The organism is Vibrio sp. RC586 (assembly GCF_000176715.1).
In the GTDB taxonomy this organism is placed as follows: domain Bacteria; phylum Pseudomonadota; class Gammaproteobacteria; order Enterobacterales; family Vibrionaceae; genus Vibrio.
This window is the reverse complement of sequence record NZ_ADBD01000008.1, coordinates 173015-230685: the sequence shown is the minus strand read 5'-3', so window position 1 is coordinate 230685 and position 57671 is coordinate 173015. Positions and strand designations below refer to the sequence as shown.

At 47.3% G+C, this 57671-nt stretch carries 50 protein-coding genes (2 of these 50 running past the window's edge); 25 read left to right on the top strand and 25 right to left on the bottom strand.

The annotated features are described in order from the left end of the window. A protein-coding gene (locus VOA_RS09305; protein WP_000839392.1) for an SDR family oxidoreductase crosses the window boundary here: on the top strand, positions 1–185 show its final stretch. 535 nt of this gene lie to the left of the window's left edge; 185 of the gene's 720 nt are visible here — the last part of the coding sequence; its start codon lies beyond the left edge, outside the window; its stop codon occupies positions 183–185. Between the two features lie 272 nt (positions 186–457). Continuing rightward, entirely contained in the window at positions 458–2770 is a 2313-nt protein-coding gene (locus VOA_RS09310; protein WP_000684935.1) for a methyl-accepting chemotaxis protein, read from the top strand. A gap of 62 nt (positions 2771–2832) precedes the next feature. Here VOA_RS09310 and VOA_RS09315 read toward each other — a convergent pair whose 3' ends face one another. Beyond that, positions 2833–3723 carry a LysR family transcriptional regulator gene (locus VOA_RS09315; protein ID WP_000375508.1) on the bottom strand — a complete coding sequence of 297 codons (891 nt, stop codon included), beginning with the start codon at positions 3721–3723 and terminating at the stop codon, positions 2833–2835. 132 nt (positions 3724–3855) lie between these two features. Between VOA_RS09315 and VOA_RS09320 the strand changes: the two genes are divergently transcribed. From VOA_RS09320 to VOA_RS09335, 4 genes are all read left to right on the top strand, one after another. Continuing rightward, positions 3856–4494 (top strand): NAD(P)-dependent oxidoreductase, encoded by a 639-nt coding sequence (locus tag VOA_RS09320; protein ID WP_000861282.1) that lies wholly within the window; start codon positions 3856–3858, stop codon positions 4492–4494. A 173-nt stretch (positions 4495–4667) separates the two neighbouring features. Next, positions 4668–5063 carry a rhodanese-like domain-containing protein gene (locus tag VOA_RS09325; RefSeq protein WP_000093060.1) on the top strand — a complete coding sequence of 132 codons (396 nt, stop codon included), beginning with the start codon at positions 4668–4670 and terminating at the stop codon, positions 5061–5063. A gap of 196 nt (positions 5064–5259) precedes the next feature. After that, positions 5260–5982, top strand: a complete 723-nt coding sequence (locus VOA_RS09330) for a sulfite exporter TauE/SafE family protein (RefSeq protein ID WP_000456114.1) — start codon at positions 5260–5262, stop codon at positions 5980–5982. Positions 5983–6057: 75 nt separating this feature from the next. After that, positions 6058–6489 (top strand): YccF domain-containing protein, encoded by a 432-nt coding sequence (locus VOA_RS09335; RefSeq protein ID WP_000946558.1) that lies wholly within the window; start codon positions 6058–6060, stop codon positions 6487–6489. On the opposite strand, the gene VOA_RS09340 is transcribed toward VOA_RS09335, so the two are convergent. Continuing rightward, a complete protein-coding gene (locus VOA_RS09340) occupies positions 6486–7352 on the bottom strand; it encodes a hypothetical protein (protein ID WP_000764020.1) in 867 nt (288 codons plus the stop codon). The genes VOA_RS09335 and VOA_RS09340 overlap by 4 nt on opposite strands. Before the next feature lie 214 nt (positions 7353–7566). Here VOA_RS09340 and VOA_RS09345 point away from each other — a divergent pair, with 214 nt between their 5' ends. Further along, positions 7567–8421 carry a Vmh family MBL fold metallo-hydrolase gene (locus tag VOA_RS09345; protein WP_001011944.1) on the top strand — a complete coding sequence of 285 codons (855 nt, stop codon included), beginning with the start codon at positions 7567–7569 and terminating at the stop codon, positions 8419–8421. Between the two features lie 154 nt (positions 8422–8575). Here the strand turns inward: VOA_RS09345 and VOA_RS09350 are convergent, their stop codons facing one another. From VOA_RS09350 to VOA_RS09365, 4 genes are all read right to left on the bottom strand, one after another. Beyond that, the gene (locus tag VOA_RS09350; RefSeq protein ID WP_000684887.1) at positions 8576–9508 is read right to left on the bottom strand and encodes a Gfo/Idh/MocA family protein; all 933 of its coding nucleotides are present in this window, start codon (positions 9506–9508) and stop codon (positions 8576–8578) included. 128 nt (positions 9509–9636) lie between these two features. Then, entirely contained in the window at positions 9637–10167 is a 531-nt protein-coding gene (locus VOA_RS09355) for an MltR family transcriptional regulator (protein WP_000818301.1), read from the bottom strand. Positions 10168–10266: 99 nt separating this feature from the next. Continuing rightward, complete coding sequence (locus tag VOA_RS09360; RefSeq protein WP_000739113.1) at positions 10267–11421, bottom strand: mannitol-1-phosphate 5-dehydrogenase; 1155 nt, start codon at positions 11419–11421, stop codon at positions 10267–10269. Positions 11422–11522: 101 nt separating this feature from the next. After that, positions 11523–13472 carry a PTS mannitol transporter subunit IICBA gene (locus VOA_RS09365; RefSeq protein ID WP_000625718.1) on the bottom strand — a complete coding sequence of 650 codons (1950 nt, stop codon included), beginning with the start codon at positions 13470–13472 and terminating at the stop codon, positions 11523–11525. 604 nt (positions 13473–14076) lie between these two features. On the opposite strand from VOA_RS09365, the gene VOA_RS0117795 reads away from it, so the two are divergent. Together VOA_RS0117795 and VOA_RS09370 are read left to right on the top strand one after the other, a co-directional pair. Further along, positions 14077–15018: a M23 family metallopeptidase gene (locus tag VOA_RS0117795; RefSeq protein ID WP_000664681.1), complete on the top strand. Its 942-nt coding sequence runs from the start codon at positions 14077–14079 to the stop codon at positions 15016–15018. Positions 15019–15020: 2 nt separating this feature from the next. Beyond that, entirely contained in the window at positions 15021–15329 is a 309-nt protein-coding gene (locus VOA_RS09370; RefSeq protein ID WP_000445978.1) for a bactofilin family protein, read from the top strand. 76 nt (positions 15330–15405) lie between these two features. Here VOA_RS09370 and VOA_RS09375 read toward each other — a convergent pair whose 3' ends face one another. The 5 genes from VOA_RS09375 to VOA_RS09395 all read right to left on the bottom strand — a co-directional run bounded on the left by VOA_RS09375 (position 15406) and on the right by VOA_RS09395 (position 20490). Next, positions 15406–17109: a phospho-sugar mutase gene (locus tag VOA_RS09375; RefSeq protein WP_001088329.1), complete on the bottom strand. Its 1704-nt coding sequence runs from the start codon at positions 17107–17109 to the stop codon at positions 15406–15408. Positions 17110–17221: 112 nt separating this feature from the next. Further along, positions 17222–18118, bottom strand: a complete 897-nt coding sequence (locus VOA_RS09380) for an amino acid ABC transporter permease (RefSeq protein WP_001067249.1) — start codon at positions 18116–18118, stop codon at positions 17222–17224. After that, complete coding sequence (locus VOA_RS09385) at positions 18119–18955, bottom strand: transporter substrate-binding domain-containing protein (RefSeq protein ID WP_001190436.1); 837 nt, start codon at positions 18953–18955, stop codon at positions 18119–18121. 24 nt (positions 18956–18979) lie between these two features. After that, on the bottom strand, positions 18980–19777 hold the full coding sequence (locus VOA_RS09390; RefSeq protein WP_000595728.1) for an amino acid ABC transporter permease: 798 nt from the start codon (positions 19775–19777) through the stop codon (positions 18980–18982). Continuing rightward, a complete protein-coding gene (locus tag VOA_RS09395; protein WP_198006581.1) occupies positions 19777–20490 on the bottom strand; it encodes an amino acid ABC transporter ATP-binding protein in 714 nt (237 codons plus the stop codon). Before VOA_RS09395 ends, VOA_RS09390 begins: the two co-directional genes overlap by 1 nt. A 363-nt stretch (positions 20491–20853) precedes the next feature. Here VOA_RS09395 and aroG point away from each other — a divergent pair, with 363 nt between their 5' ends. Continuing rightward, a complete protein-coding gene (gene aroG, locus VOA_RS09400; RefSeq protein WP_000487855.1) occupies positions 20854–21906 on the top strand; it encodes a 3-deoxy-7-phosphoheptulonate synthase AroG in 1053 nt (350 codons plus the stop codon). A 98-nt stretch (positions 21907–22004) separates the two neighbouring features. Here the strand turns inward: aroG and VOA_RS09405 are convergent, their stop codons facing one another. After that, positions 22005–23333, bottom strand: a complete 1329-nt coding sequence (locus tag VOA_RS09405) for an MATE family efflux transporter (RefSeq protein WP_001143066.1) — start codon at positions 23331–23333, stop codon at positions 22005–22007. 176 nt (positions 23334–23509) lie between these two features. Then, complete coding sequence (locus VOA_RS09410; RefSeq protein WP_032468231.1) at positions 23510–25066, bottom strand: methyl-accepting chemotaxis protein; 1557 nt, start codon at positions 25064–25066, stop codon at positions 23510–23512. Between the two features lie 486 nt (positions 25067–25552). On the opposite strand from VOA_RS09410, the gene VOA_RS09415 reads away from it, so the two are divergent. Genes VOA_RS09415 through VOA_RS09440 form a run of 6 tightly spaced genes read left to right on the top strand, consistent with a single transcriptional unit; the run spans position 25553 to position 32095 of the window. Next, entirely contained in the window at positions 25553–26473 is a 921-nt protein-coding gene (locus VOA_RS09415; RefSeq protein ID WP_001261269.1) for a protoglobin domain-containing protein, read from the top strand. A 10-nt stretch (positions 26474–26483) separates the two neighbouring features. Next, positions 26484–26831 (top strand): hypothetical protein, encoded by a 348-nt coding sequence (locus VOA_RS09420; protein WP_001192241.1) that lies wholly within the window; start codon positions 26484–26486, stop codon positions 26829–26831. After that, the gene (locus VOA_RS09425; RefSeq protein WP_000987822.1) at positions 26828–27274 is read left to right on the top strand and encodes an ATP-binding protein; all 447 of its coding nucleotides are present in this window, start codon (positions 26828–26830) and stop codon (positions 27272–27274) included. Before VOA_RS09420 ends, VOA_RS09425 begins: the two co-directional genes overlap by 4 nt. Continuing rightward, positions 27264–27860, top strand: coding sequence for a SpoIIE family protein phosphatase (locus VOA_RS09430; RefSeq protein ID WP_000344906.1), 597 nt, complete (start codon positions 27264–27266; stop codon positions 27858–27860). The genes VOA_RS09425 and VOA_RS09430 overlap by 11 nt, the downstream gene beginning before the upstream one ends. Next, positions 27844–30981, top strand: a complete 3138-nt coding sequence (locus tag VOA_RS09435) for a PAS domain-containing hybrid sensor histidine kinase/response regulator (protein ID WP_000004878.1) — start codon at positions 27844–27846, stop codon at positions 30979–30981. Before VOA_RS09430 ends, VOA_RS09435 begins: the two co-directional genes overlap by 17 nt. A 7-nt stretch (positions 30982–30988) precedes the next feature. Continuing rightward, complete coding sequence (locus VOA_RS09440; RefSeq protein WP_009355920.1) at positions 30989–32095, top strand: response regulator; 1107 nt, start codon at positions 30989–30991, stop codon at positions 32093–32095. A 278-nt stretch (positions 32096–32373) separates the two neighbouring features. On the opposite strand, the gene VOA_RS09445 is transcribed toward VOA_RS09440, so the two are convergent. The 3 genes from VOA_RS09445 to VOA_RS09455 all read right to left on the bottom strand — a co-directional run bounded on the left by VOA_RS09445 (position 32374) and on the right by VOA_RS09455 (position 38274). Then, positions 32374–35223 (bottom strand): FAD-binding and (Fe-S)-binding domain-containing protein, encoded by a 2850-nt coding sequence (locus VOA_RS09445; RefSeq protein ID WP_000188694.1) that lies wholly within the window; start codon positions 35221–35223, stop codon positions 32374–32376. A gap of 99 nt (positions 35224–35322) precedes the next feature. Beyond that, the gene (lldD, locus tag VOA_RS09450; RefSeq protein WP_000587016.1) at positions 35323–36459 is read right to left on the bottom strand and encodes an FMN-dependent L-lactate dehydrogenase LldD; all 1137 of its coding nucleotides are present in this window, start codon (positions 36457–36459) and stop codon (positions 35323–35325) included. Positions 36460–36579: 120 nt separating this feature from the next. After that, complete coding sequence (locus VOA_RS09455) at positions 36580–38274, bottom strand: L-lactate permease (RefSeq protein WP_001006164.1); 1695 nt, start codon at positions 38272–38274, stop codon at positions 36580–36582. On the opposite strand from VOA_RS09455, the gene VOA_RS20020 reads away from it, so the two are divergent. Both VOA_RS20020 and VOA_RS09460 read left to right on the top strand, forming a co-directional pair. Next, positions 38234–38407, top strand: coding sequence for a deoxyribodipyrimidine photolyase (locus tag VOA_RS20020; protein WP_198006576.1), 174 nt, complete (start codon positions 38234–38236; stop codon positions 38405–38407). The two genes, VOA_RS09455 and VOA_RS20020, sit on opposite strands and share 41 nt — an antisense overlap. Positions 38408–38478: 71 nt before the next feature. After that, positions 38479–39378, top strand: coding sequence for a LysR family transcriptional regulator (locus VOA_RS09460; protein WP_001200835.1), 900 nt, complete (start codon positions 38479–38481; stop codon positions 39376–39378). Between the two features lie 193 nt (positions 39379–39571). Here the strand turns inward: VOA_RS09460 and VOA_RS09465 are convergent, their stop codons facing one another. Together VOA_RS09465 and VOA_RS09470 are read right to left on the bottom strand one after the other, a co-directional pair. After that, positions 39572–41191, bottom strand: coding sequence for an ABC transporter ATP-binding protein (locus VOA_RS09465; RefSeq protein WP_000075436.1), 1620 nt, complete (start codon positions 41189–41191; stop codon positions 39572–39574). Positions 41192–41204: 13 nt separating this feature from the next. Beyond that, on the bottom strand, positions 41205–41699 hold the full coding sequence (locus VOA_RS09470) for a hypothetical protein (RefSeq protein WP_000365684.1): 495 nt from the start codon (positions 41697–41699) through the stop codon (positions 41205–41207). Positions 41700–41899: 200 nt separating this feature from the next. On the opposite strand from VOA_RS09470, the gene VOA_RS09475 reads away from it, so the two are divergent. The 3 genes from VOA_RS09475 to VOA_RS09485 all read left to right on the top strand — a co-directional run bounded on the left by VOA_RS09475 (position 41900) and on the right by VOA_RS09485 (position 47691). Beyond that, on the top strand, positions 41900–44260 hold the full coding sequence (locus VOA_RS09475; protein WP_001007381.1) for a Lon protease family protein: 2361 nt from the start codon (positions 41900–41902) through the stop codon (positions 44258–44260). Between the two features lie 263 nt (positions 44261–44523). Beyond that, on the top strand, positions 44524–46152 hold the full coding sequence (locus VOA_RS09480; RefSeq protein WP_001116752.1) for a methyl-accepting chemotaxis protein: 1629 nt from the start codon (positions 44524–44526) through the stop codon (positions 46150–46152). A 285-nt stretch (positions 46153–46437) separates the two neighbouring features. Next, positions 46438–47691 carry an MDR family MFS transporter gene (locus tag VOA_RS09485; RefSeq protein ID WP_000376133.1) on the top strand — a complete coding sequence of 418 codons (1254 nt, stop codon included), beginning with the start codon at positions 46438–46440 and terminating at the stop codon, positions 47689–47691. A gap of 2 nt (positions 47692–47693) precedes the next feature. Here VOA_RS09485 and VOA_RS09490 read toward each other — a convergent pair whose 3' ends face one another. Next, positions 47694–48134, bottom strand: coding sequence for a DUF2850 domain-containing protein (locus VOA_RS09490; RefSeq protein WP_000032249.1), 441 nt, complete (start codon positions 48132–48134; stop codon positions 47694–47696). Positions 48135–48481: 347 nt separating this feature from the next. Between VOA_RS09490 and ppnP the strand changes: the two genes are divergently transcribed. Beyond that, a complete protein-coding gene (ppnP, locus tag VOA_RS09495) occupies positions 48482–48769 on the top strand; it encodes a pyrimidine/purine nucleoside phosphorylase (protein WP_000588946.1) in 288 nt (95 codons plus the stop codon). A gap of 150 nt (positions 48770–48919) precedes the next feature. On the opposite strand, the gene VOA_RS0117790 is transcribed toward ppnP, so the two are convergent. Next, a complete protein-coding gene (locus VOA_RS0117790) occupies positions 48920–49768 on the bottom strand; it encodes a pirin family protein (protein WP_000613851.1) in 849 nt (282 codons plus the stop codon). Positions 49769–49955: 187 nt separating this feature from the next. Between VOA_RS0117790 and VOA_RS0117785 the strand changes: the two genes are divergently transcribed. After that, positions 49956–50237 carry a hypothetical protein gene (locus VOA_RS0117785; protein WP_000996301.1) on the top strand — a complete coding sequence of 94 codons (282 nt, stop codon included), beginning with the start codon at positions 49956–49958 and terminating at the stop codon, positions 50235–50237. Between the two features lie 9 nt (positions 50238–50246). Here the strand turns inward: VOA_RS0117785 and VOA_RS09500 are convergent, their stop codons facing one another. Together VOA_RS09500 and VOA_RS09505 are read right to left on the bottom strand one after the other, a co-directional pair. Continuing rightward, on the bottom strand, positions 50247–51422 hold the full coding sequence (locus VOA_RS09500) for a GGDEF domain-containing protein (RefSeq protein ID WP_000379295.1): 1176 nt from the start codon (positions 51420–51422) through the stop codon (positions 50247–50249). Positions 51423–51611: 189 nt separating this feature from the next. Then, the gene (locus VOA_RS09505; RefSeq protein WP_001228208.1) at positions 51612–52496 is read right to left on the bottom strand and encodes a LysR substrate-binding domain-containing protein; all 885 of its coding nucleotides are present in this window, start codon (positions 52494–52496) and stop codon (positions 51612–51614) included. 100 nt (positions 52497–52596) lie between these two features. Between VOA_RS09505 and VOA_RS09510 the strand changes: the two genes are divergently transcribed. Next, complete coding sequence (locus tag VOA_RS09510) at positions 52597–53520, top strand: DMT family transporter (RefSeq protein ID WP_001132596.1); 924 nt, start codon at positions 52597–52599, stop codon at positions 53518–53520. Here VOA_RS09510 and VOA_RS09515 read toward each other — a convergent pair. Continuing rightward, a complete protein-coding gene (locus VOA_RS09515) occupies positions 53517–54722 on the bottom strand; it encodes a DUF3541 domain-containing protein (protein WP_032468253.1) in 1206 nt (401 codons plus the stop codon). The genes VOA_RS09510 and VOA_RS09515 overlap by 4 nt on opposite strands. A 151-nt stretch (positions 54723–54873) precedes the next feature. Next, positions 54874–55485, bottom strand: coding sequence for an alpha-ketoglutarate-dependent dioxygenase AlkB family protein (locus VOA_RS09520; RefSeq protein ID WP_000598348.1), 612 nt, complete (start codon positions 55483–55485; stop codon positions 54874–54876). 218 nt (positions 55486–55703) lie between these two features. Between VOA_RS09520 and VOA_RS09525 the strand changes: the two genes are divergently transcribed. Further along, a complete protein-coding gene (locus VOA_RS09525; protein ID WP_000521905.1) occupies positions 55704–57077 on the top strand; it encodes a diguanylate cyclase in 1374 nt (457 codons plus the stop codon). Between the two features lie 258 nt (positions 57078–57335). Here VOA_RS09525 and VOA_RS09530 read toward each other — a convergent pair whose 3' ends face one another. Continuing rightward, positions 57336–57671: the end of a DUF3612 domain-containing protein gene (locus tag VOA_RS09530; RefSeq protein WP_000389860.1), read on the bottom strand. It continues 1098 nt past the right edge of the window; 336 of the gene's 1434 nt are visible here — the last part of the coding sequence; the start codon falls outside the window, past its right edge; its stop codon occupies positions 57336–57338.

The following is a 57671-nucleotide window of genomic DNA, read 5'->3' as shown; positions in this document are numbered from 1 at the left end:
AAACGGAACTGCTTTCACACACTACATCAAGCGAAATTAAAGACGGCTATGACGCTTGGAAAGTGGATATGGGCGGTGTGTTGGCCGCGGATGATGTGGCGCGTGCGGTGCTGTTTGCATATCAGCAGCCACAAAGCGTGTGCATTCGTGAGATTGCGTTGGCACCGACCAAACAACAACCATAGTTCATTACGAAAGATGTATTGATCCCACACTTGGATGATTGAAGAAAGCGACTCGACAGGGTCGCTTTTCTTTTGCCAATAAATTCAGTTTGTTGAGTTTGGACCGCGCAATCTACTACAACTTTTGTTGCATTTTTTTTTGTGAAAGGAAAGTGTGGTAGCTATGCTTGTTATGAGTATCTATTCCTATAACAAAATAGTTTTAATTTGATGACATATCGTTGGCGACATTTTGAATTTATGCAGGGCTGAATATTTTTCAGGGGAACAACATGAAAATTGCCAACAAAATCGTACTTTCAATGACTTTTCTTTCGATTGTTGCGGTGGTGATTGCAGGAGTGTGGATCGGCTGGAGTGCATCACGTCTTTCTGAACAAGCCATTTATAGCCGAGCATCGAATCAGTTGCTGTCGGTTCGAGAAACTAAGAAAAGTGAAATCGAACGCTACCTGAAGCGTGTGGGAGGGCAACTCACCACGTTGGCGAACATGGTTTCCACGGTTGATGCCATGGAAGAGATGTCTAAGGCATTTCAAAGCTATCCCGTCGATCAAGTTCCTGCTACTTCATTTAGCGCTTTAAAGGATTATTACACTTCTCAATTTGGCCAGAATTACCAGAAACTGAATGATGGTCAGGATGCTAATGCATTAACACGCTTAAGCCTCTTGTCCAAGCAGGGGGAAGCGCTGCAATCTCGCTACATTGCCAGCAACCCTAATCCGCTAGGTTCCAAGCATGAATGGTTGGGCGACTCTCTCGGTACGCCTTATGATCAGTTGCATCAAAAGTACCATCCTGGGATTAAACAGTATCTAGAGCAGTTTGGACTGTACGATGTGTTTATGGTCGATAACGATGGCAACGTGGTATACACCGTTTTCAAAGAACTCGATTTTGCTACCAACCTACTTAGTGGACCATACAAAGACACTGGTTTGGCAAGAGCTTACCTGAAAGCCAAAGCGTTGCCGGATAATCAGTATTACCTTGATGATTTTGCCCCTTATTACCCTTCCTACGAGGCCGCGGCTTCATTTATCGCAACCCCTGTTTTTGATGGTGAAACTCGTGTTGGAGTGCTGATTTTCCAAATGCCAGTGGATGAAATTAATCAAATCATGACCTTTGATGGGCGTTGGAAAGAAAATGGGCTGGGCGAAACTGGGGAGAGTTATTTGATTGGTAGTGATCATTTTATGCGTAGCCAACCTCGTCAGTTATTGCAAAATGAAGCGACATTCATTGGTGCATTGGATGCGATGAATGTTGACCGAGTAATGGTTAACCAAATCCGCAGTAAAAGTTCGGCGATTGGTTTATTGAGCATGAACACGCAAGCGGTGGATAACGCGTTACGGGGTGAAAGTGGGTTGCTAATGGAGAACAACAGTGTTGGTGTCCACTTATTATCGGCTTATGCACCTATTGAGGCGCTCGGTTCACGTTGGGCATTGGTCACTGAAATGCAATCTAGCGAGGCTTTGGCTGATATTGCTTTGCTTAATAATGAAGTCATTTTAAAAGTTGTGATAGCGATTGTGGTGGCCGCCATTGCCGCAACTTTTGCCGCTTTAGCGGTAGGAAGAGGCATTTCAACCCCGATTCGTAATGCGATAAACCAAATTCAACGCATTAGCCAAGATAACGACCTCACCGCCCGTTTGTCAGAGCAAGGCAGTGATGAGATCAAACAGCTCGCGAAAGCGCTCAATACCATGCTTTCGCATCTGCAGGACACCATTTGCCAGTTCGCTCAGGCGACCGATAAGTTAAACTCTCATACCCAAGTGATTTCGCAAAATATGGGGGGAACGCGTAATTCGGTTTCTGATCAGCATGAGCGTACAGAATCGGTCGTGACTGCGGTCAACCAGATGAGTGCCTCCATCGCAGAAGTATCACAATTTGCGCAGCGTGCCGCTCAGTTTGTGCAAGAAGCCAACCATAAAGGGCACAGTGGTGTATCAGTGGGCGATGAATTAGCGCGAGATATGACATCGATAAACCAACAGATGGCTTCCGCTGTTGAAGCCATCTCAAGGTTGAATCACGAAAGCCAATCTATTGCATCGGTACTCGATGTTATCCAAGCGATTGCCGAGCAGACCAACTTGCTGGCATTGAATGCGGCGATTGAAGCGGCTCGCGCCGGAGAGCAAGGTCGTGGTTTTGCGGTGGTGGCTGATGAAGTGCGTAATCTTGCAGCGAAAACTCAGACATCCACAGAGGAAATCCGCAATAAAATTGACCGCTTGCAACATGAGACTCAATCGGTGGTCAGCTCAATCGAAGGGGCGAATAATACGGTGATGCGAGGGGTTTCGACCTGTAATAGCAACACCGACATGCTCAAACAGATTGTGGAGATGCTCAATGAACTGAATGAGATGAACATTCAAATCGCTACCGCAACTGAGCAGCAGCGCAGCGTAACTGAAGAGATCAACGCTAATATCACTTCGATTTCGGATGTCTCTTCATCAGTTACCGTACAGGTGGGGGAAGTGGACTCGATTGTGAATGAGCTCTCCCATGAAGCGACAGGTTTAAGCAAACGAATGGGACAATTCCGCTACTGAATTATTCTGCCGCCGATGAATGAGAGTAAACATTGCCCAACCAAACCGTTGGGCAATGTTGTTTAAGGCCAGAGCAAATCTTGTTGCCAGCGATCGGCCAAAAAATCAATAAACTGTCTAACTAAAGGAGTTTGGTAACTACGTGATAAATACACCGCCCAAATTGAGCTGCTGGGCAGATGATATTCCGGCAGCAGTGCTTGTAATTGACCGGATTTCAGCAAGGGGTTAGCGAGATCGCAGGGCAGGCGGATGATGCCTTTATGGTTAAGCGCTACACGACATAAGGTTCCCATATCATTGGCACGCACATTGCCATTGACCATCACACTGAACGGTTCGTTATCTCGCACGAAATCCCATTTATTGGCGCTGACGTGCACTAGGCAGTTATGTTCGGTCAAATCATGTGGGGTATGGATTGGTGGGTGCTTCGCGAGATAATCCGCTGTGGCACACACCACAACACCGACTTCCAATAAACGACGGGCGATCAAATTTTCGTCTGGTTGCTGGGTAAAGCGTAAGGCAATATCGACTCGTTCATCCACCAACTGCGCAAAGCGATCAGACGCCAGAAGATCAAAATTCACCTGCGGATGCAAGTCAGTAAACGCTTGGACTGCATCGAGCAGCATGTTTTGGGTCAGCCCAATCGGGGCAGAAACACGAATACTGCCATGTAAAGAGCCCGATTGCTCCAACGCGCGCATTTCCAATTCCATGGTTTGATGCAGAATTTGTTCGCAGCGTTGCAGCGCTTCTTCCCCAGCGGCAGTTAAGCTGACACGGCGAGTCGTGCGATGCAGCAAGCGCTGCTTTAGCCAATCTTCAATGTCTTGAACATGGCGAGAAACCTGTAAACGGCTGAGATTTAGATTATCCGCCGCTTGAGTAAAACTGGCGGTATTTGCCACTTCAATAAAGCTGCGCATAGCGGTGAGGCGATCCATAAACCCTCTCATTAGCAAACTAACCAGATACAATGTACATCATTTTTACACATTTATCGCTCGCGATGCGACAAACTATACTTATCCTCGTTGAACACACTCATCTAAATAGATTCAAGAGGAAGGTAAAAAATGAAAGTAGCAATTCTAGGTGCATCGGGTTGGATTGGTAGTCATTTAGCGGCTGAAGCGAAAATGCGCGGACATGAAGTGGTTGCTGTCGTTCGTGACCCTGCCAAAGTCACCCTCAAAGGGGTAGCGGTACAGCAACTGGATATCCTAAACCCAGAGAGCTCACTCAAATCTGTGCTGGAAGGCGTGGATGCTGTGATTGCCTCTATCGGCGGCCGTGCCGCAGGCAACCATGAAATGGTCGCGAAAACCGCGCAGCGTCTACTCAATGAGCTGCCACAAGCTGGCGTTGCTCGTTTACTGTGGGTGGGTGGTGCGGGTTCACTGGAAGTCGCACCGGGTGTGAAGTTAGTGACAGTGCCTGATTTCCCAGCAGAATACAAAGGTGAAGCGCTAGCACAAGGGGAAGCGCTGGAAGTGTTCCGCGCTGGCAACAGCGATGTGAACTGGACTTTCGTCAGTCCTGCTGCAGAAATCTTCCCTGGTGATAAGCAAGGCCAATACCGTGTCGGCGGCGATCAACTGCTGACTGACAACCAAGGTAACAGCCGTATTTCGGTTGCTGACTACGCGGTGGCGCTGATTGATGAACTGGAATACGCGGATCATCCTCGCCAACGCATTGGCGTGGCTTATTAATCCATACTGGCGGTTTATTCCCTTTCTACCGGCAACGTCAAGTAGTTTGGGCATTATCAATGGATGGCTCAGAGACTCAGAAAGATGTGCGGCATCTTTCTGAGTTTTGCTATTTCGGCGCTTTAAAGCTTGTGGCACACTGCATGCTCATTAAACCGACAAGGAGAAGTCGAATGTCTAGTGCCGTATCTCACGTGCCTGCTGCGTCCAGTGCCGATGCTCTGGTGCACTTTGAAGCGTTGTTACAGTTTGAAACCGATTGCTGGGATGTTCACCACGCGATCACCAATGAAAGACAAGATTTTGTGTTACTCGATGTGCGTGGTGAAGCCCTGTATGCCGAAGGACATATGCCATTCGCCATCAGCTTGCCGCACTCACGCCTGAACGAAAAAACCTTGGCCGATTACCCCATGGACACGTTGTTTGTGGTCTATTGCGCTGGACCTCACTGCAATGGCACTGAAAAAGCGGCGATTCGTTTAGCCAAGTTGGGTCGGCCGGTGAAGAAAATGATTGGCGGTGTAACGGGTTGGCTAGATGAAGGATTCACTTTGGTCACAGAGTAGCTTGCCTCAACACGCTCCATCATTTTGATGTCACTTAAGAGAAGCGGTCGCCTTTGCAAGCGGCCGCTGGTCGTTTTTATCGGTGAGCGAGTCTAAATTTCTGATATGCCCGTTCGAGCGAAACGTTTCTATTGCGAAATATTGCTGAACTGATACCGTCAATGTCATTCGATACATTGCAGTACAAGGGAGCGAAATGGAGTATTTAGGCGCGAGTGCATGGATTGCCATGCTATTGGTTTTCATGGGTTCCTTTGTGCAGACCGCGATCGGCTTTGGGCTCGCAGTCGTTGCATCGCCGCTGCTGTTCCTTATTTCGCCGGATTATGTGCCATCACCGATCTGCTTAGTCGCGTTGTTTATTTCGGTGCTTAATGCGATGAAGCATCGCGAGAGTATTTCGATTGGCGGATTAAAAATGGCCTTAATCGGGCGCATTCCGGGGTCGATTGTGGGTGGTTTGCTGCTGATGTGGATTTCCACACAGGCGTTGGCGCTGTGGCTTGGTTTGTTGGTGTTGTTTGCGGTAGCGGTAAGTTTGCTGCCGCTGCGTATTGAACCGAACCCAACTCGAATGGGGATTGCGGGATTTTTCTCCGGCGTATTTGGTACCAGTAGTGGCATCGGCGGTCCTCCTATGGCGCTATTGCTGCAGCATCAAGAAGCTAATCAATTGCGCGGTAATTTGTCAGCCTTCTTCGTGTTTAGCTCGATCATCTCTTTGATGGTGCAATGGCCGACGGGTTTTTTAACTTGGCACCATGTGCAACTGACTCTGCCGCTGATCCCCGCTGCTTGGTTAGGCTACGCGTTGGCACGTAAAACCACTCACTCATTGCCGAAAGAAAAAATTCGCTTCGCGGCGCTGGCGCTCTGTTTGGTGAGTGGTGCGACCGCGGTTTGGCATGGCTTTTTTTGATCATTCATTTCCTGTTCATAGTCGCCGAATTAGCGTTAGGCGCATGAAACATCTTTAACAACGTGAGGTAACCTAATGTTAAGAACACTAGGCAACATTATTTGGTTCTTATGCGGCGGCATAGTGATGGGATTGGCTTGGTGGCTATTTGGCGTGCTGGCGTTTATCAGCATCATTGGCATTCCGTGGGGACGTGCTTGCTTCGTAATGGGGAATTTCTCATTTTGGCCGTTTGGTTATGAAGCCATTTCCCGTGATGAATTGACTGATCAAACCGACATTGGCACCAGCGGTTTTGGCGTATTAGGCAATATTATTTGGTTTGTCTTAGCTGGTTTTTGGTTGGCGGTGGGGCATATTTTGTCTGCGGTGGCCTGTTTTATCACCATCATCGGTATTCCGTTTGCGTTACAGCATTTAAAACTGGCGGTGATTTCATTGGCACCGATTGGCAAAACCGTGGTGCCAATTGAAGAAGCCGCGCGTGCGCGTTATCACGCTCGTTAATAGGCCTTAATGCCGAACTCACGCAATTTCGCGGGCAAAATGTCATCAAGTTGCGTGATCTCATAAGGCTGGATCTCAATTAACCCTAACCCGTGTGCTTGATAGAGTGCGCGGGTTTTTTGTTGCTCACTCGGCGCAATTTCACCTTCGTCTGTACCCCAAAATTGCAAATACACTTTGCCGCTTGGCAGATAAAAATCACTGGTCACTTCCTCTTCGATGGGAAGCGGGCGCTGATAAGCGTGTACCACGCCAGCCAGATACAACCAGTTATCAATTAGCAGTTCACCCGTTGAACGGACATAATGCCCATCCAAAGTGCGGTGTTTGGCGGCAAACTTCTGACGAAAGCTAGAATAAGATTTATCGGTCGCGTGAGCCTGTGCTTCTTGGCCGAGAAACTCAACCACGGATTGGCGTAAGTGGCGGTTACGTAGTATCGCTTCATGCCAGACCACAAACCCATTGCCTGAGCTTTTTTCTTCACGCTGCTGGGCTCCGGCACGCATGCCACTTTCAGTGGCATGCCAACCAGCTTCGCTACGCGCTATCCAGCCTAATTCACTGAATAACTGATTCATTTTCTTCGGGTTTAATTTGAAATATTCCCCGACTTGCGTGGCGGTGAGTGTTTGGCCGGAGGTGGCGTGTAAGTCGATCAGCAAATTCTCAGGCCAGACAATAAAGCGACCATACTTAGGGTGCTGGGCATACTCACCACCAAACTTGATGCCGAGATCGGTCAATATCCACTGCTCATCATGGCGATGGATATAACCCGCTGTTTTCAAATCTTGAAACAGCTGTTTGGCATCTTGCTGGCGCTTTTTTGCCAAGGCGGAGGTGGAAAGTTTGTCGGCCATGCTGAAATTCCTCGGTGTCTGCGCTCCATTCAAGCATAAGGCGAGGAAGGGACTCAATGCCGATCGGCAATGGGAACAGAAATCTGTGAGGCTCTAGGCAATCCCGTTTGATTGGCTAACTGATTTGAATCAGTGATGTTCAGAATGCGATCTATTTGTTCAAATTAAAACACAATAAGCTGTCACCGTATTGATGCACTACGGAGACATAAACATGAATTTTACTCGTACCTTTTTGACCACTGCACTGATGTTACCTGCTTTTTCAAGCTTTGCTGCGCTGCAACTACAAACTTACAACCCAGGTGAGCAGGGCATATTCCCCGTCAGCTCTACGCTGATCAGTGGCGAAAAGCACGCCATCTTAGTGGATGCTCAATTTGGTGTGAATGATGGCGCTAAGTTGGTGGAGATGGTGAAACAGTCAGGCAAAGAGCTCACCGCTATTTACATCAGCGCGGGCGATCCGGATTACTATTTTGGCCTACAACCTCTGGTGGAAGCCTTTCCCAACGTTCCGGTTTTAGCCAGTGAGAGTGTGGTTAAACACATTGAAATGACCAAAGATGCGAAAATTGGCTATTGGGGGCCGATCCTCGCTGAAAAAGCGCCAACCAAAGTGATTGTTCCTAAAGTGGATAACCGCACCGAATTTGTGCTGGATGGCGAAAAGATCGAGATCAAGCAGCTCAATCACCCACAAGCATACCTCTGGCTGCCCGCGCAAAAGACCATTTTAGGCGGTGTCGCGGTGATGAGTGATATGCACGTTTGGACGGCAGACAGCCAAACCAAGCAAGCTCGTATGGAATGGGTTGAAACCCTTGATCGTATGGCCGACCTGAAGCCTAAGCAGGTGATCCCGGGGCATTATGGTCACGAGATTCCACAAGGGCTACAAGCGGTGACGTTCACCAAAGAGTACTTAGTTAAATTCGAACAGGCTTTGGATAGCTCGACTCACTCTTCACAAGTGATTGAGAAAATGCGCGCGATTTACCCAACCTTGCCAGATGACGGTAGCTTGCAGCTCAGTGCGGAAGTGAACATGGGCGAAAAAAGCTGGTAAGTACGGCGTTATATACTCGTTCCATCGAAGTATGTTGATGAAATATATTCACCCCAACCCTAGAGGGTATCTCCGAGGTTGGGGTGAACTCATTGGTTCGAAGCCGAAATACACTGAAATTGCGCGAGTCAGTTTCCTGCTGCTTCGATTCGACTTATCGTTGAACCTGTTGAATTAGATGTTCGCAAATCGCTTCTGCCAGCTGGTGGCTCGCTAAGTTACGCTCAATGATATGGGCAGGAAGCGTGCCTGTCGCCGCAACCTGTAGCCAGTCTTGCACCATATGCTCAAAGCCTTTACTGGCCAGCATTGGCGTCCAATCTTTTAAGGCCACTCGGCTTTCTTGGTTATCTCGCCACGCTTTTCCTTGGGTAAAGGAATCAAACTGATAGGCCACATTGTCATAGCTGGCCGTGACATGCTCGGTGGTGATCCCAAACTGACGGTTCATCGAAGCGTGCAGTAAGGTATCGCCCGCTTGCCATTGAAGATCAAGGCGAGCAAGCAGCCCGCCGCTCATGTGATGGGTCAGATGGATGTCGTCTAAGTTGCGTTGACGCGAAAGGTTGACGCTATCTAGAGGATGAATGAAATCATCAAACACGAAAGTGCGGATATCACCGGGTAGGGCGTGGCGATGCTTTTCCCAACGTAACGAACGCAACTCACCACATTCTTGATGGCGCAGCTCTGGCAGATGTTGGTTGTAGAGCGGAATATGGCGTCGATTAAATCCGACATAAAGTGGTTGGCGATGTTTCCCCGCTAACTCATACAAGTCTTCACACTCTTGTGCGCTCGCGGCCAGCGGTTTATCAACAAAGGTTGGAATACCTTGGGTTAGGAAAAAGGTCGCCAATGTACTGTGAACATCGGTCGCCGCATGGATCATCACCGCATCCACCCCATGCTGTAAAACATCGCGGTAATCAGTACAAGTTGCACTGACTCGATAACGCGTAGCCAGTGTTCCCAATATTTTCGGGTTACGGGTACACAGCACCAGCTCGACATCGGATAATTGAGCTAATACAGGAAGATAAGCTTTCTGGGCGATATCACCCAGACCAATCATGGCGATTTTCATTCTTCGATCATCGGTTATCAGAAAAGGACTTCAGGCTAGCACGATAAACAGACAATGCGAAAAATGGATGTGAGATTTGTGTTGTGATCGTGCGGTTTATGCGGCGGCTGGTGCGGCAATCTCGCGGTTCAAAATGGGCTGTCTTTATTGAGCGTATTGCAAATCTGAATGATGGCTAAAGAGAGCCCAGATTTAATGACTTGCTGCTGGCGCTGCAACTGCAAATGGTAAAAGCTGAGGTCAATATCATCGTCGGGTTCCACCACATTTAAGTGCAGCATGCCCATTTTCTTAACCAAATTCAGCGCTTTGATTGGTGCAAGAATTTGAGGATCGGTGAATTGGTACTCAGTGGCATCGTGATTGAGCTGGTTACGCAGTTTGATGAGCTGCTCAATATCGTGGAAAACTTCATCCGGGATAACGCCGAGGCCGAACAAAAGCTTCAGGCGAACGGAGAGATCACCCAGTGGGCCAGTATCGTGCAACAGGGGCTCTACAACGGATTTCACCGCAAAGTTGTCTTTACGGAAAATGCGTTGCATCAGTGCATCAATGGCCTCGGTTAGCACATCAACCGTTGTAATGAAGAATCCTCGTACCGTGTTGGTCTGATTCAAGCGCTCCAAAATGTCGGATTCGTTAATTTTTTCTGCCATAAACTGATCTGTTGTTGGGTTAAGTCGAGAGCGAGTGACGGCTCTCGACATTTTAAGGCTTCCGATAATATTGTTTTTTCAAACAGTTATCCTGAGGCTTCAATCCATTTGTTGATAGAGTGCTTCAATCTTCTGCGCTTCAACACTGTCTGCTGCCAACCCTGTGTAGCGAGCCAGTGTAGAGCGAACACCTTCTTTTTCAATGCATTGCTGCAGTTCCACGGCTTGCGGATCACTGTGATTACGGTATTTCAGTGCGGCCGCGATGCCTTTCAATAACATGCCGTTTGGCAGACCATACTCGATTGTACCGAGTAACGGTTTGATTAATCTATCATTTGCGCCAAGTTTTCTTAGCGGCTGACGACCAACACGATCCACTTCATCCACCAGATAAGGATTGGCAAAGCGGGTAAGGATTTTTTCGATATAGGCGCTGTGCAGTGCGCGATCAAAACCATAACGGCGGATCAGCACTTCGCCGCTCTCCTGCATCGCTTGTTTCACCTGTGCCTGAATGCTCGGATCTTCAATGGCCTCACGAATGGTGCGGTGTCCTTTCAAACATCCTAAATAAGCAGTAACGCAGTGACCCGTATTCAGGGTAAACAGTTTACGCTCGACAAACGCCATCAGATTGTCAGTTTTTTCCATCCCCTCAATATGCGGGATTTCGCCTTTAAACTGCTGCTCATCAACAATCCATTCACTAAAGCTTTCTACTGTCACCTCCAGCGGATCATCGTTGGCGGCTTGCAGTGGTGGCACAATGCGATCGACTGCGGAATCAACAAACCCCACTAAAGCATCGGCTTGTTGTTGCTCGTCGGTGGTGAGGAATTGATACACCTGCTGTTTAAGGTGGGTGGTACCGCGCACCATATTTTCACAGGCGATGATGTTGAGTGGTTGAGTGTTACCCGCGGCAAACCGAGCGCTCAAGCCCTTGGCAATGGTTTTGGCGATGATATCGAGCACTGTTGGGCCAACGGCCGTGGTGACTAAATCGGTTTTGATAATCCGCTCTATCAAGGCTTCACTGGCACTGTTAACCGCGGTGACGTGGCTAACGGTCTCCATTTTACATTCGTTACCCACTATTTTGACTTTGTATTCTTGCTGATGGCTCAACTGATCCACTAAAGGTTCGTTAACATCCGCGAAGGTGACGGCGATATCGGCATCCGCCAGAAGTTTTCCAATAAATCCGCGGCCAATATTGCCTGCGCCAAAATGAACTGCATTCTTTTTCATCTTTACCTACCTCAATCTTGAATTGTTACCTTTACTGCCTGAGGTGAGGTCAGCCACATAGGGGGCGTTGCTGACCTCGTTTTGCCTCAGGAGCAAAAACGTTATGCTGCTTGGCTGGTGGCCAAAATGCTCAGTACATCACTCACGTCCTTGGTTGAGGTGAGTTTGTCGATAGCACTTGGATCATCAAGAGCATTGGTAATGGTGGTAATGACTTGTATATGTTCGTCATTTCTAGCCGCGATACCGATGACGAGCTTTGCAACATCGCTGCTGTCTTCGCTAAAGGCGACACCTTGCGGGTATTGGCAAATCACGATGCCGGTTTTGATCACGCGATCTTTGGCATCCACAGTGCCGTGAGGCACCGCGATGGATTCACCGAGGTAGGTAGAAACCAGCTTTTCGCGTTCAAACATGGCATCGACATATTCTGGGTGTACGTAACCCAATTCGACTAATTTGTTACCCGCAAAGCGAATGGCTTCTTCTTTATTACTGGCATTCAGGCCAAGGTGAATGTTCTCTTTTTGCAGTTGGAACACACTCGGTGGTTGGACTTTAAAACTGTCATCATTGGCGGCCATGATGGAAGGTTTGAGTAACTGACCATCATTCGCGGCATGGCGTTGGGCGGCGAGAAGCTGCGTGACCAGTTGGCTATACAGTGCGCTGTCCAGAAAGTTATTGAGTGAAATGTGCTCGGCTTGTGGTGCATGTTTGCGTGCACGGTCAGTCAGATCTCGGTGCGTGATCACTATGTCTACCTCCGCAGGCAATGCATTGATCGCCATGTTGGTGACAATGATTGGTAAACCAACTTCTTGAACCTTCTTACGCAGCATGCTTGCACCCATGGCACTGGAGCCCATGCCTGCATCACAAGCGACGATGATGCTTTGTACATTCGCCATGTCGATTTTCTTATTCTGCGCGGCAGTTGGTGTTGATTGACCTTTAGAGCCCGCTTTCATCTCTTGCATCTTGGACGTGGCTTTCACCAACGCGTCTTTATCGCCATCTTGCTCTGTCGAGGTTTGTGCTTTCATCAGTAGTGCTGCGACGGCGAAAGAAACCGCTGCTGCTGCAAAGATAGAGCACAGCACGCCTAAGATTGAGCCTTTGTTAGTCATCAGCAGAACCGCGAAAATCGAGCCGGGAGAGGCTGGAGATACCAGACCTGCATTAAATACGGTGAGCGTAAACACACCCGTCATACCGCCCGCAATCGCTGCCAAAATCAGGCGTGGATTCATCAGAATGTAAGGGAAATAGATTTCGTGAATACCACCGAAGAAATGGATGATGGTTGCACCGCCCGCGGTTTGACGAGCCGTTCCTTTACCAAACACCATGTACGCCAGCAAAATACCAAGGCCTGGACCTGGGTTGGCTTCAATCAAGAAGAAAATAGATTGGCCTGTTTCATTGGCTTGTTGGATCCCCAGTGGTGAGAAAATACCGTGGTTGATCGCGTTGTTGAGGAAGAGGATTTTGGCTGGTTCAACAAAGATGGACGTCAGAGGGAGCAGGTGAGCGGTTACGAGGAAGTTAACCCCAGCCGCTAATGCGCCTGACAACACTTTCACAAATGGTCCGATCAGGAAGAAGGCGATGATGGCACATAGCATCCCGATGATGCCGGCTGAGAAGTTGTTCACCAACATTTCAAAGCCACTACGTACTTTGCCATCCACTTTGTTATCGAAAGTTTTGATCGCCCAACCGCCCATTGGGCCGACGATCATCGCGCCCATGAACATGGGAATATCAGTACCGACAATCACGCCCATTGTGGTGATGGCACCCACCACCGCACCGCGCTCACCACCGACCAGTTTACCGCCGGTATAACCGATCAAAAGCGGCAGTAAATACGTAATCATAGGGCCAACCAAAGAGGCTAACGTCTCATTGGGTACCCAACCTGTTGGAATGAAAAGCGCAGTAATAAAACCCCACGCAATAAAAGCGCCGATATTCGGCATGACCATGTTTGATAAGAAACGGCCAAAATTTTGTATCTTGACCTTGGCGTCTGATGATATCATCGCGTCCCCCGTTGGATGTTCCGTTTGAATTTAATCGTAGTAACGGTTTGGCAAAAAACCGTTGATTGCTTAGTACACAATCACTCTACCACACAAATTTCGAACAGAATCCCCAACGGGTTTTTTGTGATCGTTGTTATGAAAATGTGCTTATCATTCGGATTTTTTAGTGATCTATTTCAACTATTTGTCATGTAAATTTAATACATTTTTTTAAATTTGATTTTGTCAATTATTTTAAATCGATCAATGCCTCAAATTTATATTTTTAATTTTTTATGAATTAAGTGATTTTATTCACATTTTGTGAATATTGGTCGTTTAAAAATAAAACCATTGATGACCCAGATCACGCTTTTGTTTCCTTGGCACTCCGTAATCTGCATTTCTCCTTTTATTATTGTTTGATTTGTAATTAAGCTACAAAATCCGTCATGTTTTCTGCCTATAAGCGTAATTAACGTGTGGGTAAGATACCTAATTCACAAAATGCGCAATAAGGTTGTGAATGGGCTTCAATGACCTTATGCAAAAGGTTTAGATGGGGGGAGTTACTTGTTATCATCCGCTCCACTTTGCCGTCCAGATGAAGAAATAAAGCAGTATGAAAGAAAGAGTGATTGTCTCGGTTTCCTCGATTCATGGAACCCAGCATTTTCATTTGGATAGAGTGTTTCGCCTCGCTCTCAAGAGTTTGGGTTACATCACCTTGGTGGGGGTGTTTGCCACGGGAGGCGTAATTTATTATCTGAAAAACCAAGTCGATTTTGCCAAACTCAAACAGCAAGAGTTGGAAAGTCAGTCAATGTCCTTACTGGAAGAGGTTGCTTCACTTAGTGAGCTAAAAGAAAGCCTTGAAAGTGACTTAGCAGTACGCGAAGAGAAGATTCAGATCGTTTCCGATCGCCTCGGTGATTTGGAAAAAGTGCTTGGCGTGGATGAAACGGGCGCTGAATTAGAATCTCGTTTAGATGCCGCCGCGATTACATCCTCAGTGCGAACTATGATGTTGACACAAATTCCAAGTGGTTCCCCTGTTCCAAGCGCACGGATCTCTTCCGGTTACGGTAAGCGGGTTCATCCGGTGACCAAGCAAGCTAAATTGCACCGCGGTCAGGATTTTGCGGTCAACATCGGGACCCCAATTTATGCCCCGGCTGACGGCGTTGTAGAAGTGACTCGCGCCAGCAAAGTGGGCTCAGGGAATTTTATTCGCTTGTTGCATGCGTATGGGTTCAGCAGTTCGTATTCACATTTGCAGAAGTTTGCCGTGAAAAGTGGTGAGTTTGTACAAAAAGGCGACTTGTTGGGCTATTCCGGTAACAGCGGGCTTTCATCCGGCCCGCACTTACATTACGAAATCCGTTTTATTGGTCGATCATTAGACCCACGACCTTTTGTCGATTGGGGAGTCAATGATTTTGAAACCATATTCACTAAAGTAAGAGGTATTCGATGGGAATCTTTAGTAAACAAAGTCGAGCAAAGAGTCAGCTCTCAGCTACAACTCTCATCGCAAAAGGTAGCCACATCTCCGGAGAGCTGAAAGTGGAAAGCAGCATTCAGGTTGACGGCCTAGTAGAAGGCGAGCTGCATGTTGATAAAACACTGGTGATCAGTGAAAGCGGTGTGGTTCGTGGCGAAATCTTTGCTGACCATCTGATCATTAATGGTCTGTTTGAGGGCACTGGTCACGCCGGAAAAATTGAGATCCTCAACAAGGGTCGTGTTAATGGCACTTTGTTCAGTGATGATCTCAGTATTGAACAAGGCGGCCGTTTTACGGGCAATACCCACCCTTCACCAGAGCATCAAGTGGTTGATTTTAAAGATGCCAAAGCTGCGGCTGAAGGTTAAGTTAACGCTAAGTCGACAACAAAAGAGAGGCAGTCGCCTCTCTTTGTTTTTGTACAACAGATGGGTGCAAAGCGCGTTATAAACTCGTTTGATGCTCCGCAATCAGCAGTGACATCTGCTCATCGGCACGTTCTTGTGCGCTCGCAAAATCTTCGCCAGCCGTAAACGGCGTCACCACCTCGTAGTAGCATTTCAGCTTAGGCTCCGTACCCGATGGGCGTACAATCACACGAGCGCCACCGTCCAGATGGTAGATCAGCACATCACTGGCAGGTAGGGTAATCGCTTCGGTTTTGCCATCGGCAAAGGTGCGGCGAGCCAGTTTAAAATCTTCCACGATGAGCACTTTACGCCCTGCAATATCCGCTGGTGGCGTGGCACGCAATTTATCGCCCACCGGTGGAGAGTTAGGTGCTAACGCAATGCTGCGCTGCGCGTTAACGTGCAGGCCATGTTGGCGATACAGTGCTTCAAGCTGATCCCATACCGTTTTGCCTTGTGCATTAAGCTCTGCCGCCAGTTGGGCAAAAGCGACCAGGGCAGAAAGGCCATCCTTATCCCAAACTGTGCTACCAATCGTGTATCCCAACGCTTCTTCATAAGCGAACAAGAATTGGTGTTGCTCGGTTTGCTCTTGCATCGCCACGTTGGTCAACCATTTAAAACCTGTGAGGGTTTGGTAATAACGTGCGCCATGAGCTGCGGCGATTTTGCTGAGCAAGCTGGAAGAAACGATGGTGTTGCCGACCAGTTGGCGACAAGCATCGGTTTGCGAGAGCAGATAGTGACCAAACAGTGAACCGACTTGATCGCCGGTCAGCATTTGATATTCGCCATCGGCTTTACGCGCGGCAACCGCAAAGCGATCCGCATCGGGATCATTAGCACAAGCAAGCTGAGCGCCGACTTTTTTGGCCAGTGCCATCACCATATCCATCGCGCCCGCTTCTTCCGGGTTCGGGAAGTTGACGGTTGGGAATGTGCCATCCGGCTCGCGCTGTTCCTTCACGCTGCTAACGTGAGTAAAACCGGCATCGGCGAGTAAGATTTCTGCCATATTAGCACCCACACCATGCATCGCGGTGTAAGCCAAGCTTAGCGCTTGCGGCTTAGTATGATGCTGCAACAGTGGGCTTTCACCAATGGTTTTACGGTAAGTTTGGTAATACTCATCACGTAGCCAATGCAGCAGGCCTTGTTGCTCTGCCTCTTCAAGGGATAGATAAGGGAGCGCTTGTTGTGCCGCTTGGTCAATACAAGCAGCAATGCCTGCATCATGCGGAGGAATAATTTGCGCGCCGTTTTCCCAATACACTTTAAATCCGTTGTATTCCGGCGGGTTGTGGCTTGCAGTCACCACCACCGCTGCCGCCGCGTTGAAATGGCGCACGCCGAAAGCCACGATCGGGGTCGCGGCCACTTGGTAGGTCAAATACGTTTTGATGCCGAGTGAAGTCAGCACGCTGGCGGTATCGTGAGCAAACTGCTTTGAATCTGGACGGCCATCGTAACCAATCACTACGCCGCGGTTTTTGGCATCGGGTAATTGAGCAATCAGGTAATGCCCCAAACCCGCCGCCGTTTCTTGGATCACTAAACGATTCATTCGGTTAGGGCCACAGCCGACTTTGCCACGTAAACCCGCAGTACCAAATTCAAGGCGTGATTGAAAGCGCTCGGCAATCTGCGCGTCTTGCTGAGTGTCGATCAACTGTTGCAGCTCTTGACGAGTTTTAGGGTCCGGATCTCTGGCCAACCAGTGTGTGACTTGTGAATTCATGGGGTCACCTTTGTCTATTAAGGTTTTGAAGTTTCAGTCTAATTGATATTTATTCTCAAAAATATCGAAGCAATCGCTAAACTGGCTTTGCTTCGATACCTTCATTAATCATTCAACGGCTTAAATGGCGTAAGCTGCGCTTCTCTACTTGTTTAAACAGCATAGACAGCGTGAGGCAAAGCACCAGGTAGGCAGCGCCGACAATGAGCCAGATCTCAAAAATTAGCCCAGATGAGTTGGCCATTTCGCTGCCGACAAAGGTCAGTTCTTGAATCGAAATCAGCGAGATGATTGACGTGTCTTTGATGAGGGATATTGTCTGTCCTGCCAGTGCTGGGGTAATGGCGGTCAGCACTTGTGGGGCAATCACATAGCGGTATTTGACCCACGTTGGTAAGCCAAGCGAATCCGCGGCTTCCCACTGTCCCAGCGGGATGTTGGCAAGTCCCGCCCGCACGATTTCCGCAATATAAGCAGAAGAGAGTAGCCCGATACACAACACGCCGGACAACAAGTTTTCCCACAAGCGGGCAGGGCCGAACAGCCCAGTCACCAATGGATGAACTTCCTCAATATGGTTGCGCAGTAGCTCATCCAACCCCAGCAGCGGAATAAGTTGATTGGAGATGAAAAAATAGAAGATGAACACAAACACCAGCGGTGGAATATTGCGTACCAGTTGCACAAATGCGTTAGCGGGTAAACGCACAAACCAAGCCTTGCGGCTGCGCGCGATGCCGATCAGAGACCCTAACACTAAAGCTAGTACCATGCCCCACAAGCTTAAACGCAAGGTCGCACCTAAGCCTTGTAAGAAGTAAGGTAAACTGCCATCCGCACGCGGCGTGAAAATCAAACCCCATGCTTCACGCCAGTGCCAGTGGTAGTGAATACCCACCTCGGATCGATAATAAAGCCAGCCGATGAGGCTGGCGATTGCGAGCAGTAATCCACCATCGAACAAAGTAAAGCGGTTGCCCGATGAGGTTTTGGCGCCATAGTTATTCATCTACTGACCTGAGGCGATCTGATCTTGCCAATCTAAAGTGGAGAACCAGTATTCATACCGTGCTTGTAACCAGCCATCGGCCGTGCGGTCTGCAATCCATTGATCAAAATAGGCCATCTTATCTTCTTCCCCTAAACGCACTGCAAACGCTTCATTGCCTTTACTTAAACGTTCACTGAAAGGAAGAAACAATGAATCGCTGTGCTTGATACTTTCATGCTCGGGTTTGGGGCTTGAAGCAATCACCGCATGCGCGTTGCCGTTGATCACTTCTTGGAAAGCTTGGGCATCGTCATCAAATTGCAGCACACTGGCTTTAGGGAAAGTTTCACGCGCCACTTGTACGGTGAAAGCACCACGGCGAGCCGCGATTTTTACGTTGCGCTTGTTAAAGTCTTCCAACTTGGAAAAGCCTTCAGCGAGCTTTTTGCTTGCGGCCAGTTGCACACCAGAGTGCGAATAGGGCGCCGTAAACAGCACACTTTTGGAACGCTCAGGCGTGACCGACATTCCGCCGATGATCACATCAAATTTTTTGGCCAGTAGCGCCGGAATAATGCCATCCCATGCGGTCGGCACAAATTCCACTTGCCAACCTGAATCGGCGGCTAAGCGTTTAGCGACATCAATCTCAAAGCCAATCAGCTCACCCTGCTTATCGCGCATTGCCCAAGGCACAAAGGTAGACATACCAACGCGCAGTGTGCCACGCTCTTTAATCGCATCAAGATTCGGCGTGTCGCTCGCCACTGCTGGCAAAGTGAGAGCCAGCCCCAACAAGCCAGTAAGTAAGGTTTTAACGCTGAATCGACCTAAACGTTGTCCAAATGATTGCATAGGAGTTCCTTCTTTATTTCATCGTTACTGTGAGCGCCACTGCGCGCCCAATTTATGTTCTAGCCAAGCTGATAATGCTGACAGAGTCAGGGTTAACAACAGATAGATCGCCGCGACGCTGAACCAAATCTCAAACGGCATCGCGGTTTCCGAGACGATATTGCGCCCCTGAGTGGTGAGATCAAAAATCGCCATCACACTGACAATAGACGAGTTTTTAATCAGCGACACCATCTCATTGGTGAGTGGAGGTAATGTACGTTGCAGAAGTTGCGGCAGGATCACATCGTAAAAGGTAAAAAAGCGCGATAAGCCTAGCGAGCGTGCCGCTTCATACTGACCTTGCGGAATGCTGTTTAACCCGCCGCGAAATACCTCTGCGGTATACGCACCTTGAAACAGAGCAAGGGCAAGCACTGCGGTAGCAAATCGGTCGAGCCCTATCACTGGGCCAAACACAAAGTAGAGGAGGTATATTTGTACCAAAAGCGGCGTGTTGCGGACTACCGCGATGTATCCGGTGCCTAAAGCGCGCCCGACCAGTGAACGTGACTGACGCAGCAAAGCGGTGGTTAAACCCAAAGCCAAAGTGAAAATCAAACTGATCCCTGTCAACTGCAAGGTGACCAATAGGCCGTGCAGTAAATCACCCGCCCACCACTGCCCATCTTCAAAAATCAGCACATACTCAGGCACTCGGTGCCACTGCCATGTATAGCCCATGGCTTGTGCGCCAGAATCAAGCAGCCAGACCAATCCGGCAAATACCAAGATCATTTGCAGGGTGGCAAACAGCAGTGGGCGAAGAAAGCGTTTTATCATCAATGGCTCAGGATCTGATTGAGAAATTGTTGGGTACGCGGATGCGTTGGGTTTTGGAACAACTGATCGGGTGAACCCACTTCGAGAATTTCCCCTTCATCCATAAACATCACGCGGTGTGCGACTTTGCGCGCAAAACCCATTTCATGGGTTACGCACATCATGGTAATGCCATCTTGCGCAAGGTCGACCATCACTTCGAGTACCTCGTTAATGGTTTCAGGATCGAGCGCGGAAGTGGGTTCATCAAACAGTAAAATCTCCGGCTGCATGCAGAGAGAGCGAGCAATCGCGACTCGTTGCTGCTGGCCGCCAGAGAGTTGAATCGGGTATTTATGTGCTTGATCGGTGATCTTCACGCGCTGCAGAAAATGATAAGCCCGATCTTTGGCTTCCTGAGCCGAAAGTTTTAAAGTGCGGATGGGGGCTAGGGTAAGGTTTTCCAGTACCGTTAAGTGCGGAAACAGGTTGAAATGCTGAAATACCATGCCGATCTTGCCGCTGCGTCGAGTGCGTTCATCCAGATTGGGTAGCACAGTAATTTCACCAGCATCAATGTTTTCTAAGCCATTCACGGTGCGGATCAGGGTTGACTTACCGGAGCCTGAAGGGCCGCAAATCACCAAAATTTCCCCTTTGTTGACGGTTAGAGAAATCGACTTCAGTGCTTGAAATTGACCATACCATTTGCTGACTTGGCGAAACTCTATCACTTTCATGTTGTTATCTTTGTTGTTCTTCTTGGCATACCTTAGCAACATAAAACTGACATTGCATTAATTGATTCTGTCTTGAAAGCCGCTTTTGTTCTTTGTCTCAACCCTGTTTTATTCTCGCAACTTCAGGGAGTTTGAAGAGGATTCATCAGTTCTTAGCGCTCTATTTTGTGGTGTAATTTATTTTTTACACAACGATTTTCTTGTAAAGAAAAGTGGAATCTTGCCTTTATTTAAAAATAGTGCTTGCGACATTTTCTGAGTGCCGATAAGTTACCCGAAGACACGACAGGTGCAGTAACTACTGTAGCGAGAGCCGTTACTCGCTAGGTGAACCAGAAAGTAAAGGAAGAAGTGACAATGTTTCAAACCGATGATGTAAAAATTAAGAAGATTAAAGAGCTACTGCCACCAGTCGCGGTGTTAGAGAAATTTCCGGCTACCGAAACCGCGTCTTCGACCACGTTTCAGGCGCGTGAAGCGATTCATAATATGCTGCAAGATAAAGACGATCGCCTGTTGGTGGTGATTGGTCCATGCTCTATTCATGACCCGAAAGCGGCGATTGAATACGGTCAGCGTTTAAAAGCACTGCGTGATGAGCTCAGTGGTCAGTTAGAAATCGTGATGCGAGTGTATTTTGAAAAGCCACGTACCACAGTCGGTTGGAAAGGGTTAATTAACGATCCGTACCTCAATGACACCTATGAAATTAACGATGGTTTACGCATGGGGCGCAAACTGCTGCTGGATCTGACCGATCTGGGGATGCCAACTGCCAGTGAGTTCCTCGATATGATCACCCCACAGTATGTGGCGGATCTCATCAGTTGGGGCGCGATCGGAGCGCGCACAACGGAATCTCAAGTGCATCGTGAGTTAGCTTCAGGGCTTTCCTGCCCTGTGGGTTTCAAAAACGGGACCGATGGCAACATTAAAATCGCTTCCGATGCGATTCGCTCTGCAGGCGCTTCTCACCACTTTTTGTCGGTCACTAAGTTTGGTCATTCGGCGATTGTCGAGACGGCGGGTAACCCAGATTGCCACATTATTCTGCGTGGCGGTAAAGAGCCAAACTACAGCGCGGCGCACGTGAGCAATATCAAGCAAGAGCTGGAAGTGGCTGGCTTACCACAAAAAGTAATGATCGATTTCAGTCACGCGAACAGCTCTAAGCAGTTCAAACGCCAAATGGTGGTGGCGGAGGATGTTGCGGCGCAGATCGCACAAGGTGAACATGCGATCTTCGGGGTGATGATTGAATCGCACCTTGTTGAAGGTCGTCAGGATCTGACTCCAGGTTGTAACCTGACTTACGGTCAATCTATCACTGATGCTTGCATTGGCTGGGAAGATACTGAAACCGTATTGCGCCAACTGGCTGCGGCGATCGAAACGCGTCGCCAAGCTTAATTGTGTTGCTTAAATGCAAAGGCCTTTCACTGATGTGAAGGGCCTTTTTTATGGTGGCTTCTTAGCGTTAAAGATGGGCAGCGAGTGGTTTGAACCTTCTATGCGACCGCGTGACAAGCGTTTTCAAGCTGCTGCAACGCTCGTTGATAGCTCAACCACGCAACCCAACCCGCTAAAATATTGCCCACTAACGCACCAATAAACAGACCAGTAAGCCCGTAAACTTGTGCCCCGATCCATAAGCAAGGCAGATAAAAAGCAAACAGTCGTAAAGCCGAAATGGTTAATGCTACATAGGCTCTGCCAAGCGCATTGGCGACAGACACCATCAACATACAGATGCCGAGTGCGCCCAAGCTGATAGGAACAATGGTTAAGTGTTGGAGCAAAATTGCCGCAACTTCAGTCTCACTGGTCATTAGCGATGACAAGTGGCTGGCTAGGAGATAAGTGGCTAGTGCAATCAGTAGTTGGAACCCAAGCACAAATTGGCAAGCGATGCGAACCAACTGGCGAATATCCGCCACATTTTTAGCGCCGAGCATTCGCCCTACCATGGGGGGAATCGACATCGTCAGTGCCAGAACTGCCACTAAAGCAAAAAACTCAAACCGAGAACCCAACGCCCAAGCTGCTACGGCCGCCGTACCGAAACCGGCTAATAACTTGGTCGCAAACATAGAAGAGAGCGGTGGTAACAACTGGCTTAGCATTGCTGGCCCCATAATGTGACCGAGTGAGGTTAAGCTCTTTGCAATATCCAGATCATGCCAGTCGAAACTCATCCATTGGCGTTGAGTTACTTTAGGAGCCACGATCCCGATCCCGATGCCAAACGCCAAGATAGTGGCAATGGCTGCACCGTTTATGCCCCAATCCAACGTAAAAATAAACAGTGGGTCCAGAATCAGATTCAGTACGCTGGTCACCATCATCATGGTTCCGGGCAGCAGTGTGTTGCCGTTGGCGCGGCATAAGCTGTAGAAGAAGTAGAGCATCGCGCCTGTCCAAGCACTCACCAACCACCAGATCCAGTAATGATCGATGATTTGCAGCACATCATCAGAGGCACCAAGCAAAGACAGTAGCGGATGGCGCAACAAATAAAGCAGCACAGCAATGACGGCAACCCCAATTCCCCCAACACTAATGACTAAACCGCCCAATTGCTTGGCATAGTGCTCTTGATTCGCCCCCAAAGCGCGCGAGATCACCGCAGTGGTGGCAATGCCTAAACCGACTTGCACGCCGATGATCACCATTTGAATGGGCATGGTAAAGCCTTGGGCGGCGAGGGGAAGAATGCCGAGTTGGCCGATAAAGGCGCTATCGACCAGTTGGAAACTCATTAGTGACAGTACGCCAAACAGCATTGGCCAAGTCATTTGGAAAAGTTGTTTCGCTAATGACGCAGAAGGAGTAGGCATAAGAGTTATTATCCAGATAAGTGTGATTGTTATATTTGGGTTAAATCTTTATTCACAACCCTAAATCTCGTTTTACTGGCAAAAAATCATCTTAGAAAATGGTGGGAAAATGGATAAAAAAAAGCCTTGAAGGGGCGCCTCAAGGCTAAATAAGGTACAAGGAGCTTATAAAATTCTTATAGTCGGCGGAACTGACTCACTAGGCTAGTTTGCGATGATAAGTTTTCCACTAGGTGTAAACATTCGTTACGTGTACCTTCGGCTAACACGAGGCTTGATGAAGAAACATCACTGATGGATTGCACGCTACGGTTCATATCTTCCGTCACTTTCGCCATCTCCTCCACCGCAGTGGCGATTTGTTCGTTACGCATTGCAATATCAGAGACTTGTGAGAGCAGAGTGGTCAACTTGTCACCTGATGTGTTGGCGCTGCTGACACAAGATTCAGAGAGTTGGTTGCCTTGTTCAATTGCATTCACGGCATTTCGTGTACTGCTCTGGATCGAGGTAATCACTTCTTTAATCTCTTCGGTCGATTCCGTACTGCGTTGAGCCAGTTTACGGACCTCATCAGCAACAACTGCGAAGCCTCGGCCTTGTTCTCCCGCACGCGCTGCTTCAATCGCTGCGTTAAGAGCCAGTAAGTTGGTTTGTTCTGCAATGCTTTGAATCACTTCCATTACTTGACCAATCGTTGCACTTTGTGCCGACAGTTGTTCAATGACTTTGCTTGCTTGAGCTAACTGGGTAGCCATGTGAGTCATGGCATCAACAGTTTGTTCTACCGCTTGCATCCCTTCTCGGGCAGCATTTTGCGCTTCACTTGTTGCATCGGAAGCGGCTTGAGCACTTTGAGCAATTTCCGTTGCCGTGATGTTCATTTGAGTAATCGCAGCGGCGACTTGCTCGGTTTCTCTGGTTTGTGAATCTAAGTTTTCTGCGGTGGTTTCGCTGTTTTTGGAGGAGAGTTTCGCAGCCTCACCTATTTGGATGCTGGAGTCTTGGATGCGTCCCACTACGGCATTCAGTTCAGACTGGCGCATTTTCATCGCAAGTCTGATTTCAGAGAAATCATCGACTCTATCGTTGTATACCAACTCCATCAGTGGGTTATCGAACACTTTTCGAGCCTCTTGTGAAAGCTCTTCGAGACGTCGAGTAAATTGGTACGCCATTGCTACAGTGAGCAGGAGCATTAAAGGAACTCCGGCACCAGCTAAGAAAAAGTCAGCGATGAAGCTGAGTCCTGCAGCAACCACAAATCCAGCACCTAAGCGTTGCCACAATCGACTGCGGGGTATTTTTAAGCGCCAATGAGTTTTACCTTCGCGAATCTGTTTGTAGAGTTTTTCTGCATTTTCAACATGTTGCCGACTCGGAGATAAACGGACAGATTGGTATTCCACCACTTTACCATTTTCTTTGATTGGTGAAGCAAAGGCATCAACCCAGTAGTAATCACCGTTTTTGCAACGGTTTTTTACCATACCCATCCATGACTTGCCGGCTTTGATATGCTCCCACATATCTTTAAAGGCTTCAGGTGGCATGTCTGGGTGGCGAACCATGTTATGGGGTTGATTGATTAATTCATCGAGTGTGTATCCGGCAACATCGCAGAAATCTTTACTCGCGTATTTAATATGGCTACTTAAAGTGGTGGTGGAAAGAAGATTAAAGTGAGGTGGATAAGTCACTTCCTTCTGTGTAACAGGTTGATTGTTTCTCATATGTGCGCCCCGAAATTGGCCAAACAAAGTGAGCCTAAATCTGTCGTTGTTCCGTAGGACTCATGTCATACCGTTTAACATGGTCACTTCTAGGTATAGTTATCTATATCAAAGTATGCAAATCAACATGGGGCAATAGTTCTTAAGTAGTATGTTTGTTAAGTAATTTCGCAATAGATTGAAAATCAATCTATTTCATTACCTTTACTGTGGAAATTGCTCGTGCTTTTGACTGATTTCATCGTGCGTCAGCTAAGAATGCCTAATGCAATCAATAGCTCATCCAGGTTCGACTCTTGGCAGGCTAAATCACCCCATAGTCTAAAAACAGCGGTTGGAATTTCCTCGAGATGAGGTAGAGGAAAACTTGTCTGAATACCTCAAATCTTGTCTATAGTTTTAGAATCATAACAAGCCAATTAGATTGAACGTTTAATTTTAAGGTGGTGTTGAGTAGTCTGCGCCTTTCCTTATCAAGGAGAAACCATGAGGACAGTACAGTCATCCGTACTCAGTGATCCTGAAGCATTGCTTGCTTTGCATGATCTTACTGAAGCCGATCTCGCTTTGATTCGTAAGTTTGGTCAGATCATTCAGCCAAAACTTAAAGAGTATGTCACCCATTTCTACGGTTGGTTGCAGACTACTTCCGCCTATGACCAATTTTTCCATGACCCCCTAAAGTTGACCCGAGTGCAAGATCAGCAACTGAATTATTGGCGTAGCTTTTTTAATGCACGAGTGGATGCGCAATATGTGAAAGAACGAGCTGAAGTTGGGGAGGTTCATGCCCGAGTCGGGTTGCCTTTGCCCACCTATTTTGCAGGCATGAATATGTCGATGGTGATTTTTACCAAACGTATGTACGACGGCAGCCTTTACAGTGATGAATACAGTTCTCTGGTCACGGCGTTTACCAAATTACTGCACATGGATACCACCATAGTGGTGGATACTTATTCGCGCTTAATCAATAAAAAAATTTCTGAACAGAGCGAAGCGTTGTTGGCGATGTCGACACCGGTCACCATGATCTGGCAAGACATTTTGATGCTGCCAATTGTCGGGATTATCGATTCCAAACGAGCACAGGACATTATGATCACCGTGCTTCATAAAATCGCTGAATACCGTGCCAAAGTATTCATTATGGACATTTCGGGTGTGGCGGTGGTGGATACCGCAGTGGCAAACCATTTCATTAAAATTACTAAGGCGACCAAACTGATGGGCTGTGAATGCCTTGTCTCTGGTGTTTCTCCCTCTATAGCTCAAACTATGGTGCAACTAGGCATCAATGTTGGGGAAGTAAAAACCAATGCTACCTTGCGAGATGCTCTAGAAAATGCGTTTCGCACCGTGGGGGTCAATCTGAAAGGCATTGAACAGATGCGTTTAGAAAACTAGGCGTCGAACAATGCAAAGCGTGATTTCAATCAGTCGTATGCAACAGGCCTTGATTGCCTCCATCCAAGTAGACTTGTCGCTCAGCGTGCTAAAAGTGTTTGAAGATGAGCTGCTTACGGCATTGGGGCGTGAGAATATTCGCGGTGTATTAATTGAAATGTCGGGCTTGAAAAGTTGTAGCCGAGTGGAGCTTAGCCGCTTACTGCAATTGTCCTATGCCATTGAAGTGATGGGGAGGCATTGTATTTTTGTTGGTATTCGGCCTGGTTTGGTGTTGGGAATGCTCGACACTGGTTTGGATACCTCGCACATGGTGTCAGTGTCGAGTATCGAACAAGCGTTGGAAATATTGAAATGATGTCCTCAGAACGGCCTTATTCCTCAACATTACAAGGGGGTAAAAGTGAGCTGTTTCATTTGTGTGGAGAAACGGATTCTGTTACTGCAGTGATGGGTGCTTATGTGTTTGCACGTCAGATAGGATTTTCAATGGTTGAGGTGAGTGAGATTGCCACCGTGGTCTCTGAACTGGCAACCAACGTTTTTAAATACGCAGAATTTGGTACGGTGGAAATGCAACTGATTAAGTCTCAAGGGCGGCTAGGCATTCGCATCACAGTTCAAGATAAAGGGCCAGGTATTGCGGATATCGAGTTGGCACTGCAGGAGCATTTTTCCACTGGCGGCTCGCTCGGTTTAGGGTTGCCCGGTGTCAGAAGGATGGTAGATGAATTTTCTTTAGAAAATCTTGCAAATGGAACCAAGGTTTCCGTGACCAAATGGAGTCAGAATGGATTTTGACATCGCGGTACGCCAAGTCCCTTATTTTGGCGAGCCAGAAGCTGGAGACGGCTATTTGGTGTATCAGAATGAAGATGATTTGTTGGTGGTGATCATTGATGCGTTAGGGCATGGCACTCATGCTGCAGAGCTTGCACGGGCGATGGAAAAATACCTCAAAGAGAAAGCGAATTTTGATCTCACTTGGCTGATGAAGTCACTCCATGAGCGTTTTCTTGGCAGCCTCGGTGCTGCGGTAACAATGCTGCATCTGGATAGTCGGAATTATCAATTCAGTGGGATTGGGATTGGTAATAACTTACTGCGCAAAGTGAACCGTCGTACCCAGTCGTTTTATGCTCAGCCCGGGATTGTCGGGGAAATGATCCCAAGTTTGCGTGAGTTTCAAGGTGCTTTTCAGCCGCAGGACTGGTTTGTTCTGACAACCGATGGGATTCGGGAGAATCTGGATCTTGATGAGGCTGGAGCGCCGTGGTTACAACATTCTGCGCGGCAGATTGCATCGTATTACATGGAGCACTTTTCTAAGTACCATGATGATGCCACCGTGATCGTCGTGAGGTGTCACCATGAGCGAAACGTTTGAAATTGTTTTGCATAATAGTGAGAGTGGGCTGATCGCATTACGGCAGAAATGCTTGGCGACAGTACGCTGTTTTAAGTTATCGCCGACAGAGCAAGATCTCCTGACGTGGCATGCAGCTGATTTGTTTAATCAGTTGTTGTCTATTGCGTCAACCGTGACATTGCAAATCACCATCAATGACAATGGATTATTACTCTCTGGGCATTACCCAGTTTCCGTGGGTGTTGCCACTCAACAAGCCCTGCGCATACAGTTTTATCCACACGGTTTTGTTGGTCATATCGTAGCAAAAGGTATACCCAGTGCGGCAGAGCAAAGCAGGTTGCGCGAATTGTGGCAAGAGAAAGGACGTGATGAGCTTTTAGAAGAACTACATGAAACAAACCGGGCTCTTGCCCAACATCAAGCTGGACTTGAGCAAGAAATCGCGAAGCGCACCAAAGAGTTGGCGGTGAGTGAAGAATTGTCGCGAACCATCATTGAGGGCGCTCCTTCTAGTGTAGTGATCATTGATAGCCAAGGAGTGATCTTGCTCTGGAACAAAATCGCCATGACCACCTATGGCTACACTTCCGAAGAAGCACTCGGGCAACCGCTATTCACTCTTCTCAAAATGGCTTTGCCACCAAAATTAGCCACGGTTTTAACCCTGCCACTGCAAGTGGAACAACAACAGTCACTCAATGACGCATTCTTTGAAGCGGATACCTATACCCGTGATGGGACATGGGTGCCGATTGATCTTGGCATCTCAATTTTTGAGTTAAACGGCCAATGCCAAGCCGCGATGTTTCTGCGTGATGTCACTGTACGCAAAGCGGTAGAACAAGAGCTGAATGAAGCCAGAGCGAAAGCGGAAGAGGCGGTGGAAATTAAGTCAATGTTCTTGGCTAATATGAGTCATGAAATCCGTACCCCAATGAATGCGATTATCGGCATGTCGCACTTGGCGCTGAAAACTGAACTGAGCGCGAAACAGCGTGATTATGTATCGAAAATCCACAGTTCGGCGACTCTGCTGCTCGGTATCATCAATGACATCTTGGATTTCAGCAAAATTGAAGCCGGTAAACTGAGCATTGAGCGTATTGAATTTTCACTTGATGAGGTCTTACATAATGTCTCCATGGTCACAGGGCAAAAAGCCTTCGACAAAGGTTTGGAGCTGCTGTTTAGCCTGCCAAGGGAGATCCCCCGTAAATTAATAGGTGATCCACTGCGTATCGGTCAGGTAGTGATCAATCTTGTGAACAATGCGGTGAAATTTACCGAACAAGGGGAAATATCCGTCAACGTCCAGGTGGGTGAGCGCCAAACAGGGCGCATTCAACTACAGTTTCATGTCATGGATACAGGGATTGGGATGACAGAAAAGCAGACTCGTCATCTTTTTCAAGCCTTTACCCAAGCCGATGGCAGTACAACCCGTAAATATGGAGGAACAGGATTAGGACTTTCGATTAGCCGCCGTTTAGTCGAGTTAATGGAAGGGGAAATCAGCGTGATTAGTCAACCCGAGGAGGGCAGCTGTTTTACCTTTACTGCTTGGTTTGATGTCGATGAGGAGCAAAGCACACCTCCTAGAGTGGTACCCGATGTGTTGGCAGATATTCGAGCACTGATCGTTGATGATAACGATCATGCTCGGGAGATTTTGCAAGACATGCTGTTGATTCTCGATATCCCGCCAGAAACCGCTGCCAATGGGCTAGAAGCGTTACACAAGTTGGAACAAGGGATTGAAAATGGAAAACCCTTCAATCTGGTGTTTATGGACTGGAACATGCCGGAAATGAATGGGATTGAAGCAACGCGTGCCATTCGTCAAACCTTTACTGCTGAGCTGCAACCTAAGGTGGTGATCGTCACAGCTTACGATAAAGATGATTTACAACAGGTGATCTCTGAAATTGATATCTGTGGCTTTTTAACCAAGCCGATCAGTCAGTCTGAGCTGTATGATCTTCTCGTCAATGTGTTTGTGGGGAATACATCGTCTCCCATTACCACGCCACTCCTCCATCATAATGAACATTGCGATCTTCGAGGTTTGCGAGTGCTGCTTACTGAAGATAATGAGATCAACCAGCAAATTGCCCTCGAACTTATGGAAGCCAAAGAGCTTTTAGTCACCACCGCTAATAATGGCAAAGAAGCACTCGAACATTTGGCCCACTCTTTAGAAACTCAGCAGCGTTTTGACATCATTTTCATGGATTTACAAATGCCTGTGATGGATGGTTATGAAGCGACACGCCATATTCGCTCAATTCCAGAGCATAATGACACCCCACTGATTGCGATGACTGCCCATGCCATGGTGGAAGAACGCGAGCGCTGTTTGGGCATAGGGATGAACGATCATGTATCCAAGCCCATCGACCCAGATTTGCTCTATCGAACCATTGGCAAGTGGTGTGAAAGAAAAACAGTGCCGCAAACAGAAAGTCTCACTCGGCGAGAGTCTAGTCATTCCCAAGCATCAAGTGCGAAGACTAGCTTTGAATTGAGTGATATCGAGTTTTTGGATGTGAAAAATGGTCTGCTGAGAGTCGCTGGAAATGAGAAGTTGTATCGGCGTTTACTGTCACAGATGTTGGATAAAGAGCACAACATCGTTAAGCGTATTGAATTGGCCTTGGAGCAGCAGGATCGAGAACTCGCGGTTATGTATGCACATACTTTAAAAGGAACCGCCGCCAATTTAGGGGCGATGAGAGCTTCTGATATTGCTGCTCGACTCGAAATGGCGTTAGACAAAAAGAGCGATGTAACTCAGCTTCAAGGCTTATTGAACGAGTTAACAAGCCACCTTGAGCACTTCTTTGCCCTAGTGGCTAAAGCACTGAATCGACCGAATCCCAGTAGAGCTAGCGCACAAGCGTTAAATAAGGAGACGATTGCCATCTTGCACCAGCTTCATCTTTATCTTTTGGACATGGATGCAGCAGCGCTCGATTTTCTTGAACAGCACGACCTACATCTCAATACCTTGTTCAAATCTGAGGATTTTGCGATTTGTTGCCAATTGATCAGTGAGTGTGATTTTGCTGCAGCGGAAGTGGCATTAAGGCGTGCTGTCAGCCTCTACCCATTGGATTTAGACAAGATTTATGGATAAATCGATCATGAGTGAACTAGAAACTATCTTGATTGTGGATGATAACCCTGAAAATCGGGCGTTGTTGGCTGGATTACTTAAACCCCATTATCGCTTGCTAGTGGCGGTGAGTGGGGCGCAGGCTTTGGCGATTTGCCATAAACAGAAACCGGATCTTGTTTTGCTTGATATCATGATGCCAGAAATGGATGGCTATGAGGTGTGTCAACGGATGAGAGCGGATCCTGAGTTACAGGATATCCCCGTGATTTTTTTAACCGCAAAATCGCAAATCGAAGATGAACAACATGGTTTTGATGTGGGTGCGGTCGACTATATTCTAAAACCAATCAGCCCGCCGATCTTACTTGCACGAACCCGCACACACTTGCGGTTGCAACACACGATGAAATTGTTGGCTGAGCAGAATGAAACCCTAGAACAAAAGGTTAAAGAGCGAACCCAGGATTTGGAGGCGCTGCAAGATGCGACCATTATTGCGATGGCATCCCTAGCAGAAACGCGTGACAACGAAACAGGCAACCATATTCGCCGTACCCAGCGTTATATCAAAGTGTTGGCGGAGCAATTGCGGTTAGACGGTCAGTATGCTGATCAATTAACGCCAGAATCGATTTTAGCGCTGTATAAATCCTCTCCACTGCATGACATTGGCAAAGTGGGCATACCAGATCACGTGTTACTTAAACCCGGAAAACTGACAGAAGAAGAATTTGAAATCATGAAATCGCATACCGTACTAGGACGGGATGTGATTGATGCCGTCGAAGAGTGTATTCATTTTGAATGTGATTTCTTGACCTTTGCTAAAGAGATAGCTTACTCACACCAAGAAAAATGGGATGGAAGCGGCTATCCAGAAGGATTAAAGGGAGAGGAAATTCCACTCAGCGCTCGGTTGATGGCTTTGGTTGACGTGTATGATGCGCTCATTTCAAGGCGCGTATACAAGCCGCCCTTTAGCCACGAAAAGGCTGTGACTATCATTGAAGAGGGGCGTGGCCATCACTTTGACCCCGCAATTGTCGCGGCATTTTTGAAAATTGAGCGGCAATTTCGACAGATAGCCCAAGAGTTGTCAGACGAAGATATTCTCGAAACCACAGGGACGTGAATACGCCATGCTTTGCTTCCAGATAAGGGTTTGAGTAAAACGTTTATCCCCTTGCGACTTGACGATGATGTGGGTGGAGTCCGTTCTTCCCACTCACTTTGCTGGCCCCAATCAAACACTATGCCTATGTTTATGAGGTGCATGAGAGCCAGTGCTGGCTCTCACTAAAGGCTAGGCTATGGTTGTATAAGTGTGCTCCCGATAAATAGGTCACTTACCCGTTGCCCACAACTCGATTCTGGTTGGGCATGCGCGTAATCATTTAGTTACACCATCCCTTATTTTTCCACCAACCGTGGTCTGGCGACTTCATCCACCAGATACAAGATAGACTGATAAGGAATGCCGCTGTGGTGTGATAAGCCGATTTCACACGTGCGGCTATTACTAAACCCACGGCTGCAGTGCGCCGGCACTTGCTCTTTGAGCGAATGGACGGCAGCGGCATTGAGCTCTGGCGTAGTAAAGCCTTTGTCACCCGCCCAACCACAGCACTGAATGTGCTCAGGCACAATCACCTCACTGGCGCAGGCTTTGGCCAGTTTCAGCATATCGCCTTCTAAGCCAAGGCGGCGCGAGCTACAAGTGATATGCAGCATGATGGTTTCTTGCTTCGGCGCGAGTGTGAGGTGATCCAGTAAGTAACGACTTACCAACCCCGTTGGCTCCAGAATTTCCATCGGTTTGGTGAATTGCTCAATGCTGCGTTTGGCGCACGGGCTGGTGTCCATCAATATCGGATAACGCCCTTCTTGGCTAGCTTGCCATAAAGCGTGTTCGAGCTGCTGGGCTTTGATCTGCGCAATCTCAGTCATCCCTTTGCTGTCATAAGGCATACCACAGCACTGGCTGCTGAGCTCTGTAGGCAGGATCACTTCAAAGCCGGCTTTATTGAGCAGGGAGAGGGTGACTTCCGTCAGTGGGCGTTGATCGGTCGCGCTTGCTTGTTGACCCATATTGCGGCTGGCACAGGAGGGCAGGTAAACCACTTTTTTGTCACTGCGCGGCAGATTTTCGACAGCGAGTTCCAGCGAGTGAGTGTTTGCTTGCGGCATTTCCGGCATCCACAAAGGGGTTTTGCCTTTGCTTAGCCGGCGTAGCCCATTCATCATCGTGCCCACCGATTTTTCACCGAGCACTTTGGTCGCCAGTTGGTTAGCTTTTAATCCTGTGCGAGCGAGTGTGGTGGTCGCGGTAAAGTGCTCTGCTGTCCAACGCGCAATCGGGGTAAATTTTTGGTATTTGGCGGTGCGCAGTTTTTTGACCAAATCGCCCGTATTGATCCCTACCGGGCAACGTTCTGCGCACAATCCAGTTGCGGCGCAGGTGTCTAACCCTTGGTATTCAAACACTTGCTCTAGCTCGCTAGAAGCCACGTTTTCACCTGCTGCGCGGCGGCGTTGCAATTCGCGGTACAACACAATGCGTTGGCGCGGTGATAAAGTGAGGGTGCGTGATGGGCAGACCGGCTCACAGAAACCACATTCGATACAACGATCCACCAAGTTATCGGCCGCAGGCATAGGTTTAAGGTTACTGATGTGCGAATGTTTATCTTCGTTGATGATGACGCCGGGGTTGAGTAAGCGTTTTGGGTCAAAGAGCGCTTTGATTTTCTGCATCAAGGCGTAGCCTTCTTTACCCCATTCCAGCTCAACGTAAGGAGCCATGTTGCGTCCTGTGCCATGTTCGGCTTTCAGTGAGCCTTGGTATTTTACGGCTACGAGTTCGGCTACATCGTCCATAAACGCGCCGTAACGTTCGATTTCACTTTGTTTATCAAAGCCTTGAGTAAACACAAAGTGCAGATTGCCTTCAAGGGCGTGGCCAAAGATGATCGCTTCGCTGTAGTGGTATTTGTCAAACAGAGCTTGCAGATCGCGCACGCCCGCTGCGAGGTTTTCTACCGGAAAGGCCACATCTTCAATGATGACCGTAGTGCCCACTTCGCGTACAGCCCCCACCGCAGGGAACATGCCTTTACGAATACCCCATAAGGTCGCCACGGTTTTGCTCTCGGAAGTAAACGGAACCGATTCAATAATTTGGTAGCTTTGCAACGCGCTCATCACTTGCTCACACTGAGCGTGTAAGGTTGGCGCGTCACTGGCGTGGGATTCAACCAGCAGCGCCGCGGCTTCTAAATCGAGCTTGGTGATAAATTCCGGCATGCCTTTTTTGTCGGCAACCGAGCGCAGCGCGCGTCCATCCATCATTTCTACCGCTGCCACTGGCGTTTTGGAAAGTGTGGTGACGGCTTGGCTGGCTTGTTCAATATCGGCAAACACCAGTAGCGCAGAGGCTTTATGTGCGTGTTCAATCACGGTGTGATAGGTGATGTCGGCGATAAAGCCGAGTGTGCCTTCTGATCCAATCATCAAGTGGGTCAGCACTTCGATTGGATCAGAAAAATCAATCAAGGCGTTCAGCGCATAACCTGTGGTGTTTTTTAGGCGGTATTTGTGGCGGATGCGTTCGGTGAGCTCAGAATTAGCAAGGGTTTCTTGGCACAGCGCGTGAATGCCTTCCACCAAGTCGGCTCGCTCTTGTTTAAAGCGAGCCACGCTGCCTGGGTCACGCGTATCGAGCACATAACCATCGGCAAACACAATTTGCATGCCATCAACGGTGCGATACGAGTTGTGCGCCGTACCGCAGCACATGCCGCTGGCGTTATTGGCCGCAATGCCACCGATTTTACAGGTGTTAATGGAGGCGGGATCGGGGCCGATTTTGCGCTGAAACGGGGCAAGGTACTTGTTGGCATCTGCGCCAATCACGCCCGGTTGCAGACGAATTTTCAAGCCTTGGTTTTGCACTTCATGCCCGCGCCAATCGTCGGTTAAGGTGATGAGTACTGAGTCGGAAACCGCTTGACCCGATAAGCTGGTGCCTGCCGCGCGAAAGGTAAAATGAATACCCAGTTGGCCACAGCTCTGAATAGCAAAAATCACTTCATCGAGTGATTTGAGGCGTAACACGATTTTGGGGATCAACCGATAAAAGCTGGCATCGGTACCGTAGGCGAGCCGTTTTGTTTCTTGAGTAATGATGCGCTGCGGATCAATTCGGCTCGCTAAAATTTGTTCGAGCTGCTGATAGAGACGATCGGCGATCGGTGGGGTCATATTGTGCTTCCTTGTGTGTTCCCTCTATTCCCTTTCTACTTGAAGTTGCAGGGGTGTTGGCTGCAACTCCAAGTCGTTTAAGGTTAGGGGATATTTTTATTATCTTTTGACTAATGAATCGCGTGACAGTTCGGCAATGCTCTTTGCGCCAGTCAAGGTCATGGCAACCCGCATCTCTTTTTCATACAGGTCGAGCAGGTTTTCTACCCCTGTGCGTCCTTGGGCTGCAAGAGCGTAGATAAATGAGCGGCCGAGCATGGTGCAATCTGCGCCGAGTGCCAGCATGCGTACCACGTCTAGACCAGTGCGGATACCCGAATCGACCAGAATTTTCAGGTCGCCTTTCACCGCATCGGCAATCGCGGGTAGTGCTTGCACGGTAGAAAGCACCCCATCTAACTGGCGGCCACCGTGGTTAGACACCACAATGCCATCGGCGCCAAAACGCACTGCGTCTTTTGCATCTTCGGTATCCAAAATACCTTTGATGATCATTGGGCCGTCCCAGAAATCACGGATCCACTCTAAATCTTTCCATGAAATGGAAGGATCAAAGTTCGCGCCCAGCCAGCCGATGTAGTCTTCCAGTTTGGTCGGTGAGCCACGATATTTGGAGATGTTACCCAAATCGTGCGGCTTACCAAGCAAGCCCACATCCCAAGCCCAACTTGGGTGGGTCATGGCTTGCAATACACGGCGCATCGCAGCGTTAGGGCCGCTCATGCCAGAATGCATATCGCGATAACGTGCACCCGGTACCGGCATATCCACGGTGAACACGAGATTTTTCACGCCTGCGGCTTTGGCACGCTCCAACACGTTTTTCATAAAGCCACGATCTTTTAAAACGTAAAGCTGGAACCAGATGGGGCGATGAATCGAAGGAGCCACTTCTTCAATTGGGCAGACCGAAACCGTGGAAAGAGTAAAAGGAATACCTTTCGCTTCTGCGGCTTGCGCGGCTTGCACTTCGCCACGGCGGGCGTACATGCCGGTTAAGCCCACAGGAGAGAGGGCGATCGGCAGTGCCATTTTTTCGCCAAACAGTTCGGTCTCTAAACTCAGCTCAGACATATCACTCAGTACACGTTGGCGCAGGGCAATGTCGGCCAGATCATCGGTGTTGCGTCTGAGCGTGTGTTCGCCATACGAGCCGCCATCAATATAGTGGAACAAAAAGGGCGGGAGTTTGGCTTTGGCTGCAGCGCGGTAATCGGTCGAAGCGGAAATGATCATAATGCAATCCTATTCTGGGCCTATTCTGTGAATGTTTCTTTTTTGCTCAAGCTCATAGAGGTACAACGGTGAGCTTGAGCGATGAGAGCGAGATGCTCGCTCTCGGTGCTGATTAAAGGTTTAGCGGTTCACCAAAGCATCATTCATGTTGAAGCCGTAAATCACGGTCATGCCGATGATGCCTGTCAAAACAAGATAGTAGAGGGTTGGCAACACGGTTTTGCGCAGTGTCGCACCTTCACGCCCCAGCAGGCCAACGGTTGCGGATGCCGCTACCACGTTGTGGATGGCAATCATGTTACCGGCTGCTGCCCCTACGGCTTGCAGAGCGATGATCACCACGCTAGAGATGGTCAGCGTTTGTGCCACTTCAAACTGGAATTGGCTGAACATCATGTTGGATACTGTGTTGGAACCGGCAATGAAAGCGCCCAGTGCACCGACGGTCGCACTCAGCATTGGGAAAGCGTCACCCACTAAACCCGCAGCAAAGTTGGCGGTCGTCACGGGCATACTGGCTAAATCTGCGCCGTTAACCCCAGAGTTGATGAAAATCCGCACCATCGGGATGGTAAACACCAGTACAAAGCCTGCGCCAATCAAGGTTTTGGTCGATTCACCAAACGCTTTGCCCATCGGCGCTAAGCTGCGTGTTTGAGTAAGTACTGCAATCAGGGCAACGAAAACCAGAATGCCACCGGGTAGATAGAGAGGCTCAATTGAGGCGCTGATGCCTGTCTCACCCAAGATATTGCTAAACGCGACTTTCACACTCAGAAGCAGAGCTTTGAAATCTGGGCTGACACGGCTAGCGACGAGAATCACTGCCAGCAACACATAGGGTGCCCACGCAAGAGCAAGGCTCATCGGCTTGGCTTTGACGTCATCCAGATCCATTTTCAGCGAGCCTAACCATTCCGCAGGCCATTCGTTTTCAGGGCGAAAATCCCATTGGGTCTTGGGTACCAAGAAGCCTTTTTTCGCCGCCGTCACCACAATCGCAAGGCCAACGAGACCACCCATCAGTGAAGGAAACTCAGGGCCGAGGAACACGCCGGTCAGCGCGTAAGGAACAGTAAAGGCAAGGCCTGAAAAAATCGCGAAAGGCAGAATGTCCAAACCTTCCGCCCAACTGCGGTTTTTACCGAAGAAACGCGTCAACATCATCGCCATCAAAATGGGCATCAGTGTGCCGACTGAGGCATGGATCAGCGCCACACTGGTGGTGATTTGCTGCAGATACACATCCCAGTTTGAACCGTTGGCAATCAGCGCTTCTGTGATGTTGTGGGTGTCCAGACCTTTGTTTACACCGACAATGATCGGCGTACCAACGGCGCCAAATGAAACGGGTGTCGATTGGATCATCATACCCATTAACACCGCAGCAAGGGCCGGGAAACCAATCGCAACCAGCAGTGGGGCGGCAATGGCTGCAGGCGTTCCGAAGCCAGAAGCGCCTTCAATAAAGGAGCCAAAACACCAAGCGATGATGATGGCCTGCACGCGGCGATCCGGTGAAATGTTGGTAAAGCCGTTACGAATCGTGGTAATCGCGCCTGTGTATTTGAGCGTGTTGAGCAGGAAAATGGCACCAAACACAATCCACAACACAGAGACCGTGATGCCCAAACCTTGCAATACGGAGGCGATCACGCGGTTAGCCGACATATCCCAAAATATCAGGGCAATCGCAACGGTAATGGCGAAAGCCACGGGCATGGCTTTCTTGGCTGGCCAGTTGAGGCCGACCAGTAAAATAGCGGCCACCACTATGGGTGAAAAGGCCACCAGTGCGAGCAATGTTTCATTCATGGAGTATTTCCTCGTCCTTGAACTCTCCATCAATCGGGATGAGCTAACGCGCACAGAATGTAGGGTACGGCTAACCAGTAAGAGTTCGGTTATTGATTTTTATAGTTGTGATGGGGTTGTTAAGTTGGTGTGAATTTACTGCTTTATTTTTTGTGGATATAGGGAAATAATGAAATTCATTATTTCCAAAAATAACAAAATCAGATGCGTGCCGATGACTTAATTTTGTTTTATCAAGTGATTGAATTGGGGAGTTTCAGTAAGGTTGCAGAGCAAAATGGCCTTACAAATTCGGTGGTTAGCAAAAGATTGGCGCGATTGGAAGAAGAACTCGGCGTGCAGCTATTGTATCGAACAACGCGTAAATTGACCTTGACTGAGGCCGGAAAGGCACTGTTGCACGGTGCTAAAAATGTGAAGCAAGCCACTCAAGAAGCGCTGGATGCGGTGGTGGGATTTGGCGAAAACGTCAGCGGTCACATCAAAATGTCGGTGCCGACCATCTCGGGTGACTTGATTTTGGCCGATGCGGTCGCCGAGTTTTGTAACCTGCATCCGGGGCTGACGGTAGATATGTCGCTGGATAATCGCTTCGTAGATCTTGTTGAAGGCGGCTATGACTTGGTGATCCGCACCGGTTATTTGGAAGATTCGAGCTTGATTGCGCGGCATATTTTGGACTCGCAGTGGGTAGTGTGCGCGTCTCCCGCTTACATTGCCCGCAATGGTAAGCCGCTCAAGCCAGAAGATTTAGCTAGACACAACTGCTTGCAATACGCCTATCAAACCACGGGGGCGACCGATTGGGAATTTAAAGGGGCAAAAGGCAACTACATAGTTAAAGTGTCCGGTACCTTTTCGACCGATAATGCCACTGCATTACGCAAAGCCGCGCTTGGAGGGCATGGCATTGCTTATGTACCGCGCTGTTTGGTGTATCACGATTTTCGTAATGGCGAATTGGTGGACGTTTTCCCTGAACAGGTCGGCAAAAAACTTGGTATCTACGCGGTTTATCCTTTTACGCGCCAACCGCCCAACAAAGTGCGTTTGTTGATTGAGCATATCCGTACCCGTTATCTCACTATTTCTCACTATTTCTGAGCGATTTTGCAGAGCAGGGTGGAAGATAGGGATAGAAGAAGTCAGAGATAAAAAACTCGCTCAAGTTGAGCGAGTTTTTGTGGTCGGCGGCCAAACCGAAAAGGCAGCTATGCCATAGTGAAATGAGTGAATGCGTGGTAAACCTCATTCACTGTGAACTAAGTATAGACGGCATTCGTGAACTTAATATGAATCAAGCTGCATTTTCTTCCAGAATGTCGAATGAGGCAGCAATAAGCTTTTTAGTGTAGTCATGTTGTGGGTTATGGAAGATGGACTCGGCGCTGCCTTGTTCCATGACTTGGCCTTTTTGCATCACCAACACGCGATCCGATAAGGCTTTCACTACCGCAAGATCGTGGCTGATGAACAAAAAGCCGATATTGCGTCGTTTTTGAATCTCTTTAAGCAGTTCAATCACAGTGAGTTGAACGGAGCGATCCAGCGCCGACGTCGGTTCATCCAGCAAAATGAAAGACGGTTCGAGGATCAACGCTCGTGCAATCGCAATCCGCTGGCGCTGACCACCGGAGAACTCATGTGGGTAGCGGTTAATTGAGTTTGGGTCTAAACGCACTTCTTCTAGCGCACGCCTTGCTCTTTGCATGCGCTCAAGTTTGCTGATGTGTGGTTGGTGCACCAGCAGCCCTTCCGTAATGATTTCACCTATGGTCATGCGCGGAGAAAGGGAGCCGTAGGGGTCTTGGAACACCATCTGAATGTCTTTCTTCAATGCCAAACGCTGTTTCTCGCTCAAAGCGCGAAAATCTTGCCCTTTGAAAGCAATGTGACCCGTTGAAGGCAGCAAGCCAATCAAGGCGCGGCCTAAGGTGGATTTCCCACTGCCCGATTCTCCGACTATACCTAGCGTTTCGCCTTGCTTAAGTTCCAGCGAAATGCCTTTTACCGCTTCAAAATATTGGCTACGGCGGCTGATAAAATGTGGCTTCACCAAAAACTTCACGCGAATGTCTTCTGCTTTAAGTAAGGGTGGCGCATTGGCATCAACCGGATCTTTACTGCCTTTCGGAATCGAGTTAATCAGCATGCGGGTATAGTCATGTTCAGGTTGCTGAAACAGTTGCTCGGTTGAGCCTTGTTCCACCACATCACCTTTGCACATTACAAGTACACGGTCGGCAACAAACCTCACGACGCCCAAATCGTGAGTGATGAATAAGATCGCCATGCCCATGTTGGCTTGGATCTCTTTAATCAATTTCAGCACTTCTGCTTGTACGGTAACGTCGAGTGCCGTCGTTGGTTCGTCTGCGATCAAAATATCTGGCTCATTGATCAGTGCCATCGCAATCATGATGCGCTGTAGCTGACCGCCAGAAAATTCGTGCGGGAATTTTTGGTAAGCCTGTTCTGGCTCAGGTAAGTGAACTAATTGAAACAGTTCTAACACCCGCTGTTTGGCGTGCTTTTGGCTGACGCTGCGATGGCACAATATGGCTTCTGCCACTTGAATGCCCACGCGCATATAAGGGTTGAGTGAGGTCATCGGCTCTTGGAAGATCATACCAATGCGATCGCCACGGATCCGGCGCATCTGCGTTTCGGTTTTATTCAGCAATTCTGCGCCTTCAAAAACGATGCTTGATTCAGGGTGGATCAGCGCATTTTTAGGCAGCAGTTGCATTAACGCGTTGGTCGAAACCGATTTACCACTACCGGATTCGCCAACAATCGCCAGTGTTTCTCCTGGTCGAATCTCAAAGCTGACGTTTTTAACCGCATCGATTTGACCATCATTGGTACGAAAACTGACGCTCAGGTTACGCACTTGCAAAAGAGGGGTCGGTGACATTGTACTTCCTTATTCAATTCATCACGGGGTAAAGGGTAGACTGAGAAAGTGAATTTCGTAATTGATGAAAGTAGAAATGCGCTTTCTCAACCTGTTGATATTCCAGCTGCCATTCAGCGCTGCGTTGCGCGTAACAAAAGGCGTTAAGATGCTGTAGCAGGTGCTCGCTGATTTGGCACAGTGTTGGATTAAGGCGTTGCATCAGCGCCGCGTCTTCAATCGAGAGAAATTGCAACAAGGCGTAGGTTTGATTAAGTACATCAAACGTGCGTTGGTGTTGACCCATGTTGTTGAGAATTTCTGATTGCGCAATGGCAGCATCACGTAATCCAGTGAGCATACAGGCCATCTGACAGGGTTTGGTCTCTTCATCATGAGCAGCGTTTTGAATGTGCAACGGCATAAAGTGCAGCACATCTTCCAGTAAGTAATGCGCTTGTGGCCAATGGCCTTGCTTGAGTAGCTGCTCTGCTTGTAAGAAACCATTCCAACATTGCTGTAAATCCATCGGCCATCTCCTCATCAAGAAAACTGCATTTAAATGCAAATCATTATCAAATGCAAATCATTCCCGTTTTTGTGTGAGGAGTTTTGGTTAAATTTTATTCGCTCAATCTCTAATCGGGGAGAAATCACTAAAAAGACAATGATTTATCTCTAAACTTGAGCTACATATGAAGTAAAGAACCTAAGGGAAGGAGTGGAGCCATGGCGATTCAGCATCTGAGTTTTGAGCAGCTCTACCAAGTCGCAAAACTGGAAAAGCTAGAGTGCAAGTCAACCAAAGAGCTAGCACCGATCGATGAGATCGTGGGGCAAGAACGAGCGCAAAAAGCGGTCGAGTTTGCGATGTCGATCAAAGAGAAGGGATACAACATTTACGCTATCGGCCGTAATGGGCTGGGCAAGCGGACCATGATCCTGCGTTATCTCAGCCGCCATCAACACGATGGTAATGAGCTATATGACTGGTGTTACGTCGCGAATTTTGAGGATGTGCGAGTCCCCAAAGTGCTGAAGCTGCCTTGTGGTATTGGGCAAAAATTCCGGCAGGATATCGAAAAGCTCATGACCAAGTTGGTTACGGCCATTCCATTGGCATTCGACAATGAAATCTACTTCAGCCGTGCAGAAAAGCTAAAAAACCAGCTTGCTCAAAAGCAAGAAAGTGAATTGGAAAACATTACTCGCACCGCCAAAGAGCGTGGTGTGAGCCTAACCATTACCACGCAAGGGGAATATCAATTTGTCGCACTCAACGGTGAAGAAATGCACACCGAAGAGACGTTTGATGCCCTATCTAAACGCGAGCAGGATCAGTTCAGCAACACGATTGATGAGCTGGAAGTTATCCTGCGTAATATGGTGCGCCACTTAACGGAATGGGAAGAGTCGTACAGTGAAAAAATCAAAAAGCTCAATGATGAAGTCACGTTAGATGTGATTGCTCACTTCATCAAACAGCTTAAGTTGGATTACTCCAAGTATTCAGAAATCAAGGCTTACTTGACCGATCTGCAGAAAGACATAGTCGATAATGTAGAGATCTTTCTTGATGAAGGCGGCGATCAAGGTGAACTTGCCAATGCCTCTCTGGATAAAAAACTGCCACGTCGCTACAAAGTGAATGTGCTAGTTAGCCGTAACGCGGACGAATTCCCGATCGTGGTGGAAGAAAGCCCGAACTACCATTCACTGTTTGGCTATATTGAAACGGCGACTTACAAAGGCACCGTATTTACCGATTTCTCTTTAATTCGTCCAGGAAGTTTACACAAAGCCAATGGCGGTGTGCTGTTGATGGATGCGGTTAAAGTGCTTGAACAGCCTTATGTGTGGGATGGTTTGAAGCGTGCGCTACGTTCACGCCAGCTCAGTTTCACCTCACTAGAGAAAGAGGTGACGCTGACGGGGACGGTTTCACTCGATCCAGAACCGATCCCGCTCGATGTGAAAATTATCCTGTTTGGTGATTACCGCACTTATGAACTGCTCGCGCATTATGATCCCGAGTTCAGTGAGCTGTTCCGCGTGACGGCCGATTTTGCCGATGAAATGCCGCGTGATGCAGATTCAGAGCTGCACTATGCACGCTTTATTTCCAGCATAGTGCATGATGCCAATATGTTGCATTGCGACCGTAAAGCAATTGCGCGCATTATCGAGCACAGTTCGCGCACCACGGGCGACCAAACCAAGCTTTCTTTGCATTCTGCGCACATTGCCAATTTGCTGCGTGAATCCAACTATGTGGCTAAACAAGCCAACGCAAATTTGATCCGTCAAAGCCATGTGGATGAAGCACTGCGTAACCAAGAACTGCGCGTGAACCGCCTACAACAGAGCATGATGGAAACCTTTGTTAACGGAACAACTTTGATCCAAACCGAAGGCATGGCCATCGGCCAAGTGAATGCATTGTCTGTGCTGGCAACCAGTGATCATGCGTTTGGTATGCCAAACCGGATCACCGCAACCACTTCTTATGGTGATGGTGAAATCATCGATATTGAGCGCAGTGTCGATTTAGGCGGAAGTATTCACTCCAAAGGAGTGATGATACTGTCTGCTTACCTCAGTTCTGTGTTTGGTCGTACCGCACGCGTACCATTAACCACAACGATCACCTTTGAACAGTCTTACGGTGGGGTGGATGGAGACAGCGCCAGCATGGCTGAGTTCTGTGCGATTGTGTCAGCGTTTTCTAAACAGCCGAATCGACAAGACATTGCGATTACAGGGTCAATGAACCAGTTTGGTGAGTCGCAGCCGATTGGTGGTTTAAACGAGAAGATCGAAGGTTTCTTCGATGTGTGTACGATTAAAGGACGCAAAGAAACACAAGGTGTAATCATTCCGCGTTCTAACATGCACAACCTGATGTTACGTGCCGATATTGTTAAAGCCGTTGAAAAAGGCGATTTCCATATTTGGGCGATCGACCACGTTACAGAAGCGATTGAAATCTTCACGGGCAAACCTGCAGGTATCGCGACCGATGATGGTAGCTATCCGGTCGATACTGTATTTGGTCTAGCTCAAGCCAAGCTTAACGCACTACGTAAGTAATCCCTCTCTTAAATATGAATACAGCAGAAATGCTGTATTCATATCTTTCCACAAACTCTCACATATTGTCTTTTGTTTGGCCTATGTCATTAATTTGGCACGTGTGATGTATTTTTGACGTAAATGTATTCATAACATTATGAAATATAAAGTTATTTAAACTGGACAATTTTGTGATTAAAGTCTACTATTTTTGTCGATTTTTTGTGCTGGGAATAATCCCATTTGCATGGATGCGTGCGTTAAGTTTAATGAGGTTAAGCATGCCATTTTCTTTGAAAAACTTGTCTATTCGCTTTCAAGTTTTACTTCCTGTTCTATTTACTATGATTGCGTTGGTGATTGCTCTGTGGATCACTGAATCCAACCTAACTCGTGAGCAAAAAGCCATTGCTGATAACACCCACGCGCTGGTTCGTTATAAAGATACGCTGGCAAAAGTGGACGATACTATCTACCCACTTCGCATTAGTGCTGTGTATGCAATTTACGATACTGAGCGTCGTAGCCACTTTATTAGTGAGCTAAAAACGGGTTTACAAGAAGCGCAAACAGCGCTTGATACGATGCAAGAAGAACCTCAGTTCAGAGAGGATGTTCGTGTTGCTGAGCAGTACATTGCCAACTATGTGACTGAATCTCAACAGATGGTGAGTCTGTTTAATCGTGTCGATCAAGGTAATGCCACAGCACAAGAAGCCAGTGCGTTTATTCGTACCTATCGTGAGACAGGTAACAAGATGGTGAACGCGATCAACGAGCTGTCGAAAAAAGTAAACAACTATGCGACCGAATCTATGCAGGCGAGTGCGGCAAGTAATGCTGTGGTAATGCGTAACGCAATGATCACGGTTTTGTCGGTATTGGGTCTCTCGGTTGTCGCTGCTTGGTTACTGTCTGGACAAATTGTTGCACCAATCAATAGCTTGCAAGTGGTAATGCGTAAATTGGCACAAGGTGATCTTTCCGTAAAAGCGGATGATGATGGCGAAAATGAAATTGCCAAGTTGAGCCAAGACGTGAATACCACAGTGAAACAGCTGTACACAACGGTAGAACAATTGACTCGTATCAGTGAAGAAGTGGCTTCTGCTTCTACTGAGCTGGCGGCTGTGATGTCTCAAGCTGAATCGAATGCTCAGCTTGAACTGATGGAAATTGAACAAGTGGCTTCTGCGGTTAACGAGCTGGCGAGCACGGCGGATAACGTCAGTGATAACGCTTCATCAGCTGATTCAACAGCGCGTGAAGCGGATGAGTTGGCAAAATCTGGCCTCGCGATTTTCAAAGAGAGCAGTCAAGCCAGTGAGCAGATGGCGTTAGCTTTAAATGATGCAGCACGTGTGGTTCTGCGTTTGAAAGAGCAATCTGAGCAGATCAGTAATGTGATTGAAGTGATTCGTGGTGTATCGGATCAGACTAACCTACTGGCGCTGAACGCGGCGATTGAAGCGGCTCGCGCAGGTGAATCTGGTCGTGGCTTTGCGGTTGTAGCCGATGAAGTTCGTATGCTGGCCGCGCGCACGCAAGAATCAACCAAAGAGATTCAAACGATTATTGAAGAGCTGCAAAGCCAGTCAAATACAGCGAACGACAGCATGCAATCGAGTTTGGATATGTTAGCGCAAAACAAAGAGCTGACAGCAAAAGCCAATGAAGCATTAGTGGGTATCACAGAGTCGGTGTCGGACATTAACGATAGCAATGCTCAAGTGGCGACAGCGGCTGAGCAGCAGTCTCACGTAACGCAAGATATCAATCGTAACGTGGCGAACATGTCAACTCTAGTGCATCAGAATGTAACGGGCATCAGCCAGAGCGCGAGTGCGAGTACAGAACTTTCTCGCCTCGCAGAGAAACAAAAAGCAGAGTTAGCATTCTTTAAGCTATAAGAAAAAATCAGAAATTAGCGTTAGTGCTAGGATGAAGTGATTAACGCTAAGAATACTACTCTAAAGCCGCAGAATAATGAAAATTCTGCGGCTTTTTATTCGCATTCAGAATAGATAACTACCTGTTTAAAATAAGGTTAATTTTTCTGGTTCGTTATTTCTTTTTGTTCTTAACCGTTTGAGAAATGGCGCTATCTTTCAACATTCTTTCTCTCTATATTGAACAGAGATTACACAAAGTGTGACACAAGTCGCCTATGCAATGTCAGTGATGGAAGGTAATGTATGGATAGAAGTGAAAGTTTATTTCAGTGGGAAAGGGTGAGGCGTTTTAATTTCCCAGTGTGGACAGTGTTGGTCGGCACTTTATTTGCGCGCACCAGCTTTTTTATGGCTTGGCCTTTCTTAGTGGTATTTCTGTATCAGGACTACCATGCAACGGCGACAGAAGTCGGCGCTATGTTAGCAACATCGGCCTTAGTGGGGTCTCTGACTGGGTTGTATTCCGGTTATTTATCCGACAAATTTGGTCGAAAATGGGTAATGGTGAGTGGTACCCTGATCGCGACTTTTGCTTATGTGGGAATCGCTCTTTCAGACCAAATCTGGCAGTTTTTCATCATGGTTGTATTGACCGGTTTGATGCGCCCGATGATTGAAGCCCCAGGAAAAGCGGTGATTGGTGATAATTTGCCGAATGAAAAAGACCGCGAGTTGGCGCTCAATGTGCGTTATTTCTTGCTCAACTTAGGTGGTGCGATAGGTCCACTTATTGGTATTACTCTTGCGCTTGCTCACCCTCAAGGCTTATTCATTGTTACGGGCGTGGCTTATTTCCTGTTTGGTTTATGGTTGCTTGCGACTTTAGAGCGCAAAGGGCGTTTTCAACAACCTGATCGATCACTGCTCCCCAATTTCTCTTCCACTTTACGAGTGATCAGTAAAGACAGCGTATTCGTTAAAATGATGTTGGCGAATTTCCTGATGATGTTTGTCTATGGTCAGGTCGAGTCTTCATTACCGCAAGTCATTGTGCGATCTGAGATCGCCGATGCCGCACAACTGGTTGCAGGTCTAGTGTTAGTGAACACAATGACCATTATTCTGTTTCAATTTCCCACCCTAAAACTGCTGGAAAATGTGCCTCTGTTCACTCGGACACAGTTGGGAATGGCGCTGATGGGCATTGCTCAAGTTGGGTTTATGTTTACCCCAGAAGCGTGGCCTTTAGGCTGGTATTTGGCTTGCTTTGTATTGAGTATGGGCGAAGTGATTGCATTCCCGACCTTAAATGTACAGATTGACCGCTTAGCGCCTGCTCATCTGCGTGGATCCTATTTTGGTGCGGCAGCCCTTTATTCGCTAGGTTTTGCTCTTGCCCCACTTGCTGGAGGTATGATGATCGAGTACCTCAATGCACAGTGGTTGTATGGACTCTGCTTTATATTGTGTTTAGGTATGATTGGTTTGTATTGGTTGGCTCAGCGAGAGCAAGAGGGCGAGGATAAAGAGGTGTTACCGAAAGTGACTGAATATTAGCGTTATTGTTCGTTGAAATGCTCGGATAACGCCGAGCGTCTAATCTGCGCGGCGTTATTTCCTTGTTCGTTAACGGTATGTTCAAAGCCCTCACGAATAAAGCGCTGGGTTGGTGTACTCGGTTCGATACGTTTGAGCTGTGGGGAATTGAAAGTGCCAGAAAGTTCATAGACAAACGTACCCCCTCCCGTGCGAATGGTGATTTCCACACCGTTAAAGTCGTAAGTCGTACTAATTAAACGATCATTACGAAACACCCCTTGTTCATTAAAACGTAGCACTTCGGTTTGATAGCTTGGTGCACCAATTTCAATCCAAGAACCAAAAATTTGTTTAGGGTTAACGTAGTCCTGATAGCTTAAATACAACAGCACAGCGAAGGCGGTTCCTAAAATGGAAAGTGATGACCAGAATACGGATTTGAATACAAGCTCTTTTGACATTTGTTCACTTAATTTCAATGTTCGAATCAAGCGGCATCTTCTACATCTAAAGTCGTAATTTATGCCGAGGCCTAGCTTGTGCTAAGCCACCAATAACCGCAAAAGTCATACGGTAAAAGCGTGATCTTTTCCCAAAATAAAGTCCTTGCTTGCTGACGAAGATCTCACACTGATGTGTGCGGTACCGATGTGCTTTCAAGTAATCAGTGGCATTTTGTTGTGCTAACTGATTTTAGTATAGCCCTCTCTTTGCTCATGCTTGTGCAAAGTTACGTGATGAGTTACAACTCTCGCTTGAATGTTGCAGTGAATGGACTGCAGATAGTGATGACAGACAGGAAGAAAAAATGATTAAGGAAAATGTGTACTTTGACGGTAATGTAAAGTCATTAGGTTTTAGCCAACAAGATGGTGAGAGTACCGTTGGGGTGATGGCGCCCGGTCAATATACTTTTGGTACAGGTGCGCCAGAGCGAATGACCGTGGTCAAAGGAGCCTTAACGATTAAACGTGTGGGTGATGCGGATTGGATTACCTTTAATTCAGGTGAAGCCTTTGAAGTGGCCGGAAATTCGTCTTTTGATCTGCAAGTTGAAGTTGCGACAGCTTACCTGTGTGAGTTTCTGCCTGCTTAGTTTTATGTGAACAAAAAATGCCACACCTGAAAGGGTGTGGCAAACCATCAGGAATAAACCGTTATTCCAACAACTGACGATGTAACATTTTTCCGAGTCGTTAAATCGAGCCTTCAAATCGGTAGGCACAACCAGTAAGTTTTAAAATGACTAGTAGGTTTCAAAATGACCGGCGTTATAGTCACGTATAGCTTGCTCAATTTCCGCCATGCTGTTCATCACAAAAGGACCATAATGAACCACGGGTTCATTGATGGGCTCGCCCATTAAAAGCAAACACCCAGTCGATTGGTCGGCTCTTATTGTTAGACGTTCCCCAGTCGAAAGCATGGCCATTTCTCCAGCTTTAACCACGTGATTACCCAAAGTGAGTTGTCCTCGATAGACATAGACCATTGCGTTAAAGGTTTCAGGTGTGTATATGCTCATTTGTTGATTGGCTTCTGCTCGCCAATCTGCGACGGTTAGAGGGACACCAGTATTCGTGAGTGGTCCTGTGATCGTTTCTGTATCTAGGGTAATAGAACCCGCAATCACTCGGATCAAGCCTTGTTGTGGGTGAGAATGTTCCGCAAGGTTTTCCGGTTGAAAATCGTGATATTTGGCTGGCGACATTTTGTTGCGAGCTGGCTGGTTAATCCAAATCTGAAAACCGTGTAGTTGCCCCTCTTGCATAATCGGCATTTCACTGTGAATCACACCTCGTCCAGCTGACATCCATTGCGCACCACCTGAGCGTAATTCCCCTACATTGCCCATGTGATCACGGTGCTGGAAATGTCCCTGAAGCATATAGGTTAGCGTTTCAATTCCACGGTGTGGGTGAGGCGGAAAACCGCCAATATAGTCCGCTTGGCTGTCGGCTTTTAATTCATCTAGCATCAGGAAAGGGGAAAAATCCGAGCGTTGAAATCCCGCAATGCGCTGAATTTTTACTCCATCGCCGTCTGATGTGGGTTGTACGGGAACGAGTTGGCGAATTTGGCGATCTTGAATCATATAGCTTCTCCACGAAAGGTTGTGCTTTGATAGAGAAATTGTAGTGAAACCATGAAGAAATGAGCAGCTGGCGAAACTGAGGCTCATATTCGAGAAATTTGAATAATTGGGTAGTGGTGTGCAAGTGAACTTGTGATACGCCGCTAAACTCAATAGCAAGAAATTGTGCACGAATGGGAGGGATTGGATGGCTATTTTACCTAAGCATACTGATCGATATTCCAACTACGATCCTAGTCAAGATCTGACGAAGGAACAGCTACGCCGCTTTACGCAAGCGGCGAATAGGGCACAGCACAAACGAGAAGAAATACAGGAGATGGACACGAGTTTTCTAGGTTTTGCCAAACGCGCTGCACTAAAACCTTTGGTAAAACCTAAGCCGGATAGCCCCAATACGGTTCGCTACGCGATTTGGATGTCGGTGTTTGGCATCGTGTGTTTGTGGGTCATGTATATGCTTGGTTAAACGTTAAAACTAGTGAGCTTTTTTTAATAAGGTCACGTTAGGTGCTTCATCGGTTTCAATATCAAATGCTGTTTTGATTGGTGGTGGATAAGCGGCATCTTGGTAGTATCGATATTGGTTTTTACCACCATGTTTTGCGGCATACATGGCTTTGTCGGCGCAACGTGTTAATTCGAAAAGGGTGATGGCATCTTTAGGGTAAATCGCCACACCTATACTTACCGTCAAATGGTTCAGCAAATCGGTTTCCGGATAACGGTCAATGAATAAGTTTGAGATACGCTCAAGAATATGATCAAGATCGCGTAAGCTTTTTACCCCATAAAGCATTAATACAAACTCATCTCCGGCAAAGCGTGCAATGGAGTAATCGTGTTTGTTTGTTGCACGATCTTTATTACGCAGATTGTTCCTCAGACGATGGGCAAAATGTTTTAACACCTGATCTCCCACATCGTGACCGTAATTATCATTAATTTGTTTGAAGTTATCGATATCGAGAAAAACCAAAGCGGTGATCGTATCCTCGCCTTGCTGTTCTTTGAGCTTTTCATTTGCCCAACTTTCAAAGCTCCACCGATTGGCTAGGCCTGTCAGTGGGTCTAGGTAAGCCAGTTCTTCAATGCCTTCTTGGTATAAGGTATGTATATAGTTGATTGCTCGTGAGAAAAAGTATGAGGCTGTATTACTGATGATGGTTAACGCAAACAAGCTAAGTAAAAAGTAGCTATGTTCAACATGTGTCGGCCCAGCTTGATAATGGTGGAATACGATAGTGGCAGTCATTGCCAAGCAAATCATTGCACTGTACACCACTCCCATTTTAAAGGGGTTGATCATGATTAATGTGCAGATAAGCGGGTACAGCCATAAAAGTTGGCGGAAATCACTGTCACTATTGCTAACGATAGCTACGGAGAAAGTGAGTAGTATTAAAGAGAGAATTAAATCTGCTTGAGTATGGAATTGGCGATGGCGGATCAGCGTCACCAAATTCAATAGTGTGACGATACCGCTCAAAAAAAGTAGAGTGCTGAGCAGGAACTGGTCATGAAAATAATCATAGAAAGCCAATACAAAAAATATCGTTGTTGCGACCCCAGAGCTTATCAAGACAATGTGCTGCTTACGGGCAAAGCGCATCTCCGTCATCTCTTTTAATTGGTTGCCGGCAAAGGTATCCATTCCATATTCGACCTATTTTGTGAAGTTAGCTAAAGTTTAGATGAAATTGCTTTATTTGAAGTTTAAAAACAACGAAATAGTGTGATGGTTCCGAGTTTTCTTATATGCAATTAATTTGTATGTCATTAATTTAGATGATGTGGCTCGATATTAAGAGAGAGGCTACTCGTACTTAAGCCGTAATTTCTTCTACTGAAACTCATTACTTAACCAGTTTCTTAATTTTAATACGGCTTCAGAACGCAATTTATCGGCACGGCAAGCAAAATAATAACCTTGGTCAGGATGCGTCACTTTAATGCCAATTTCTTTTAAGATGCCACTTTCCACTTCTTGTTTAACAAATAAGCGATGAGTTACAAATAAACCCAAGCCACTGAGTGTGGCTTGCAGCGCTTGTGCTGATGCCGCAAATGAGAGGTTACGTTGCTGTGTCGGTGGTGTGACATGGTTGGCTTGGCTCCAAATCTCCCAGTCATTCTGACGGCGAGGGTTACTTGCATAGATGGCGGGAAGTTCGGCTAAAGCTTGTTGAGGGGTGATGTTTGGAGAAATGACAGAGTGACTTGCCACCATGACCAATTCATCATCTGCGAGTTTTTCACAGTAATAGTCTTGCCAATCACGTAATTGGCCGTGAATTAATGCCACATCTACACCTTGTTCTTCTAAAGAAAATGTTCCGGTTAATGTTGAAATTCGAACATCGACTTCAGGAGCAAAGATTTGAAAACTACTCACGCGTGGTATCCACCAGTGTAGTGCCAAGGAGTTGATCATGTTGAGGGTAACACGGTTGGTGTATGCGGGTTTTAATAATGACTCGGTTGCTTCAACAATTTGCTCTAAAGCCGGAGCGACTTTTTGGTAGTAGCGCTTGCCCGCACTATTAAGTACAACTTGACGACCAACACGGTGAAAAAGCGGCTGATCTAATTGAGATTCTAAGGATTTAATCGCTTGACTGATCGCGGAATGGCTGACATTGAGCGTTTCTGCAGCAAGCGTCATGCTGCCTGTTTCTGCAACAGCAACGAAAGAGTAGAGTGATTTCAGCGGAGCCAGTTTTCGCATACTAATTCCTGTAAGTTTTACTAACAGATTTGGTCAATATTACTCGTTATTTTTTATCCCGTCATCGACTTAAAATCGGGGTAGGTGAAAGGAGAGTTGTATGCCAAATCATTTATCCCCTGTGTTGTTTATGCTGTTATCGACTTTTAGTTTGTCGCTCACGGGGTTATTAAGTAAATACCTTGCTCAGATCATGCCCATCGCCTATCTGGGTTTCTTACGTTTTATTATTCCAGCGCTGTTTTTATTCATCGTCATGAAATTGACTTATTTTCGCTGGCCTCAACCCTCTATGCGTTTTCCTTTACTGATCCGTTCGATTTGCATAGCAGGTAGCCAACTATGTTTTATCTATTCACTGCAATCGCTCTCATTAGTTGAAAGTGTAGTGTTATTTAGTACAGGACCACTTTTTATTCCTTTATTGGAAAAATTACTATGGGGTGGGCGGTTGGCTTGGCTCACTGTCGTGAGCGTGTGCGTGATATTTGCGGGTGTTATCATGTTGGCGGGAAATACCGGAAGCCTTGTTTGGCGCCCAGAATTGTTGGCTGGGCTAGGGGCTGGTTTATTTAATGCTGGATCGCAACTCAGCCTGTATCGTGCAGCTAAAAGTGATATGCGTTCGATAGAAATTCATGGTTGGACATTCTTGGTGGCGGCGGTATTGCTCAGTCCGCTTGTCGTGGTGATACCTTTAGAGGGAGATCTGTTTTCAGAACTGGGTATGAGTTGGGATAAACAGGGAGCCATGACTCTAGGGGCATTATTATTGGCATCGATGTTGGTCGTGAATACGCAAGTATTTCGAGCAAAAGCGTATCGGCTTGCACAATCAGGCTCCCAGCTCGCTCCTCTGATCTTTACCAATCTTTTGTTTAGTGCTCTGTGGCAAGTGCTGTTTTTTAACGTGGAATACCAATTTTCCCAAAAACTAGGATTGGCTTTGATTATCGTGGCAACCGTGATTAATGGTGTTTTGCCCCGCTTAACTGAGTGGAAAGCGAGGCTTAAAGCGGTCTAATTGATGGCAGTGTTCACTATGCTTTCTTTTTTGATTAATCCATATGGCAGACTGACAAACACATTAGGATGGGTGCTGATTTTGGGAGCAGAATTAGTTGAATTCCAATCCAATAGCATGATGGCTAATACGTTGCGATGCTCGCCGAGAGATAGGTCGAAATCGCCAGTGGTGGAGGGGATCATTCCGTGTTGCGTATCTACTTGGGTTTGAATAAATTGACGAGATTTGAGTACCACAGGATCATTTTCAAGCCCTGCAAGTAGGAATGAAATTCCCACTTCAGCAACAATGTCTGGTTTAGCGCGTTGTAAAATGGTGTCTATGTTGGCGCGGAAATAGTCGTAGATCCACTGGTGCTGTGGTTCGCTGACAAGATGTTGATAGTATTCCGAGTCAGCAAAGATAATGTGAGTCATACCGTACAGTTTATTACCATATTGTTGATCGTTGAGCTGTGCATCTTGTTGGTCAGGGTAAGTACGTTGGAAGGCTTGGATAAAAGGGTCGATAACATCTTGTTCACCGAGTTGACGCAGCCAATAGGCCTGATTAGCCAGTTGTGCCGCCCACGCTTCAATCATCGCGCTATCGGTTATGTAGCGCGTAAAGTCATAACGCCGTAGAATGAGACGCAGCTTTTCATCCTCTTTATGTTTCAGTCCATACTCGTTAGCTCGTGCCATTGAGCCTAAAAGCGCACTCCCTAAATAGAGATATTCAGGCATCGTTTGGGTGGCGGATAAGCGGCGCTGAGTACGTTCATCTTGGCTTTGCTGATAACTTTTCAGGCGTTTTAGTGAGTAACGTTTAATTTGCTCCTGAGTATTCACTTCAGCCGCAAAATAATTAAGTTGGCTAGCAATTCTGGATAAATCACTACCAATCGCAGCGGCGTATTTATCATCCAAAGTTTGACGGTACATACGCAGTGCATAGTGACCTTCTTTATAGCTTGGCAAAGTATACAGTTGCGTTTCGTAAGTTTTTCGAATTTGGTCTGCGGTGCTGCGAAACGTTGGTCGAGCAACTGTTTTTAGCGCTTTATCGCGAATTTGTTTGTGTTGTACGCTTATGTTGGTGGCGCTGCTTTCAGGTTGTGCCGGACTATTCACTCCTCCTGTTTGCGCATAGCTATGGAGTGTGAGCATCAACGCTGTGATAAGACTCGCGCCAATCACGATATTTTTCTTGTTCATTATCATGCTATCCAGTTAATTGAATTGTTCGCTTTTAGACCAGAAACTGTAATGGAACGATGAAGTATCGGCGTGAGTGTCTTGTTAATAATTTGTCAAAATCTCCTGTTTGGCCTGACCTTATGTGACGCTTCGATATGGCAGGGTTATCGATTTAAAATAAAATCTGCCGAAATGTGAGATTAATTCGCGCCTGTTTGGTTTGACGTGTTTTGGGAATAGCATGTTGCCAATGATGCTGTGTCGTACCAGCCATGATCAGCAGATCACCATGGCCTAATTCACATACCACTTTCCTATCGTGGTCGTTGTAGTGGCGTAGGATAAAGCGACGACTTTCACCAAGAGAGAGTGAGGCAATAATAGGATGATGGCCTAACTCCGGTTCATTATCTTGATGCCAACCCATAGAGTCTTGGCCATCACGATAAAGATTCGCTAATACGGAATTGAATGTGGTTTGCGCAACCTGTTCACATTCCGTCCTTAATTTTGCTAGTAGTGGAGGGAATGGTTCGGGAGAGAGTTGCAGCCCAGAGTAGCGGTAGCCTAACTCGCCATACCAAGCGATCAGCCTTGGCTGTAGGACACATTTGCCAAATAAGCGAATGCTTTTTTGCTGCCAATTCAACTCAGCCTGCAACTGTTCGAAAGAGTGATTCGCTTGGTGATGAGAAAGAAATTGTGGAAACCAATAAAGTAGACCGTCAACTAGAGCTACTTCCCCTTTCTGCGAATGGTTGTTCAAAATAACTGTTTTAATCATGGGTTATATTTACAAACTTATAATCAAATGGTTTATTTATTGTACATATGAGTTACTCTAGTGAAAAATTCACACCTTTTATTCACTCGCTCCCTCTTTTTACTTGATAACTCCGCTTTGCGGGCCGCAACAGCAAAATAGGGTTCGTTTTCGAATGAATCACATGATTCATTCAGTGACCAATACACAATAGTCAATAATCACGCAGAGGGTTGAGGATGGGGTTAGCCTCTCACAAAAATTGGTATATCTCTGTTTTTTTTCTAACGCTACTCTTTATTGGTGTTGGCGTGGTTGAAGCGCTTCATGTTAGTCAGACCCGAGTTTTGCAAAATGACCTTCGTCAACACACTAAAGAAGAGTTATCGGCTGTCCGATTTCAACTTGAAGCGGAAGTGTTAGCGGATATTTATGCTGTAAAAAGCCTAACCACTTTGCTGACGCTAGATCCAGAGCTCAACCTTTTCCGATGGGAAGAGCTCTCTGCGGCGGTGATTAGAAATAGCGCGCATTTGCGTTCGCTCGCTATCGCTCCAAACGATGTCGTGGTGTTTAGCTATCCACGCCCACAAACCAATGCCTTGGTAGGATTAGACTACCGTACCGTTCCGCAACAGTGGAAATCCGTAAAAAAAGCACGTGAAGCCAAGCAAACATTTGTTTCTGGCCCTGTAGATCTTGTGCAAGGTGGTCGTGCGCTAGTGATTCGGGAACCCATTTTTTCTGATCCTCCGAATAATACCCATTATTGGGGGGTATTGAGTGTGGTGATGGATTTAGATTCATTGCTTTCCAGAACGCATCTTAGTGGGGTTAGTGATCAGGTCCAAGTCGCCATACGTGGTCAAGATAGCCAGGGCAGCGAGGGGGATGTATTTTTTGGGGAGCCTCAAATTTTTGATCGGGCCTTTGCCAAAGAAATGGTCTACTTTCCTTATGGGCACTGGCAGATAGCGATTGCTGAACAAAAGAATTTTCTGAATCTTTTACCGTGGTACACAAGAAATTTAGTACGACTGCTCGGATATTCGGTTTTATTGTTACTGATTGCTGGATTTGGGATTATCGTTAGGCTCTACAAATTGGCAGAGGAGCGTTCTTTACACGACCCGTTAACACACTTACCAAACCGCCGTTATTTCATTTACACCATTGAAAACTACTTTGAAAATGCTAAACGCACAGGGCGTGAGGGTAATTTCGCATTACTCAATATCGACATTGATCGATTTAAAGCCATCAATGATTCTTATGGTCATGTGGCTGGAGATAAAGTGCTAGTGGCGTGTGCTGAACGGATTAAATCGAGTTTACGGGTGTCTGATCTCGTGGCTCGAATTGGTGGTGATGAGTTTCTGATATTAATTCCTCGCGTCCATCGAGAGCAGGATGTTCATAAAATCAGTGAAACGATTTCAAAATCGATCTCTGAAACCCCAGTGGTTTATGAAGATTCATTAATTCATATCCATGTCAGTATCGGTTACGTTATGTATGACAAGGCATTTTATGATCCTGATGAAATGTTCAAACAAGCTGATGAACGTATGTATGCGGCGAAACGCAGGCAGAATCCCCTTTATCAATTTTAAATTGCAAAATGCAAAGCATGGGTCGTATTTTGCAATATTCATTGCATTTCGTTAGTTAGTTATGAGCCCTGATGCAATGAAACTGTTCGTTATTTATACGTTTTGATGTAAAAAACCATTCTAAAAGTTGGCACGAAATCTGCATTACTTATATTGACCCTTCTAAGCCGAGGGTCACCTAGCCAACTGACGTTGTTAGTGAACACCATTGTTCACACTTATAGACGGCCAATCACACTTCTTGTGGTTGGCCTTTTTTTATTCGCCACATTCCCCATAGCATCTTGGCTTTCGTGGGCAAGCTGCGCCGCGTGAGCAAATCAATCTCGCTTCATTCTCGATACCCCGTTCAACCCAGTTGATATTGAGGATTTTGGCTATTGTGCGTAAATCGCGTTTGATGGGAGCCGGAATTGCAGTGGTTCCTCCTCTCTGCACACAACTCATTTTGAGCTCTTGAGCAATAGCGAGGGCGTCCCCCCCTTGAGCATTAATCGCAGGATTAAGGTCGATGCCCGCACACAAGACACGGTTGTTGCCAGCAGGGTCAACAACGTTGAGTGATTCGCAGCAGTAAATGCGAGGCTCGTCACC

What these genes read in the sequence shown, in the direction of transcription:
- VOA_RS09380 (WP_001067249.1), bottom strand. Translation starts at nt 18,118, where the DNA reads ATGAATAACTATGGCGCCAAAACCTCATCGGGCAACCGCTTTACTTTG.
- lldD (WP_000587016.1), bottom strand. Translation starts at nt 36,459, where the DNA reads ATGATCATTTCCGCTTCGACCGATTACCGCGCTGCAGCCAAAGCCAAA.
- VOA_RS09465 (WP_000075436.1), bottom strand. Translation starts at nt 41,191, where the DNA reads ATGTCACCGACCCCTCTTTTGCAAGTGCGTAACCTGAGCGTCAGTTTT.
- VOA_RS09470 (WP_000365684.1), bottom strand. Translation starts at nt 41,699, where the DNA reads ATGGATTTACAGCAATGTTGGAATGGTTTCTTACAAGCAGAGCAGCTA.
- VOA_RS09510 (WP_001132596.1), top strand. Translation starts at nt 52,597, where the DNA reads ATGCCAAATCATTTATCCCCTGTGTTGTTTATGCTGTTATCGACTTTT.
- VOA_RS09325 (WP_000093060.1), top strand. Translation starts at nt 4,668, where the DNA reads ATGTCTAGTGCCGTATCTCACGTGCCTGCTGCGTCCAGTGCCGATGCT.
- VOA_RS09505 (WP_001228208.1), bottom strand. Translation starts at nt 52,496, where the DNA reads ATGCGAAAACTGGCTCCGCTGAAATCACTCTACTCTTTCGTTGCTGTT.
- VOA_RS09440 (WP_009355920.1), top strand. Translation starts at nt 30,989, where the DNA reads ATGAGTGAACTAGAAACTATCTTGATTGTGGATGATAACCCTGAAAAT.
- VOA_RS09405 (WP_001143066.1), bottom strand. Translation starts at nt 23,333, where the DNA reads ATGCCTACTCCTTCTGCGTCATTAGCGAAACAACTTTTCCAAATGACT.
- VOA_RS09520 (WP_000598348.1), bottom strand. Translation starts at nt 55,485, where the DNA reads ATGATTAAAACAGTTATTTTGAACAACCATTCGCAGAAAGGGGAAGTA.
- VOA_RS09335 (WP_000946558.1), top strand. Translation starts at nt 6,058, where the DNA reads ATGTTAAGAACACTAGGCAACATTATTTGGTTCTTATGCGGCGGCATA.
- VOA_RS09500 (WP_000379295.1), bottom strand. Translation starts at nt 51,422, where the DNA reads ATGGATACCTTTGCCGGCAACCAATTAAAAGAGATGACGGAGATGCGC.
- VOA_RS0117790 (WP_000613851.1), bottom strand. Translation starts at nt 49,768, where the DNA reads ATGATTCAAGATCGCCAAATTCGCCAACTCGTTCCCGTACAACCCACA.
- VOA_RS09315 (WP_000375508.1), bottom strand. Translation starts at nt 3,723, where the DNA reads ATGGATCGCCTCACCGCTATGCGCAGCTTTATTGAAGTGGCAAATACC.
- VOA_RS09320 (WP_000861282.1), top strand. Translation starts at nt 3,856, where the DNA reads ATGAAAGTAGCAATTCTAGGTGCATCGGGTTGGATTGGTAGTCATTTA.
- VOA_RS09475 (WP_001007381.1), top strand. Translation starts at nt 41,900, where the DNA reads ATGGCGATTCAGCATCTGAGTTTTGAGCAGCTCTACCAAGTCGCAAAA.
- VOA_RS09490 (WP_000032249.1), bottom strand. Translation starts at nt 48,134, where the DNA reads ATGTCAAAAGAGCTTGTATTCAAATCCGTATTCTGGTCATCACTTTCC.
- VOA_RS09435 (WP_000004878.1), top strand. Translation starts at nt 27,844, where the DNA reads ATGAGCGAAACGTTTGAAATTGTTTTGCATAATAGTGAGAGTGGGCTG.
- VOA_RS09365 (WP_000625718.1), bottom strand. Translation starts at nt 13,472, where the DNA reads ATGATATCATCAGACGCCAAGGTCAAGATACAAAATTTTGGCCGTTTC.
- VOA_RS09410 (WP_032468231.1), bottom strand. Translation starts at nt 25,066, where the DNA reads ATGAGAAACAATCAACCTGTTACACAGAAGGAAGTGACTTATCCACCT.
- VOA_RS09420 (WP_001192241.1), top strand. Translation starts at nt 26,484, where the DNA reads ATGCAAAGCGTGATTTCAATCAGTCGTATGCAACAGGCCTTGATTGCC.
- VOA_RS09355 (WP_000818301.1), bottom strand. Translation starts at nt 10,167, where the DNA reads ATGGCAGAAAAAATTAACGAATCCGACATTTTGGAGCGCTTGAATCAG.
- VOA_RS09390 (WP_000595728.1), bottom strand. Translation starts at nt 19,777, where the DNA reads ATGATAAAACGCTTTCTTCGCCCACTGCTGTTTGCCACCCTGCAAATG.
- VOA_RS09350 (WP_000684887.1), bottom strand. Translation starts at nt 9,508, where the DNA reads ATGAAAATCGCCATGATTGGTCTGGGTGATATCGCCCAGAAAGCTTAT.
- VOA_RS09430 (WP_000344906.1), top strand. Translation starts at nt 27,264, where the DNA reads ATGGATTTTGACATCGCGGTACGCCAAGTCCCTTATTTTGGCGAGCCA.
- VOA_RS09415 (WP_001261269.1), top strand. Translation starts at nt 25,553, where the DNA reads ATGAGGACAGTACAGTCATCCGTACTCAGTGATCCTGAAGCATTGCTT.
- VOA_RS09485 (WP_000376133.1), top strand. Translation starts at nt 46,438, where the DNA reads ATGGATAGAAGTGAAAGTTTATTTCAGTGGGAAAGGGTGAGGCGTTTT.
- VOA_RS09460 (WP_001200835.1), top strand. Translation starts at nt 38,479, where the DNA reads ATGCGTGCCGATGACTTAATTTTGTTTTATCAAGTGATTGAATTGGGG.
- VOA_RS09480 (WP_001116752.1), top strand. Translation starts at nt 44,524, where the DNA reads ATGCCATTTTCTTTGAAAAACTTGTCTATTCGCTTTCAAGTTTTACTT.
- VOA_RS09425 (WP_000987822.1), top strand. Translation starts at nt 26,828, where the DNA reads ATGATGTCCTCAGAACGGCCTTATTCCTCAACATTACAAGGGGGTAAA.
- ppnP (WP_000588946.1), top strand. Translation starts at nt 48,482, where the DNA reads ATGATTAAGGAAAATGTGTACTTTGACGGTAATGTAAAGTCATTAGGT.
- VOA_RS20020 (WP_198006576.1), top strand. Translation starts at nt 38,234, where the DNA reads ATGGGTGAAAAGGCCACCAGTGCGAGCAATGTTTCATTCATGGAGTAT.
- VOA_RS09330 (WP_000456114.1), top strand. Translation starts at nt 5,260, where the DNA reads ATGGAGTATTTAGGCGCGAGTGCATGGATTGCCATGCTATTGGTTTTC.
- VOA_RS09445 (WP_000188694.1), bottom strand. Translation starts at nt 35,223, where the DNA reads ATGACCCCACCGATCGCCGATCGTCTCTATCAGCAGCTCGAACAAATT.
- VOA_RS09525 (WP_000521905.1), top strand. Translation starts at nt 55,704, where the DNA reads ATGGGGTTAGCCTCTCACAAAAATTGGTATATCTCTGTTTTTTTTCTA.
- VOA_RS09385 (WP_001190436.1), bottom strand. Translation starts at nt 18,955, where the DNA reads ATGCAATCATTTGGACAACGTTTAGGTCGATTCAGCGTTAAAACCTTA.
- VOA_RS09375 (WP_001088329.1), bottom strand. Translation starts at nt 17,109, where the DNA reads ATGAATTCACAAGTCACACACTGGTTGGCCAGAGATCCGGACCCTAAA.
- VOA_RS0117795 (WP_000664681.1), top strand. Translation starts at nt 14,077, where the DNA reads ATGAAAGAAAGAGTGATTGTCTCGGTTTCCTCGATTCATGGAACCCAG.
- VOA_RS09340 (WP_000764020.1), bottom strand. Translation starts at nt 7,352, where the DNA reads ATGGCCGACAAACTTTCCACCTCCGCCTTGGCAAAAAAGCGCCAGCAA.
- VOA_RS09455 (WP_001006164.1), bottom strand. Translation starts at nt 38,274, where the DNA reads ATGAATGAAACATTGCTCGCACTGGTGGCCTTTTCACCCATAGTGGTG.
- aroG (WP_000487855.1), top strand. Translation starts at nt 20,854, where the DNA reads ATGTTTCAAACCGATGATGTAAAAATTAAGAAGATTAAAGAGCTACTG.
- VOA_RS09310 (WP_000684935.1), top strand. Translation starts at nt 458, where the DNA reads ATGAAAATTGCCAACAAAATCGTACTTTCAATGACTTTTCTTTCGATT.
- VOA_RS09345 (WP_001011944.1), top strand. Translation starts at nt 7,567, where the DNA reads ATGAATTTTACTCGTACCTTTTTGACCACTGCACTGATGTTACCTGCT.
- VOA_RS0117785 (WP_000996301.1), top strand. Translation starts at nt 49,956, where the DNA reads ATGGCTATTTTACCTAAGCATACTGATCGATATTCCAACTACGATCCT.
- VOA_RS09360 (WP_000739113.1), bottom strand. Translation starts at nt 11,421, where the DNA reads ATGAAAAAGAATGCAGTTCATTTTGGCGCAGGCAATATTGGCCGCGGA.